The following is a 55,008-nucleotide window of genomic DNA, read 5'->3' on the forward strand; positions in this document are numbered from 1 at the left end:
TCGAGCTCTTCGTACAGCGATTGCAGAACGTCGCCCGAAGCCTTGTCGAACTCGCCGATGACGGTCATTGGCGGCAGGTCGTAATCGGCGATCGCGGTGCTTTCACGCAGGAACTCTGGGTTCACTGCTACGCCGAAATCGACGCCGGCTTTTTTGCCGGAGCAGTCTTCGAGGATTGGGATGACAACGTTTGCGACAGTGCCTGGCAGTACGGTGCTGCGAACCACGATGGTGTGGCGGGTAGTCTTGTCACGCAGGACAAAACCGATCTCGCGGCACACGGCTTCGATGTAATTCAGTTCCAGATCGCCGTTCTTCTTGCTCGGCGTGCCCACACAGATCATCGACAGATCGGTGGCGCGAATCGCCTCGGCGAAGTCGGTCGTGCCGCGCAGGCGGCCCGTCTCGATACCCTTCTGCAGAAGTTCGCCCAGACCCGGTTCAACAATCGGCGATTTGCCGGCGTTGATCATATCGATCTTGTCTTTGGCGACATCGACGCCAACGACCTCATGGCCCCGTGCAGACAGGCAACCGGCACATACTGCACCGACGTAACCCAAACCAAATATGCTGATGCGCATCGCATTTACCTCTGTATTTATCAAGCCATCACATGGCCGGAGTTAATGGTGTTCAGCGGTCAAAGTGCACTCGGAAGTGCGCCCTAAAGGCGCAACAATGCCGCGTGCAGGCATATAAGTTCCGAGTGTCTAATTAAGTTCACTCAAAATGTGCGCAACTAGGCTTTTATTGTTATGGCTTGCCCTGTTATGCAGCAGATCTTCTAATCAGAAGACATTCGTGCAAAGGTCTTGCGCGCTCAATGCCAGGCCACAAGCCCGTCGATCAAGCGGTTGGGTGCTCAGGTGAGCACGTTTATAGGGGCGCAGCCTTGGCCTTGCAGGGGGACAGTTATGATGCTTATCTCCCATCCTTCATGTGTGGCCCCAATCAGGGGCGCGTAAGCGAAAGTTATTGTGACAACTTTGCTACGTGAATCTTTTCTCTGCGTAAGTTATCTCGTACAAGCGCCGAGAGAATGGTTACCGATGGTATGAGCTACGCATTTGGACATAGTTCCGATCCGACCATCACGAATTCTGAAATTTCTTGAAATATTGAAAAAGATGGCACTGCTCTCATATTGATAGCAACACCTGTTTGGCCCTTGATACATAGGGTTATTGTCGAATTAGATAGTTATGTGCCACTACCGATAAAAAAATTCAGTGCCACTACTGAAAAGAATCATCAATGTCGAGTGAAACTAAAGTTAGAAAAAAGAGTGATTGTTTTTTGGCGCCAATGAAGTGGCAAATCGAGCGGGGATTGCTGGACGATCGGACGTCGGCGCACGACCCGCTAATGAGGCGTGCACCGATCGGGTGCTTACTCTGGCGCTTGATCGCGCAGGAACACCAGATTATCCGGTTTAGACTGCTCGGCGCTGTAGCGATAGCCTTGGACATCGAACTGCTTAAGGGCTGCCGGGTCGTTGATGCGTTCTTCTATAACGAAGCGACTCATCATGCCGCGGGCCTTTTTCGCGTAGAAACTGATGATTTTGTACTGGCCGTTCTTCCGGTCCTTGAATTCGGTATTAATGATGCGCGCGTTCAGGGCGTTGCGTTTGACCGCCGAGAAGTACTCGTTGGAGGCCAGGTTCAGCAGCACGTCATCGCCTTGATCGGCCAGGGCTTCGTTCAGCCATTCGCTGATCTGTGTGCCCCAAAAGGCATACAAGTCCTTGCCACGGGCATTCGCCAGTTTGGTCCCCATCTCCAGTCGATACGGCTGCATCAGGTCTAGTGGGCGCAGCAGGCCGTACAGGCCGGACAACATGCGCAAGTGCTGCTGGGCGTAATCGAAATCGGCTTCGCTGAAGGTTTGAGCATTCAACCCGGTGTAGACGTCACCCTTGAATGCGAGCAAGGCCTGTTTGGCGTTGGCGGGGGTGAACGCCGGCGTCCAGCTGCCGAAGCGCGCGGCGTTGAGCCCGCCGATCTTGTCGGAGACGTGCATCAACTCGCTGATCTGCGCAGGGGTCAGCTCGCGCAGCTGCAGGATCAGCTCCTGGGAATGGTCGAGGTATTGCGGCTGGGTGAAGCGCTGGGTCGCCGGCGGTGTTTCGTAATCGAGGGTCTTGGCGGGGGAAATCACCATCAGCATGAAGTCGTCTCCTTTAATCGTGGGGGCGATTCTAGGGGGTTGTCCTTGTTGACTCCAGCTATCAAGCCCATAGGTGATCGGCGGTTTTGCACAAACCCTGTAGGAGCGAGGCTTGCCCGCGAAGGCGGTGCCAACTGACACACCGCCTTCGCGGGCAAGCCTCGCTCCTACAGGGTTCAGTGTTGCTGCGGGAATGTGAGTGGGATCGGCTATAGTGCCGCGCGGGTTTTGTTATGGAGACATCCCATTGCGTACTGTTTTTCTAATCACGGCTTGGCTCTTGAGCTTCGGTGCCCTGGCCGCTCAGAGTGATGTGGCGACGATTGATCGCAGCACGTGGCCCGAACAGCTCAGCAGCCCGACCCTGTTTGACGTTGCGTCACGGGCCGAGATCCTGATGTTCGCTCGCGTCCTGCTGGCCAGCGAATCTCTGGATGACGTGAGCCTGGCCCAGCGCCTGGGGTTGCGCACGGTCAATCTGGAATCGATCAACAACCTGCGCCAGCGCATGTGGCAGCGCCTGCTGGCCAACTACAACTTCGCCCAGCAGAGCTGCGATCAGGATGCCTCGTTCTGTTTCCTGGTCGAAGACATGGACACCCTGCGCCAGCAAGCCGCCAAGTTTCAGGTCAGCGATGAGAGCTACTACATAAAGTGGGCCGAGCCGAGCCGACTGTTCCATGCCCAGTACCTGGACGAGCAATTGCGCAAGGCGGCGCTGTTTCCGCAAACCAGCAGTGAAGTTGATCGTTTTGGCGACTATGAGCGCAATGGCGAAGCGATGCATGACCGGCTGTTTTTGCTGACCTTCGACAGCGCCGCCAATGCCACGCCGGATAACACTGCGTGGGCCACGGAATACCTGCGCAAGTTGAACATGAGCGGCACGTTCTTCGTCCTCGGCAAGGACACCCAGGCCCGACTGGCCGATCGCTCGGTGGCCAGTCTGCAAGCGACTTACTCAAAGCAGTGCATCGGTGTGCAAGGCTGGGAGTTCCGCTCCCACAGCCACTGGCAGGACTGGCAGGATTCTGTGCGCCGCAGTGTCGAGCTGGTTAAAAGCAAACTGCCTGAAAACTACGTGCCCTTGTTTCGGCCGCCCGATGGTCAGCGTCGTTCCGATGCGCAAGGCTTCTTCAAGGCTCAGGGTTTGCAGGTGGCGTTGTGGGACATGGATGCCCAGGACGGTGCCGGCAAGCTAAAGGGCAATCAGAGCGCGCAACGGGTGTTGACCCTGATGCTGTTGTGGCGGCACGGGGTGATCAACTTCAATGTGAAGCAAGATGCAGTGAAAACGGCGATGCCTTGGCTCATGACACAAACGGCGCCAAGCGGGATCGGTTGGGAAGACTGTCAGGATGCGTTTCGCTGAGAACGACGAAAGCCCGTAAACATTGGGCCAAGGGCGGTTTTTGAAGATGATTCGGTGCAGGCGGACTTCCGACTTTAACGGCACATTGCCTGCACGCCAAGGGCTATTCGTCACTCTGAAAAATAAACTTCAAAAAAACGTCAAAGTACTTTTTTCTGTCATGGGTTTTGGAGTATTACGAAGACAGACCGCCGAAACCTGCAGACAGGTGGCGTCTTCCAAGACCCCGCTATGGATGCAGTTCACTTGAATCCTCGCAGGTGAATTCGGTGGCCACTTCGAGGCGCAGCACTGTCACGGTATTGCGTCGACTGGCTCCCACAAAGGTGACCGAGTATGGATGATCACGGACGTAGTTCTTCTTCCAACCAGCCAATCCTTTATGTACTCGATACCAACGTATTGATTCACGATCCAAACGCCCTGCTTAACTTCGAAGAACACCACGTCGCGATCCCTATGACCGTGCTTGAGGAGCTGGACAAGCTCAAAAGCGGGCAGCACAGCGTGGCTGCAGAATGCCGTCAGGCCATACGCTTGATCGACAAGACCCTGGGCGACGCCAGCCCTCAAGATGTCGAGCTCGGGGTTCCGATCCAGCGTGGCAAAAGTGGGCCCAAGGGCTTGCTGTCAATTCTGATGAGCAAGCGTGCCGAACCGAACATCATTCTGCCCGAGCACCTGAACGACAACATCATCATCAACCAGTTGATCGACTTGCACGCGCGCGAACCCAATCTGCCCGTGGTGCTGGTCACCAAAGACATCAACATGCGCCTCAAGGCGCGGGCTTGCGGGATTGCGGCCGAGGACTACAGCACCGACCAGCTGGTCGACGACGTGTCATTGCTGCCCAACGGTTATCACAACATGACCGGCTCCTTCTGGGACCGCGTGAGGAATGTCGACACCCGCCAGGATCACGGCCGCACCTGGCACCAGGTGCAGTTGATCGATAACCTGCCGGCGGTGCACATCAACGAGTTCATCATCGATGAACAGGGATTTGTCGGCTGGATCAAGGAAATCCAGAGCGACAAATTGCTGATTCTCGACCTGCATCAGGAACCCTTGTTGCACCAGGAAGCCTGGGGCCTGAAACCGCGTGACATCTATCAGAGCCTGGCGCTGTATGCCTTGCTTGATCCGGATATTCACCTGGTCAACCTGACCGGTGCGGCCGGTTCCGGTAAAACCATCCTCGCATTGGCGGCGGCGATCGAGCAGACCATGGTCAGCAAACGCTACCGGCGCATCATCGCGACGCGTAGCGTGCAGGGCCTGGACCAGGAGATCGGCTTCCTGCCCGGCACCGAAGCGGAAAAAATGGAGCCTTGGCTGGGCGCCATCACCGACAACCTCGAAGCCTTGCACATGGATGACGAAAACACCCATGGCAGCGTCGATTACATCCTCAGCAAAGTGCCTTTGCAGTTCAAATCCCTCAACTACATTCGAGGCCGCAGCTTCCAGCAGAGCCTGATCCTGATCGATGAGTGCCAGAACCTCACGCCGCACCAGATGAAAACCATCATCACCCGTGCTGGCGCCGGCTCCAAAGTGGTGTGCCTGGGCAACCTGGCACAGATCGACACGCCTTACCTGTCCGCGACCAGTTCCGGGCTGACGTACCTGACAGAGCGCTTCAAGGATTTCCCCAACGGGGTGCACATCACCCTGCAAGGGGTGCCACGTTCGATACTGGCCGAATACGCCGAAACGCATTTGTAACCCTCATCAAAACCGGGCGGCTTCCAGGTCGCCCGGTTTTTTTATGCCCAGCACATAACCTTGTGGTGACCCGATAATCAAGCGTGCGCAATTTTGACCCACAGGTTTACAATCGGGGCTCCTGATCAGGAGTATCCCTGTGCTGACTCATCTCGATTCCCAAGGTCGCGCCAATATGGTCGACGTCACTGAAAAAGCCGTGACGTTCCGTGAAGCAACGGCCCAAGCGCTGGTGCGCATGCTGCCCGAAACCCTGCAGATGATCGTCAGCGGCGGTCACCCCAAGGGTGATGTGTTCGCCGTGGCGCGTATCGCCGGTATTCAGGCCGCGAAGAAAACCAGCGATCTGATCCCTCTGTGCCATCCGCTGCTGCTCACCGGCGTCAAGGTCGAGCTCAGTGCCGAAGGCGACGACACCGTGCGCATCGTCGCGCGTTGCAAGTTGTCCGGGCAGACCGGCGTGGAGATGGAAGCCCTGACCGCCGCCAGCGTCGCGGCGCTGACTATCTATGACATGTGCAAGGCCGTGGATCGCGGCATGACCATCGAAAGCGTGCGGTTACTGGAGAAACTCGGTGGCAAGAGCGGCCATTTCCAGGCGGATCAGCCATGAACGTCACCGTGAAGTTTTTTGCTCGTTACCGTGAAGCGCTCGGCGTGGACTCTGTGAACGTCGAAGGCGATTTCGCCACCGTCGACGATGTGCGTGCACTGCTGGCCCGGCGTGACGGTGCCGATGTGCTGAGCGAACAGAACCTGATGTGCGCCCGCAATGAAGACCTGTGTCAGCTCGATGAGCCGGTGAGCGATGGCGATGAAGTGGCATTTTTTCCGACCGTGACCGGAGGCTGAGCCATGGCGATTCGCGTGCAGTCCACGGCGTTCGATCCGGGTGCTGAGGTCAACGCCATGCACGCCGCCAATGTGGGCGTCGGTGCGGTGGTGAGTTTTGTTGGCTATGTTCGCGACTTCAATGACGGGCTCGACGTCGCCGGGATGTTTTTGGAGCACTACCCGGGCATGACCGAAAAGGCCCTCGGCAAGATCGCCGCAGAGGCTGAGCAGCGCTGGCCGCTGCTCAAACTTGAAGTGCTGCATCGTATCGGCGCGCTGGAACCGGGTGAACCGATCGTCTTCGTCGGCGCCGCCAGCGCCCACCGCCAGGCCGCGTTCGATGCCTGCGCCTTTGTCATGGACTACCTGAAAACCCGCGCACCCTTCTGGAAAAAAGAAAACACCGGTGATGGGGCACGTTGGGTTGAAGGGCGTGACAGTGATCATGCGGCGGCGGATCGCTGGAAGCAGTAAACAGCCTGATGTTACTCGGTTGACTGTTCTGGCGCCTTCGCGAGCAGGCTCGCTCCCACAGGGAATCTTTGTCGTACACAGAATTTGTGTTGATGCAGATCAAATGTGGGGGCGAGCCTGCTCGCGAAGAGGCCATCTGCTGCACCCAAAATCCCCCTGACTCGCCTCCCGACCAGAGGCTGATTTAACCCTGCTCGCCCGATTGACGATCTATACATAAAAGTCCAGTATGGAATTTAAGTACAAAAAAGGCTTCCCCCCCGTTTTAGTTTTTTCTTCTGTCTTGCCAAACCAACAACAACCCGCGAGAGAACGAATATGAAGAAACTCCCCCTCATCACCGGTCTGGCTCTGAGCCTGTTGGCGTGCAGCTCCCCGTTCGCCGCCGATAAAACCCTGCGCATCGGCATCGAAGCCGCTTATCCACCGTTCGCGTCCAAAACCGATAAAGGCGAGATTGTCGGTTTCGACTACGACATCGGCAATGCCCTGTGCGCGCAGATGAAGGCCAAATGCGTATGGGTCGAAGGTGAGTTCGACGGTCTGATTCCTTCCCTTAAAGTGAAGAAACTCGACATGGCGCTGTCGTCCATGACCATCAACGAAGACCGTAAGAAGTCGGTGGATTTCACCCACAAGTACTACTTCACCTCATCACGTCTGTTGATGAAGGACGGCGCGGTAGTGGATGACCAGTACGCCAGCCTCAAAGGCAAGACTGTCGGCGTGCAGCGCGCAACCACTACCGACCGTTACGCCACCGAGGTTTTTGAACCGAAAGGTATCAACGTCAAGCGTTACAGCAACAACGAAGAGATTTACATGGATCTGGCGGCCGGTCGACTCGATGCCATTTTTGCCGACACCATTCCATTGAGTGACTTCCTGACGATGCCCCGTGGCAAAGGCTATGCGTTTGTCGGGCCGGAGCTCAAGGATCCGAAATACGTGGGCGAGGGCGCCGGGATTGCGGTGCGCAAGGGCAACACTGAGTTGGTCAGCGCACTGAACACTGCCATCGACGGCATTCGCACCAGTGGCGAATACCAGAAGATTTCAGAGAAGTACTTCAAGTCTGATATCTACGGCGACTGATCAATCGCTTGCTGGGGTTTTCTCACGAAAGCCCCCGCGTGGTTCCGTTTATTGAAAAATGCCTCAAAGTTAATCCCTTCTTAACCGGCTCGTCGTCTATTCCCCGATACCCAGCTGTGCGCGCCAGACTCTCAAAGGTCAGGGCCAGCGTGTAGACTTCGGGCAATCGATATTCAGAAGGGAAACGCAATGAGCGAGGAAACAATGCGGTTGGGCCGTGAACGGCGCTATCTGGTGTTGCTGGGCATCATCTGCCTGGCGCTGATCGGCGGCGCGCTGTACATGCAAATAGTTCTAGGCGAGGCGCCGTGCCCGCTGTGCATTCTGCAACGTTATGCGTTGCTGCTGATCGCGCTCTTCGCGTTCATCGGCGCGGCCATGCGCACTCGCCGCAGCATCACGGTATTTGAAACCCTGGTGGTGATCTGCGCCCTGGCAGGCGTCGGAGTGGCCGGGCATCACGTCTATATCCAGTTTTATCCGGCAGTGAGCTGTGGCATCGATGTGCTGCAACCGATTGTCGACGGCCTGCCACTGGCGAAGATCTTCCCGTTGGGCTTCCAGGTCGACGGCTTCTGCTCCACGCCGTACCCGCCGATCCTCGGTTTGTCCCTCGCTCAATGGGCGCTGCTCGCCTTTGTGCTGGTCGTGGTGCTGGTGCCGCTGCTCACTTCGCGTAACCGCAAAGCGCTGCGCTGAGGCCATCCGCCGCGTCGCTGCGTCACACAAAAAAACGCCCCGGTCCTCATTGCGAGGGCCGGGGCGTTTTGCGTTTCAGGGCGCAGCTAAAATGACCTTGATGCGCGACAAGTCTGGGTGCGACACATGTGCGACATGTTGTCACAGCAGGAGTGTCGCAAGGCATTTCGGTCCGCCGAATTGGTAGCGTGTCACGCAACAAAGTTGGCCTTTTCCAGCGTCAGGCGACGACTACCTGAAAAATCCGCAACATGCAGTTTTAACAGGCCTTGGCGAATAGCCAGAGCCCTTGTCACATAGGGGCTTGGGCGGGGTCGAGGAAGGGGGCAGAGCCTTCGATACTGTCTGAACTGCCTGAGGTAGACCTACTATTTTTGGTGTTTTTGTTGAGAATCTATTTCGATACCATGGCGCACTTTTGCAAATACCGTTATTGATTGTTGCTGGAATGGATAAAAATTATTTCGGGATGAGACATGGTTTATAAAACGTTACATATCTACAATCGCCCGCACTGAATTCCCGGCACTGCTCATCCCTGAGCAGGAATAGGGCGTCGAGAGGCCAATTGGCTTCATGCGACTCCCAGGTGTCGGTGCCTTCCAACTATCCGCACCAAATGGAATTGGTCTGTAACAAGGCCTTTGACCACGTATTCGAATAAGAACTCACTGCTGGCCCAGGATTTGTCGAACCGCGTCTGACGCGCGACGGGCAGCCACTTATTCAATCCAAGAAAAATGCCAACCCTTGGCAGGGTGAAGTGTTGGCGATCAAAACCCAACTGCATTGCGCAAGCTGCTTTAGAGGTCGTGAGATGAGTAAAAACAGGTACCCCAGACTACTAGGCTTATTGCCGCTGATCGGCACGTTGTTGCTGTCAGGCTGCAACATGACCTTGCTCAATCCGACGGGCCAGGTAGGCCTTGAGCAGCGAAACCTGATCATCACCGCAACGTTGCTGATGCTGTTGGTCGTGGTCCCGGTCATCGTCATGACCTTCCTGTTCGCCTGGAAATACCGCGCGACCAACACTAACGCCGTGTACACGCCGAAGTGGTCGCACTCCACCAAGATCGAAATCGCGGTGTGGGCTGTTCCAGTGCTGATCATCATTGCTCTGGGTTACGTCACCTACGTGTCGACCCACGCTCTGGACCCTTACAAGCCGCTGGAATCCGACGTCAAGCCGATCACCATCGAAGTGGTCTCGCTGGACTGGAAGTGGGTGTTCATCTATCCGGAGCAGGGCATCGCCACGGTCAACAAGATCGTGTTCCCGACGAATACCCCGGTCAACTTCAAGGTGACGTCGGACTCGGTAATGAACTCCTTCTTCATTCCGGGCCTGGGCGGCCAGATCTACGCGATGGCCGGCATGCAGACCAAGTTGCACCTGATTGCCAACCGTGACGCTGAAATGGAAGGCATCTCTGCCAACTACAGCGGCGCAGGTTTCACCGGCATGAAATTCAAAGCGATCTCAACTTCTCAGGAGAATTTCGACGCCTGGGTAAGCGAAGTCAAAAAGGCACCTAAACAGCTGGAAAAAGCTGAATACGAAGCCCTTTCCAAACCAAGCCAGAACAACCCAGTCGAGCTCTACTCCTCGGTTACGCCGAACCTGTTCCAGATCATCGTCGACAAGTACGAAGGGATGAAACCGGGCAAGCCGATGCACCACGAGAAGAAAGAGAAAGAAGTGGCCCATATGGAAGGGATGGACATGAGTTCGCATTCAGCTGCCGGGGCAGAGGAGTAAACGATGTTTGGTAAATTAAGTTGGGAAGCGGTCCCGTTCCACGAACCGATCGTGATGATAACCATCGCCATGATCGCGCTCGGCGGTCTGGCACTGTTCGCAGGTATCACTTACTTCAAGAAGTGGACCTACCTGTGGACCGAGTGGCTGACGTCGGTTGACCATAAGAAAATCGGCGTGATGTACATCATCGTCGCCATGGTCATGCTGCTGCGCGGTTTTGCCGACGCCATCATGATGCGTACCCAGTTGGCCATGGCCACTGAGGGTTCGCCTGGCTACCTGCCGCCTGAACACTATGACCAGATCTTCACCGCTCACGGTGTGATCATGATCATCTTCATGGCGATGCCATTCTTCACCGGCCTGATGAACCTTGCAGTGCCGCTGCAGATCGGCGCGCGTGACGTGGCCTATCCATTCCTGAACTCCCTGAGCTTCTGGCTGCTGGTGTCCGGCGTGGTGCTGATCAACCTGTCCCTGGGCGTTGGCGAATTCGCCAAGACCGGTTGGGTTGCCTATCCGCCGCTGTCGGGCCTGCAATACAGTCCGGGCGTGGGGATGGATTATTACATCTGGGCGCTACAGCTATCCGGGCTGGGTACGACACTGACGGGGGTCAACTTCCTGGCCACCGTGCTGAAAATGCGTACCCCGGGCATGAAGCTGATGGACATGCCGATCTTCACCTGGACCTGCACCTGGGCCAACGTTTTGATCGTCGCTTCGTTCCCGATCCTGACCGCTACCCTGGCTTTGCTGACGCTTGACCGTTACATGGATTTCCACATTTTCACCAATGAACTTGGTGGCAATCCGATGATGTACGTCAACCTGTTCTGGGCCTGGGGTCACCCCGAGGTGTACATCCTGATTCTGCCGGCGTTCGGGATCTTCTCCGAAGTCATCTCGACCTTCTCCGGCAAGAAACTGTTCGGCCACCACTCGATGATCTACGCCAGTGGCGCGATCTCGATCCTGGGCTTCATGGTCTGGCTGCACCACTTCTTCACCATGGGTTCGGGTGCCAGCGTCAACGCCTTCTTCGGTCTGGCGACGATGCTGATTTCGATCCCGACGGGGGTGAAGCTCTTCAACTGGCTGTTCACCATTTACCAGGGCCGTCTGCGTTTCACCAGCCAGGTTCTCTGGACCCTGGGCTTCATGGTGACCTTCGCCATCGGCGGCATGACCGGCGTACTGCTGGCGATTCCGGGTGCTGACTTCGTACTGCACAACAGCCTGTTCGTGATCGCTCACTTCCACAACGTGATCATCGGCGGCGCGGTATTCGGCTACATCGCAGGCTTCGCGTTCTACTTCCCGAAAGCGTTCGGCTTCAAGCTGCACGAAGGTTGGGGCAAGGCTGCGTTCTGGTTCTGGATCACCGGCTTTTTCGTCGCGTTCATGCCGCTCTATGTACTGGGCTTCATGGGCATGACCCGTCGTCTGAACTCCAGCACCAACCCTGAGTGGGTGCCTTACCTGTACGTTGCGTTGTTCGGTGCGGTGATGATCGCTGTCGGTATTGCTTGCCAGCTGATCCAGCTCTACGTGAGCGTGCGTGATCGCAACAAGCCAGAAAACATGTGCGAACACGGCGACCCGTGGAATGCCCACACGCTGGAATGGTCGACCTCGTCGCCACCACCGTTCTACAACTTCGCCGTGCTGCCGAAAGCCGAAACCATCGACCCGTTCACCGAGGCCAAGGAAAACGGCACCGCGTACCAGGCCCCAGCCCGTTACGAGCCGATCCACATGCCAAACAACACCGCGACTGGTGTGGTCATGGGCGCTCTGCTGACCGTATTCGGTTTTGCGATGATCTGGCACATCTGGTGGTTGGCCATCGTCGGTCTGGTCGGTACCGTCGTGTACTTCGTGATCCACGCTGCCCGTGATGATCAGGGCTACATGGTGCCGGTCGATGTGATCGAGCGTATCGAAGCCGAGCAGCACAAACGTCTGGTAGCGGCCGGGAAAGTTCCAGCCACCGCCACCCGTGTTGAAACCTCGTTGGAACAGGCTTAAACCATGTCGAACTTAGTGACCACTGCTGGACACGCCCATGGCACGGACCATGGGCACGACGACCATCACCACGACTCGGGCGAGATGACCGTCTTCGGTTTCTGGCTCTACCTGATGACCGACTGCATTCTGTTTGCGTCGATCTTCGCGGTGTACGCGGTACTGGTTAACAACGTAGCGGGCGGCCCATCGGGCGCCGACATCTTCGAGCTGCCATACGTACTGGGCGAAACCGCTCTGCTGCTGTTCAGCTCGATCACCTACGGCTTCGCCATGCTGGCGTTGTTCAAGGGCAAGAAGACTCAGGTGCTGGGCTGGCTGGGCATGACGTTCCTGTTGGGCGCCGGCTTCATCGCCATGGAGATCAACGAGTTTCACATCCTGATCGCCGAAGGCTACGGCCCTAGCCGCAGCGGCTTCCTGTCCGGGTTCTTCACCTTGGTCGGCACCCACGGTCTGCACGTGACCAGCGGTCTGATCTGGATGGCGATCATGATGTATCAGGTGCAGAAAAACGGCCTGACGGCGACCAACAAGACTCGTCTGAGCTGCCTGAGCCTGTTCTGGCACTTCCTGGACGTAGTGTGGATCTGCGTATTCACCGTTGTTTATCTGATGGGGACTATGTAAATGGCTAACGCAGCTCACTCACATGATGGCCACAATGACCACGAAGCCAACCATGGCAGCGTCAAGTCCTACGCCATCGGTTTCATCCTGTCGGTGATCCTGACGGTCATTCCTTTCGGCCTGGTGATGTACCCGTCGCTGCCCAAAGCCATGACCCTGTGGATCGTACTGGCCTTCGCAGTGATCCAGGTGCTTGTGCACCTGGTGTACTTCCTCCACCTGGACCGCTCGGCTGCTCAGCGTAACAACGTGATCGCGTTTGTCTTCGCAGCCCTGGTAATCGTTCTGTTGGTAGGCCTGTCGCTGTGGATCATGTTCAGCATCCACTCCAACATGATGGCGCACTGAGGAAACTCCGGATGTCCTTTAAGCACTTTATCCAAATCACCAAACCGGGGATCATTTTCGGTAACGTGCTTTCAGTGGCAGGCGGATTTTTCCTGGCCTCGAAAGGGCATGTCGATCTGGCCATTTTCCTGGCCGCGATGATCGGCACGTCGCTGGTGGTGGCTTCCGGTTGCGTGTTCAACAACTGCATCGACCGCGACATCGACCTGAAGATGGAACGCACCAAGAACCGGGCGCTGGTCCAGGGCTTGATCTCCCTGAAACTGGCCCTGGCTTTTGCGACCGTCCTGGGTGTTTTCGGCGTTGCTTTGTTGTACAAAGTGGCCAATCCGTTGGCCGCTTTGTTCGCGGTGATCGGCTTTGTCATCTACGTCGGCTTCTACAGCCTGTACCTCAAGCGCAAGTCGGTTCACGGCACGCTGGTGGGCAGTCTGTCGGGCGCCATGCCGCCGGTGATTGGCTACGTGGCGGTGACGAACAGCTTCGACATGGCCGCACTGACGTTGCTGGTGATGTTCAGCCTGTGGCAGATGCCGCATTCCTACGCCATCGCGATCTTTCGCTTCAACGATTACCTGGCCGCATCGATTCCGGTGTTGCCAGTGAAGCGCGGCATTCAAGTGGCCAAGAAGCACATCCTGCTCTACATCCTGGCGTTCCTCGTGGCGACCTTGATGCTGACCTTCAGCGGCTACGCCGGCATGAGCTACCTCGCCGTCGCCGCGGCCATGGGCATGTACTGGTTGTACATGGCCTGGACCGGTTACAAGGCAGTGGATGACACGGTCTGGGCACGCAAGCTGTTCGTGTTCTCGATCTTCACCATTACCGCGTTGAGCGTGATGATGTCGTTGGACTTTAAAGTGCCGAGTGAGTTGTTACTGACTTACGCGCCTTAAGGTTTAGAGGCTGCAAAGAAAAGCCCCGCCTTCGAGAGAAGAGCGGGGCTTTTTATTGATCGTTCCCGATTTGCTCAGCTGTCGAGCAATCGGAAAAACCGCTCCCGCACCTGGGTGCCGACCCCTGGCGTGAAACCACCTGATCGATGATGTGGCGAAGGTGCTCGACGCACCGGGTAACAACCGCGCTTGAACAAAAAAGCCCCGCGCTTCTTTCGAAAGCGGGGCATTCAGGTGTTCGCTCGTCAGTTCAATCGTTTTCGAATCTAAGGGACATCAATTTGATCCCAGCTGATTTTCATAGGCGAGCCCCCGAGTCGAGATCTTTGGGCTAATCTGTCAAAAAAACGGATCCAATTTGATCGAGGAGGAGAGATGACTGAATACATGACCTGCGATGAACGATTCATCGCGCTGGCAAAAGAGCTCGGCTACGATATCTACGGCGAGAATACGGTCGGCGGGCATTACGCGCCGTTGGTGCGGCATCACGATGAGCTTTACATCAGCGGTCTGGTGCCGCGGATGAATGGTGAAGTTCAGTATCAGGGCAGGGTAGGCCTGGATCTGACGCTGGCGGATGCACAGAGCGCTGCCAGCATCAGTGCGTTGCGCGGTCTGGCATTGATTGTTGATTCCATCGGTTCGCTGGACAAGATCAAGTCGCTATTGCGCGTCACGGTTTACGTAAAGTCCACCGAGGATTTTGTCGATTTGAGCGAAGTGGCCAACGGTGCGTCGGACGTTTTCAGTCATGTACTGGGCGATGCTGGTAAACATACACGAACCACGATCGGCGTTTTTCAACTGCCGAAAAACGCAGCCATTGAAGTTGACATGATCGTGGCGATACGGCCATCAACGCTTTAACGATGAACCTGCAGGCAATGGAAAGCCCCGCGCTGAATCTCAGTGCGGGGCTTTTCAGTCATTGATGGCGTGTGTTACTGCGCGGCGATGCTGTAGCCATCGAACGCGGTTTGCTGCTGAAGCGCGGTGATGATGTTCTTGCGGTTAACCGCTTGTTCGGCCCCGGCATTATCCAGGAAGGTCTCGCTTTCCAACTCCGCTTCTTCGCCTTCGCCAACGAAGGTGAAGCCCAGGAACTCCAGCGCTTCACGGTCAACGTTCAGTCGCGAACGCGGGGTGCGCAGCGCCAGCGTGACGCTGATGCCATCTTTGCTGATGGTGAACACTTCGACATCTTTCTTGGCGCGAGCAGCCTTGCTTTTGCTACTGGTCGGGTTGCTGATGGCTTGGTGGGTCTGGTTCAGCACCTTCAGTGCGAGGCCGTAGACCAATTCCTGAAACGCCGGATCGTCCTTGAAGCTGGAGAGAATCCGGCTGATCGGGAATTTGCTGCTCAAGTCTTCCAGGGCTGCAATGTCGGCAGTCTCAGCGTCCTTGAGTTGCTTGAGTTCGCCCATCAATTCGTAGGCTTTATCGTCGTCGAAGCTGTCGTGAGCCTGGCGAATCGCGGCGCGCAGTTCGCGGATCTGGTCGCTTTCCCGGGTGGATTGGAAAGCGTCCAGAACCATCTCGCTGATGGTCTTGGCCTGGGGCACGTGCTGTGAAAGATTGATGGAGTTTTCGTATTCCGCTTTGGACGACAAGATGATTACGGATTCAGCGGTATTGGAATCGGACATTGAAATTTCACTACTTCTTTTAACTTGGGTTGAGGCGAGAAAGCACAAGGCCTTTTCAGGCCGCCTAATCTATTGGACCGAGGCGGCGTTGTCACGGATGAACAGGCGGCTGGTCATCATTTTTGGCATTGCGGCTTTTGACTATTTCCCCGGCGTATCCAGATTCATCGACCGAACCGCCCATTGCTCGGCTGTTTGCTGATCCACCGCCAACGAAAAGCGAAAGGTCGCGCCGCGTCCGGGAACATCAATCAGCTGGATCTCGCGGCCGTGCAATTGCAGGATCCGATGCACGATCCGCAACCCCAGTCCGCCATCACGCCGTGCGCCACCAATGTTGAACGGGCGCAGGAATAGACCTTCGCGCAATTCGGCGGCAATGCCGGGACCGGTGTCGCTGACAGTGACTTCGATAAAAGACTCTTGAGGGCGCAGGCCAAGTTCGATTTCTCCCCCTCGGGGTGTATGGCGCAGGGCGTTGTCGACCAGGTTGGTCAACACCCGCTCGATCAATCCAAGGTCGGCGAAGGCGGCCGAAACGTTGGGTGCGAAGGTGGCCTTGAGTTCAACCTGGCGCGCCTCGGCCGTCAGTTCGAATTTCTGGAAGATGTCCTGCACCAGATCGGTCAGCGAGAAGCGCTCCATCACCGGTTGCACAAAGCCATGTTCCAGTCGTACCAGTTCCAGCAGCGATTGCGCCAGACCACCCACCTTGCGGCTTTGATCCAGCGCGATGCCCAGGTAACGGCGGCGGTCGGCGGGGGACAACGTGGCGTCCTTGAGCGACAAGGTTTCCAGGTAACCGTGCAGCGAGGCCAGAGGCGTGCGCAGGTCGTGGGAGATGTTTGCCACCAGTTCGCGGCGCTCCTGATCCTGGCGGGTCAACGAACGCCATTGTTCACCGAGGCGCGATTGCATCTGCCGGAAGGCCGCGTCGAGTATGGCAATTTCATCGTGGCTGGCGGCTTTTTCCACCGGGACGGATGTAGGCAGTGTTGCCGGAGCGCCATCAATGTCGAACTGGCTGACGGTTTCGGTCAAACGGCGCAAAGGGCGGGTGATGAGGGTGAATGCCGTGAGACCGGCAATCAGGCACAGCAACGCCACCAGCCCGATGGACAACAGCGCCGTATTCAGGGCGGCGCTGGTGGCGCCGCGTTCGGCGAAGCGGTCGTGCTCTTCGCTGAGCAGCACCACATAGAGATAGCCCGCCGGTTTGCCGCTGACCTGTAATGGCGCGGCGCTGAACACTTTGCGGCCATCGACGCTGCGCGGATCGTCGCCGAGAATCGGCAGGGCATCGCCCTTGAGCATTCGCTGGATCGGCGCCAGGTCGACCCGCTCCCGGCGTATCCGACCCTCGGGCGCAGCACTGCCGACAATCTTGCCCTCGGTGTCGAGCAAGTACACCTCGACACTGGGGTTGACCAGCATCAGCTGGCTGAACAGGTCGCGCACGGCGTCAGGCATCAGGCCTTTTGTGTCCATTAATACGGTGTCATGGGCAATATGCTGGGCCAGATCCCGCGACAGCCCTTGCACCACTTCCAGCTCATGCATCTGGTTGGCGCGCACCTGCAGCCATGCCGACGTGCCGCAGCACACCAGCAGCAACGCGGCGAAAACCAGAGACAGGCGCTGAGTCAGGGTCAGTCTCACGGCTGCTCCTCCTTGGCCACGAATTTGTAGCCTCGTCCCCACACCGTGAGGATGCGCACCGGTTGTGCCGGATCCGCTTCAATCTTTGCCCGCAGGCGGTTGATGTGTGTGTTGACCGTGTGCTCGTAGCCTTCATGGCTGTAGCCCCAGACCGCATTGAGCAGGTCCATGCGCGAGAACACTTTGCCGGGCTGACGGGCGAAGAAATACAACAGGTCGAACTCCCGTGGCGTGAGGTCGAGGCGGCGCCCGTCAAGGGACACATCGCGCGTGATCGGGTCGATGGAGAGGCCGTCCATGATCAGGCTGCCGGCGTCCATTTTCAGGTTGCGGGCCATGGCGTCGACCCGTCGCAACAGCGCTTTGACCCGGGCCACCAGTTCGAGCATGGAAAAGGGTTTGGCCAGGTAATCGTCGGCGCCGAGTTCGAGCCCGAGAATTCGATGCACTTCGCTGGAGCGCGCACTGGTAATGATGATCGGTGTGTAGCGGGCCATGGCGCGGGCGCGGCGGCAGATTTCCAGGCCGTCGACGCCGGGCAGCATCAGGTCGAGGATCAGTGCGTCCCAGCTTCCTTGCTGCAGCAGTCGCATGCCTTCATCGCCATCGGCGCAGTGCACCACCTCGAACTGCTCATCGCGTAGATGCAGGCAGATCAGGTCGGCGATGTGCAGGTCGTCCTCGACCACGAGGACGCGTTTGGTCTGTTCCATCAAGCTCAATCCTTCGGCGCAATGAGCGCATTGTGCGGGTTTTCCGGGGCCGGAGTTATCACGAATTGTTTAACTTCTCGTGAGGATTTGGCGATCAACCCAAGCCTAGGCTGTGTTCCATGTCAGGCACCTGGATTTTTCGGAGACGACCATGTTTTCACGGCGACAGTTTCTCGTAGCAGGCGGCGGGCTAGGCGCTGCAGCCCTGGTCATCGGTGTATTGCCAAAATTTTCCGCAAACTCTGCGCTGGTCAGTGACGCCAGTGCGACGGAGGTGTTCGAGGTGACTCACAGCGACAGCGAATGGCGCGCCATGCTCAGCGCCGAGCAGTACGACATCCTGCGCGAAGAGGGCACCGAGCGGGCCTACAGCAGCCCGCTGAACAACGAGCACCGTGAAGGGACTTTTGCTTGTGCCGGTTGCGAACTGCCGTTGTTTTCTTCCGCGACCAAGTTCGAAAGCCGCACCGGCTGGCCAAGTTTCTGGGCACCGCTGGACAAGGCTGTGGCCACTCGTCAGGACCGCTCCTTCGGAGTGCTGCGTGAAGAAGTCCACTGTCGGCGTTGTGGCGGTCATCTGGGCCATGTCTTCGATGACGGGCCCAAACCCACCGGTTTGCGCTACTGCATGAACGGCCTGGCGATGACGTTCGAGCCGCAGGCGGCTTGATCCATGGGCACACCTTTTCGCGTTTACGTTCGGTTGATCGTCATTCCATTTATTCAGGAGTCAGCCTCATGAAAACCCTATTCACCTGGCGCCGCGCCCTGTTGGGCCTGGCCGTTGCCGGTGTCATCGGCCACTACTCAGCGTTCTCTTTCGGTGCCGAAGAGGCGGTCATCATTCCTCCACCCAGCCTCGACGGAACCACCCAGGCCCACAGCGAAACCGCAGTCTTCGCCGGCGGTTGCTTCTGGGGTGTCCAAGGCGTGTTCCAGCATGTCAAAGGGGTGACGAAAGCTGTCTCCGGTTACGCCGGCGGTGCAGCCAACACCGCTCAGTACGAACGGGTCAGCGAGGGCGATACGGGTCATGCGGAATCCGTCGAAGTCACCTTCGACCCCCGTCAGGTCAGCTATGGCACCTTGCTGCAAATCTACTTCTCGGTGGCTCACAACCCTACCGAACTCAACCGTCAGGGACCTGACAGCGGCACTCAGTATCGCTCGGCACTTTTCCCAGGAAACAGCGAACAGCAACGTATCGCTCAGGCCTACATCGCCCAGCTCGACGCCGCCCATTCGTTCAACAAGCCCATTGTCACCAAGCTGGAAACCTACAACGGTTTCTACCCGGCGGAGGAGGAACATCAGGATTTTCTGACCGAGCATCCGACCTATCCCTACATCGTGATCAACGATCTACCGAAGGTCGCGCAGTTAAAGCAGCTGTATCCGAATCGGTATCAGGAGAAACCGGTTTTGGTGAAGGCGCGGATGTGAGAAGTGAAGGGCATAGCCCTTACCCAGAAATCACATTCTTGCCCGCTATCTTCGACCGGTACAGCGCTTGATCGGCCCTGGCCAGCAGCCCGGTCTGTTGTTCTTCTTCAAAGCGCTGAACCACGCCAAAACTCATGGTCACTTGAAAGTCCCCGATCGGCAGCAAGCCTGCAAGGCCGTGGCGGATTTTCTCGGCGAGGGTCCGGGCGTCGGCGAGTGGTGTATTGGGAAGGATCATGATCAACTCGTCACCGCCCCAACGCGCGAGCAGATCGCCTTCACGCACGCAGTGCTTCACGCTCTCGACCACTTGCACCAATGCCGCATCACCCAGCGCATGGCCATAGTGATCGTTGATGCATTTGAAGTCGTCGAGGTCCATGGCAATCAGCGACAGTGGCTGTCGAAAGCGTTGGGCGCGGTCGCATTCCTGGGGCAGGGCTTTTTCCAGGCGATAGCGGTTGGCGATCGATGTCAGTGCGTCGGTTTCTGCCAGTTTACGGTTTTCTTCGAGTTGAATTTGCAGCTGCAGATTGACCCTGGAAAGCTCCCGAGTACGCTCTTCAACGATCGCTTCAAGGGATTGGTTACGACGTTCAAGCGCTTCGAACAGGCGCTTCTTGTCTTCGATGCTGCGGTGTGCGCCGACCATCCGCGCCACCGAGCCGTCGGCATTGCGCGCCAATACGTAGCCACGGTCTTCGATCCAGGTATAGCTGCCATCCTGCATGCGGCAGCGATACTCGGCCTGATAGCCGGGCGCTCGCTGACTCAGGTAGTCATCGAACAACGCCATAACCTGCAGGTAATCGTCAGGATGGATCACGTTTTCCCAAGTCAACACGTTGTTATCCAGGGAATGAGGCGCGTAGCCGAGCATCTCGTACCACCCGGGGTTGCGATAGACGAACCCTGTGTTGGCGTTCCAGTCCCAGATGCCATCGCTGACCAGTTCCAGAATGGTGTGCAGCATGTCTTCGTTCAAATCTGACAGATTGAACTTCAACGGCTCGATATTCGACGCCTCACCCATCTCCGCTCTCCCTGCCGTCCGATATCAAAGTGACCCGCCAGATTAGTGCACGGCGTATTCGCTCGGCTAGTGCTTGCCCCATCTCTGCAACGCAAAGTCGACGAAACTACGCAGTTTTGGCAAACGGTAGCGATCCTGGGCATACATCAGGTTCATCGGTCGGCTCGGCGGCAGGTAATCCTGCATCAATGCCACCAGTTTTCCGTCCTTGAGATCTTGCTCCATCAACGCATCAGGCAACACCACGATGCCCATACCGGTGCGCGCCGCTTGATGCAGCCCTGCCGAACTGTTGATCAACATCGGTCCATTGACCGCTACCGCCACTTCGCCTTCGGGACCGGTCAGGCGCCAATGTTTTTCCACCGACTGCCAATCATCCCCGGCCGGATAGGCAAAGGACAGACAGTCGTGGTGTTGCAGCTCATCAGGTTTCTCAGGTGTGCCTTTGCGCGCCAAATACTCCGGTGATGCACACATGGTCAGGGTGTAGTCGAGGAGTGGACGGGCGATCAGGTGGGTCTCCACGGTATTGCCCAGGCGAAACGCCACGTCGAAACCGTTTTCGAGCAGGTCAGGACGGCGATTGGTGAGGACCACATCCAACTTGACGCGTGGACACAGCAGGGCGAATTCACTCAGGGCGGGTGCCAGTTTTTCGCTGCCGAACGTCAGCGGTGCGGTGATGCGCAAGGTGCCGCTCGGCTCGTCGAGGGCCTGCTCGGCCAAGCGCTCGGAGTCAGCCACCAACCCCAGGACTTCGAGGCAGCGTTGATAGTAAGCCGTGCCGAATTCCGTCAACCGCTGGCGCCGCGTCGTGCGGTTGAGCAAGCGCACGCCCAGACGTTGCTCCAGCGCCCGTAGGTGATTGCCGACCATGGTCGTGGATATTTCGCACTGGAAGGCGGCGGCGGTCATGCTGCCGGTTTCCACCACTTTGACGTAAACGGTCATTGCCTGGAATAGATCCATTATCAAGCTCAGCTTTAAAATGATTGAAGTATTGCGGCGTTTATCTAGCTCAGGTGGCTAACCATACTGCAAAAACACCGACAATTGATGGAGCTTGATGTCATGACCGCCGCCTGCCTGATGACCACTTACCAACCCTTGGCCTTGAGTTTCTGCAGGGGCCTGGGCACGCGCCTATGGGATCAGGCCGGTCGTGAATACCTGGACGCGGTGGCGGGCGTGGCGGTGACCAATGTCGGCCACTCCCATCCGAAAATTGTTTCAGCCATCAGCGAACAGGCCGCCCAGCTGTTGCACACTTCCAACCTCTACAGCATCGACTGGCAACAGCGGCTGGCGCAGAAACTGACGCGGTTGGCGGGCATGGAGCGAGCGTTCTTCAACAACTCCGGTGCCGAAGCCAATGAAACCGCGCTGAAACTGGCGCGGCTATATGGCTGGCAAAAAGGCATCGAACAACCGCTAGTGGTGGTCATGGAGAACGCCTTTCACGGCCGGACCCTGGGCACCTTGTCCGCCAGTGATGGCCCGGCCGTGCGCCTGGGTTTCAACAAGTTGCCGGGGGACTTCGTCAAAGTGCCATTCGGCGACCTCAAGGCGCTGGACAAGGTGCAGCAAACCCACGGCCCGCGCATCGTGGCGATCCTGATGGAACCGATTCAGGGTGAAGGCGGTGTCCAAATGGCCCTGCCCGGTTACCTGAAAGCCATTCGCGAACTCTGCAATCGGCGCGCGTGGCTGCTGATGCTCGACGAAATCCAGACGGGCATCGGCCGCACCGGCCAGTGGTTTGCTTTTCAGCACGAAGGCATCGTTCCGGACGTCATGACCCTGGCCAAAGGCCTGGGCAACGGTATTCCCATCGGCGCCTGTCTGGCCCGGGGCAAAGCCGCCGATCTCTTCACCCCCGGCAGTCACGGCAGCACCTTCGGCGGCAATCCACTGGCCTGCCGCGTGGGTTGCACCGTGCTGGAGATCATCGAAGAACAAGGGCTGCTGGAAAACGCCAAACTTCAGGGCGAACGTTTGCTCGCCAGATTGCGCATCGAATTGGCGGACGACCCGAACGTCCTGGAGATCCGCGGCCAGGGTTTGATGATTGGCATCGAACTCAAACAGCCGATTCGCGACCTGACCCTGATCGCGGCGCGGGATCACGGTTTGCTGATCAACGTGACACGGGGCAAGACCATTCGCTTGCTGCCGCCGCTGACGATTGATGGGCGGGAAGTTGAGATGATTGTGAGAAGGGTGTGTCGGGCGGTGAGCGCGGCCTGACATTTATCTCAGTAGTGGTATCTACACATCACGATACGTATTTCACCGCCCTCGACTCCATAGACCAAGCGATGCTCGGCTGTAATCCGGCGCGACCAGAAGCCGCTCAAGTTGAATTTGAGCGGTTCAGGTTTTCCGAGTCCATCGAACGGCTCGCGCTGGATTGATTTGATCAGCAGGTTGATTCGCTTAAGTTCTGCCTTATCGTTTTGTTGGAACCACAGATAGTCTTCCCAACCTTCAGGAGTGAACTCGATATTCATTCTTCGATGAGTTGCCTGGTTTTGGTTTTCCCTGCCCGCAGGTTGCCGATCGATTTGATCAGGCGTTCAGCATTAGCAGGGGAGCGAAGCAGATAGGCAGTCTCTTCGAGAGCGTTGTACTCCGCCAGAGACATCATCACCACGGGTTCGCCTTTCTGACGAGTGACCAACAGTGGGGCGCGGTCTGCATTGACCCGATCCATGGTTTCGGCAAGGTGTGCACGTGCTGTGGTGTAGTTGATGGTTTGCATGTTGTAGTCCTCGCTCGATGCAAAGAACGTACAGAAATGAGTACAGGATGACAAGGTGATACCTACGAGTGGTCGCGTTACGCAGACGATGCATCTACGTTTGTACTGAGTATCACCGAAGATTCTTCGAGACGTTTCCGTGATCGATGTAATCCTGTGCTCAAATGCGCCGGGTGTGGGATGAGGGATGGATGAAATCGGTCATTTGCGCTCGGTTCATGAGTTGCAGTTTCGAACCGCTAAAACCATCGAACAGACGCTGATGCGCGGCAAATCCACTGGACTCCTCGCGCGTACGATAGCTGCGGGCCCAGTCCAGCAATGCAATCAACAACTCGTCATGCTCGTCCCGTTGCGCCTCTCGCTGACGAACATTGGCGACACATTCGTCATCATCAAGACACAGCCAGATCAGCGCTGTTGCCCGGGGCAAGAGTTCGCTGACGATCCAGCCGTAAACGCCTTCGATCACCCAGCGCTCTTCACCGGCCAGCACCCGTGCCATGCCCAGCGCCTCGGCACGGGGGCGGGGGATGCTGAGTTCGTCGGACAACCAGTGAATCGAGTCGAGATCGACCCATGGTATGCGCAGGTGCTCGGCCAGTCGTTCGGCCAGCCAGCTTTTGCCGGCGCCGGAGTTACCGATGATCAGGGTTCGATTGAGGTTCATGAGCGACACCGATCAGTTTGAGCGAATGCCTTCAGTCTTCGTTTTCAGGCGCAACCATCCGCGTCCTCGGCGAACCGTTTGAATTGTGCTGAAAAATTTCCTGCGGCTGTCCTTTTTCATTAAAGAACACCTGCCCGATCCCCGCCGAATTCCACAGCCGTTCACCCGCTTCAGCATGTTCCGGGACATGCGGAACAATGCGCATGCGCCGGCGTTTGGTCAGCCAGTTGAGAGGCGAGCGCGGCGAGTAGAGCCAGCGGTTAAGCCGGTCGAACCACTCGAGCAGCGCGGGTGGGAATTCGTTTTTGATGCCGCTGCTGGTGATCTGCCAGATCCTCGGACCGGCCTTGCGGTGTCGGATCAATACTTCGTAGACGAAGGAATAATGCACATCGCCCGACAGCACCACGTAGTTACCGGGTGTGCGCGAGTGTCGGAAAATGTTCAGGATGACCTGGGCCGCGCCGCGATGAGCCATCCAGTTTTCGGCATCCACCAGCAGGGGATAACCACACCAGCTGAAGACCCGCTGTATCGTTTCGATCAGTTTGACGCCGAAGATCGGTGCCGGCGAAACGATGATTGCCGAGGGGTGATCGAGCAATTCCTGTTGCAGTTCGCTGAGGGCTTCCCAATCCAGCAAACCCGAAGGCTGCTTGAGGGTCATCTCACTGCGCCAGCGCCGGGTGCGGGTGTCGAGCACCACCATCGCCGGGCTGGTAGGCAGCACGTAATGCCAGCGCTGAAATCTCAACAGCTCGTCAATCAGGCTGTCTTGCACCGGGCTATCGAGATAATGGTCGTCCCCGGTCGAAATCAATCCGGCGGTTTTCTCAAGCAAAGCGCCGAACGCATCCGGATTATTGCCCCAGCCCTGACACAACATGTAAGCAATCAGCGCGTTGCCGATGATGCGCTTGGAGAACGGATGGCCGTAGGCCGTTTCCTCCCATTGCGCGGAAAGATTCCAGTCATCGGTAATATCGTGGTCGTCGAAAATCATCAGACACGGCAAATGCGCGAAAGCTCGTGCGACCCCGCCAAGGCCGGTCTTGAAGCCATCGATACGCATCTGCTCCAATGCATAACGCTCGCGTCGTTCGGGAATCAGTTTCGGTGGTTGTGGTGCGATCAGCGTCCAGGGCGTCGGCGACCACACCAGCAGGTACATGGCCATGACTTCAGCAAAGGTCACCAGATGATTGTCGGCACTGCTGCTGGTGAAAATCGGCTTACGCGCGCCACCGAAAAATCGCTCGCGCAGGGTTTCGTTGCTCTTCAGCGCCGGTAACAAATCCGCACGATGGTAGTAGCTCGCCGCATGCTCGTAGAGCTTGGCGCTGTCGCTGACCACGGCGCCTTCGAGGTGCTCGCCGAACAGTCCCAGCCGCTCGATCAAGGCATGGATGGCCCGCAACATCGGACCCGCGACATCGTCGGCGTACACCTGATCGCCACTCATCATCAACAGCGCCGGGCGTTCCACCGCCTCATGTTCCGAGGCCAGCAAGCGATCAACGCAAAGCAGGCCGTCGGCGGCGCGATGGTGAGGTTTGCGGCAGGAGCCGTGCAGCAGTTGATCGATCCGAGAGCGCAGGACGAAATTCGGACAGCGTGCGTCGCCATACAGCAGATGCGGCGCCCATTCGGCGATGCCCGTCATCGCGTCATCAATCAGCAGGTCGTATTCGATCAACGTGTCGCAGGGCAGGGCAGCCTGCAGCGACACATCGATCAAATGGATAAACGCGTGAGTGCCGATCGGGATGACGGTGCATTGGCCGGTATCCAGGCGAATGTCGTCGTGGTTTTGCAGGCGCAACGTCAGCGACAACGCCCGGGTTCCTACGAGCCACAGCACCAGCCGTGTAGGCTCCAGCCGCCGCAAGAGCGGCCCGACGAGGACCGGTGGCAGGGATTGATCAGCGTCGGGCAGTGGCAAAGACATGGACATGCGGGTTCTTGTTGACTATTTAGCGCGGGATGATAACGCAGCTAAATGAATCGCACCGGGCTGGAAGTGCACAGTCAACGAAACCGACCGTCCGTTTTCACGACGCCCACCTCACCATTCGCCACCAACCAACGAAAAACGTCACTCACCGACACGGTATGACTGCGCTCGATCCAGCGCACCACCGCTGGGCCGTAGTGCTCGGTGTAGCGGCTGAGCACCAGGTGCCGACAGTCCGCCGACAGGCGCAGAGTGATTTCCCGACAGTGCACAGTGGCCGGCTCATGCCAGGTCACCCGCTGCTGCAAAATCAGGTTGTTGCTGCCTTCAGAAACCATCGGCCGGTGCTCCTGTGCATTGAGGTTTGGTGGTGTCGGGTGAGCCTTGTCTGCCATCGACCACATACGCGGCACGATGCTCGGCGACTACGTTGCGCAACGCGCTGTAATAATCCGGCAGTTTTTGCAGGCTGTCGGTCAGCGGCAAGGCCTCGGCGCGACCGTCGACGATGCCGCCGACCGTTTGGAGGGTGGACAGTGTTTCCACGGTATCGCTGTTGCTGCCGAACGGGCTGACTACAAAACTCAGTACCCGCCCGGCGGCATCGCGGCTGTTGGACGTGCCGAACAACGGCAACTCGATGATCGGTCCGTTGCCGATGCCCCATACGCCGAAGGTCTGGCCAAAGTCGGTATCGTGACGCGGGATGCCGGCCATGCCGGAGACGTCGATCAAACCCACCACGCCAATCGTGGTGTTGAGCACGAAACGCCCCAGCGTATTGACCGAGCGCCTTGGGTTGCCTTGCAGCAAATCATTGATAAACACCTTGGGCTCGCCGAAGTTCTCGACGAAGTTATGCACACCCGTCTGGAAAAAGTTCGGCAAGTAGCGATAACCGCGAGCGACCGGCGCCAGGGCGTAATCATCCACCACCCGGTTAAACGCAAAGACCCCGCGATTGAACGGTTCCGCCGGGTCATACACCGAATAAGCAATGTCGGCGCAACTCACTTCAGTCGTCGGCGGCTGGCTGCTGCAACCCGCCAGTCCTGCGACCAGCGCGACGATCGATGTGGCGCGGGTCAACCAGGGAGCACATTTGAAAGGCAACATGGACGCAAGTCTCGGAAGGAATTCGCTGTGATGCTGGGGCTCGAGCCTTGCGCAAAGATGTCCGGTTTATTGCGTCGCCGACGTTTTATTGCACGATTGAAATATATGACGCGCCGCCTTGAATGGTTTTAGATGGCGGCTCCATTCGGCTCTTAAGTGACCTGCGGTGAACAGCCTTTTAATCGTCGACGACGACCTCGAAGTCCTCGACCTGCTGAAAAAATTCTTCGTGCAGCACGGCTACAAGGTCGACGTCGCCACCGACGGCGCGACGCTGTGGGCGGCCATCGAGCGCCAGGCGCCAGACTTGATCATTCTGGATGTGATGCTGCCAGGCGACAGCGGGTTGATCCTGTGTCAGCAATTGCGGTTTCGACACACCATCCCGGTGATCATGCTCACCGCCATGGGCGAACTCAGCGACCGCGTCGTCGGCCTCGAACTGGGCGCCGACGATTACCTGACCAAGCCCTTCGACGCCCGCGAACTGCTGGCCCGAGTGCGCGCCGTGCTGCGCCGCGTCGACGAACGCCGTCCGCTGACGCAGGAACGGCCACGGCCGCTGATCGACTTCGCCGACTGGAACCTGGACGTCACCCGCCGTGAACTGCGCTCGCCGGACAACGTGATGATCCCGCTCTCGGCCGGTGAATTCGACTTGCTACTGGTTTTCGTCGAGCACCCGCAACGCATCCTCACCCGTGAGCAACTGCTGGACCTGGCACGCGGGCATTGTCACGACGCATTCGATCGCAGCATCGACGTCCAGGTCAGCCGCCTGCGGCGCAAACTCGAATCCGACACCAAGCGCCCGGCGATGATTCGCACCGTGCGCAATGGCGGTTACCTGTTCACCCCCAGCGTGACGCGGCGATGAGCTGGCTGAAGCGGATTCGCCGGGATACGGTGGCGCGCTGGATCGCGCTGACCATCATTCTGGCGATGCTCATTTCATTGGCGCTGAATGGCTTGTTCATACAAATCGCCGGGGTGTGGGCGCGTCCGTCGCTGATCGAAATCGGCCTGCTGGAAAAAGCCGCGACCGTCACCCGCCTCATCGATGCCGCCCCGACAACCCTTCGCGGGCAGTTGGCGCAAGCCGCCAGTGAAGAAGGTTTCAGCGTCAGTTGGCACCTTGATCGACACGATCTCAAACTGCCGGCCGTGGACGACCCGATTTCCGAGGAGGGCTCGAAGATCTTGCAGCCATTGCTCAAATCCGCCAGCCGACGCGTCGAGGCCTACGAGCCAAGCGACTGGACCGAGCCTTCGGCAGACGCGCGTTACGCGCTGCTAATCGAACTGTCGGACGCCTCATGGCTGATGTTCTCCCCGCCCACCCGCAGTTGGGGTCTCGACGAAACGCCGCGTTACCTGATTGTCGTCCTGCTGACGCTGATCTCCACAGCCCTCGTCGCACTCATCGCTACCCGCCGCCTCGCCACGCCTCTGCAACACTTCGCCGAAGGTGCCCGCCGCTTTGGCGTCGACTTCCGTGCCCCTCCCATCGACCCCCTTGGCCCCCAGGAAATTCGCCAGGCCATTCTTGCGTTCAACGCCATGCAGGCCCAGTTGCAACACTTCATCCGCGACCGCACGCAAATGCTCGCCGCCATTTCCCACGACCTGCGCGCACCGCTGACGCGGATGCGCTTGCGCGGGGAATTCATTGAAGATACCGAGCAACAGCAGCGGCTGTTTCGTGACGTGGATGAAATGCAGGCGATGATCAACTCGGCGCTGGAGTTCTTCCGCGACGATGCCCGGCTTGAACCGGCGACTCAGTTTGATTTGGCGGAATTGCTGCAAACGTTGCTGGATGATTATCGGGATCAGGGTTTTGAGATTGCCTTCAGCGGTTCGTTGCGAATGGTGTATTTCGGGCGACCTTTGGGGCTTAAGCGGGTGGTGACCAACTTGCTGGACAACGCGCTCAAGTACGGCACTGAACCGGCGGTCAAGCTGATTGCCCATGCGGGGGAAGTGCGGATCAAGGTACTGGACCGTGGGCCGGGTATTCCCGAGTCCAGCCTCGAACAGGTGTTTGCACCGTTCTTCCGCCTTGAAGGCTCTCGTAACAAAAGCACGGGTGGCGTTGGTTTGGGATTATCGGCGGCGCGGGCCATAGTGCTGGAACATGGCGGCGAATTGAAACTGCGCAATCGGTCCATCGGTGGGCTGCAAGCGTTGGTCGTGTTGCCGGTGCACCCGGTTTAGATATTCATTCGGGAAAACAGGGAATAGCAAATGATTGATTTCAATAACAAAGGCTTCTTCAAACTCAAGCAAAACGAAGAATACGCCGAACGCGTTACTGCGCTGCTACTGGACGGGGAGCACGTCATCGACGCCTACAAGTCCATGCGCGATGGGGTGGTGTTTACCAACAAGCGCATCATCGCCGTCAACGTGCAGGGCCTCACGGGTAGCAAGAAAGACTTCACCTCGTTGCCGTACAAAAACATCGTGGCGTATTCGGTGGAAACGTCCGGGACGTTTGACCTGGATTCCGAGTTGGAGATTTATTTTTCGTCGTTGGGGAGGGTGAAGTTCGAATTCACTGGCAGGACGTCGATGGTGGAAATCTCCAAACTGATTTCCCAGCATTTGCTTTAACCCACAATCCCTGTGGGAGCGAGCTTGCTCGCGATAGCGTCAGTTCAGTCAGCATTAATGCTGAATGTACTGCCCTCATCGCGAGCAAGCTCGCTCCCACAGGTTTTCAGCCAGCGGGCCAATTTCAAAGTCTTGTGAACCTACGCCTCCCAGCCCGCCCCACTGACCGCCGCCTGCGCCAAAGGGTGCAACTCTGCCCCCTGATGCTCTGTCTGCCAGGCCAGCAACTCCTTGCGCATGCCGGGCGTCCAGTACAGCTGCAGATGATTACGCACGCCGAGCACGGCCAGTTGCTGGTCCGGTTCACTGGCGAAGTACTGGGCGATCTGGTTGACCATTTTGATCAGGTTGTCAGTGCTCATCGGCGCACCTGCGCTTTAGCGCCACGCGCCTGGCGACGTTCTTTTAGCAAACGGTCCTGTTCGTCGCTGAAGGCCTGGTAGCGTTTTTGCCACTCGGAAGGGTGGTAGACGCGGCTGACTTCCACGGCGGTGACCTTGTACTCCGGACAGTTGGTGGCCCAGTCGGAGTTGTCGGTGGTGATGACGTTCGCCCCCGATTCAGGGAAGTGGAAGGTGGTGTACACCACGCCTGGGGCGACCCGTTCGGTGACTTGCGCACGCAGTACGGTCTGTCCGGCGCGGCTGCCGATGCCGACCCAGTCACCTTCGTTGATACCACGGCTCTCGGCGTCGGTCGGGTGGATTTCCAGGCGGTCTTCGTCGTGCCAGGCGACGTTTTCGGTACGCCGGGTCTGGGCGCCGACGTTGTACTGGCTGAGGATGCGTCCGGTGGTCAGCAGAAGAGGGTAGCGATTGTTGACCTTTTCCTCGGTGGGCACGTAGCCGGTAAGCATGAAGCGGCCCTTGCCGCGCACGAACTCCTCGATGTGCATGGTCGGCGTGCCGTCCGGTGCCGCAGCGTTGCACGGCCATTGCAGGCTGCCGTGGCGCTCCAGTTCTGCGTAGCTGACGTTAGTAAAGGTCGGCGTCAGGCTGGCGATTTCGTCCATGATTTCCGACGGGTGCTGGTAGCTCATCGGGTAGCCCAGGGCATTGGCCAGCGCCACCGTGCCTTCCCAGTCGGCCTTGCCGCCCAAAGGCTCCATGACCTTGCGCACCCGGGAGATGCGCCGCTCGGCGTTGGTGAAAGTGCCATCCTTTTCCAGGAACGAACTGCCCGGCAGGAACACATGGGCGAACTTGGCGGTTTCGTTGAGGAATATGTCCTGCACCACTACACATTCCATGGCCGACAGCGCTGCGGTGACGTGCTGGGTATTCGGATCGCTCTGGGCGATGTCTTCACCCTGGCAATACAAGCCCTTGAAGCTGCCGCCCAGGGCTGCCTCGAACATGTTGGGGATGCGCAGGCCCGGGTCGGGTTGCAGGGTGACGTTCCAGGCTTGTTCGAACTGTGCTCGTACCACCTCGTTGGAGATGTGCCGGTAACCGGGCAGCTCGTGAGGGAAGGAACCCATGTCGCAGGAGCCCTGAACGTTGTTCTGCCCACGCAGCGGGTTTACGCCCACGCCTTCGCGGCCGATGTTGCCAGTGGCCATGGCCAGGTTGGCGATGCCCATGACCGCGGTGCTGCCCTGGCTGTGCTCGGTGACGCCCAAGCCGTAGTAGATCGCCGCGTTGCCGCCGGTGGCATACAGACGGGCGGCGGCACGGATGTCGGCAGGTTCTACGCCGCAGATGGGGCCAAGGGCTTCCGGCGAGTTTTCCGGGCGGCTGACAAGCTCGCTCCAGCGGGCGAAATCGCTGCCCTCGCAACGGGCGTCGATAAAGGCCTGGTTGAGTAGGCCTTCGGTGACGATGACATGGGCCAGGGCGTTGAGCATGGCGACGTTGGTGCCCGGGCGCAGGGCCAGGTGCAGTTCGGCGCGGGCATGCACCGAGTCCACCAGATCAATGCGGCGTGGATCGATGACGATCAGCCGTGCGCCTTCACGCAGGCGGCGTTTGAGCTGGGAGGCGAACACCGGGTGGGCGTCGCTGGGGTTGGCGCCCATCACCAGGATCACGTCAGCCTGCATCACCGAGTCGAAGCTCTGGGTGCCGGCGGACTCGCCCAGGGTTTGTTTCAGGCCATAGCCCGTCGGCGAGTGGCAGACCCGCGCACAGGTGTCGACGTTGTTGTTGCCGAACGCGGCGCGCACCAGTTTTTGCACCAGGTAGGTTTCTTCGTTGGTGCAGCGGCTGGAGGTGATGCCACCAATCGAGTCGCGACCGTATGTTTGTTGCAGCCGGCGGAATTCGCTGGCGGCGTAGGTCACCGCTTCATCCCAGCTGACTTCCTGCCAAGGGTCGTTGATGTGCTGGCGGATCATCGGCTTGGTGATGCGATCCGGGTGGGTGGCGTAACCCCAGGCAAAGCGACCTTTGACGCAAGAGTGGCCGTGGTTGGCCTGACCGTTCTTGTCGGGAACCATGCGTACCAGCTGGTCGCCTTTCATCTCGGCGCGGAACGAGCAGCCCACGCCGCAATAGGCACAGGTGGTGATCACGCTGCGTTCGGGCTGACCCAGTTCGACCACGCTTTTTTCCATCAAGGTCGCGGTGGGACAGGCTTGCACACAGGCGCCGCAGGACACGCATTCCGAGTCGAGGAAGTTCTCGCCACCGGCGGCCGCCACCCGGGATTCGAAACCGCGCCCGGTAATGGTCAGGGCAAAGGTGCCCTGGGTTTCTTCGCAGGCGCGCACGCAGCGGTTGCAGACGATGCACTTGCTCGGGTCGAAGTCGAAGTAGGGGTTGGAGGTGTCCTTCGTGTCGGCCAGATGGTTGTCGCCTTCATAGCCATAACGCACTTCCCGCAGGCCGACCTGGCCGGCGACGGTTTGCAACTCGCAGTTGCCGTTGGCCGAGCAGGTCAGGCAGTCCAGCGGGTGATCGGAGATGTACAGCTCCATGACGTTGCGGCGCAGGGTGGCGAGCTTCGGTGTCTGGGTGTGCACGCTCATGCCTTCAGTGACCGGCGTGGTGCAGGACGCCGGGTAACCGCGCATGCCGTCGATCTCCACCAGGCACATGCGGCAGGAACCGAAGGCTTCCAGGCTGTCGGTGGCACACAGTTTGGGAATGGTGGTGCCCAGCAGCGCGGCGGCGCGCATCACTGAGGTCCCTTCGGGCACGCTGATGCTGCGGCCGTCGATGTTCAGGGTGACCTGCACCTGGCTGTCGCGGGCGGGGGTGCCCAGATCGATATCGGTGTTCGGGTCGAAGAGAGTGATCATTGATCGGCCTCCGAGGCTTGCAGGCCGAAGTCGGCGGGGAAGTGCTTGAGGGCGCTGACGACCGGAAAGGAGACCATGCCGCCCAATGCGCACAGCGAACCGTACTGCAGGGTGTCGCACAGGTCCTTGAGGATGATCACCTGCTCATCGCGACCGCTCTGATCAGGCGCGGCCAACAAGCGGTCGATCACCTCCACGCCCCGGGTCGAGCCGATGCGGCATGGCGTGCATTTGCCACAGGATTCCTCGGCGCAAAATTGCATGGCGAAGCGCGCCATGTGGGCCATGTCCAGGCTGTCGTCAGCCACCACCACACCACCGTGACCGAGCATGGCGCCGATGGCGGCGAAGGCTTCGTAATCCAGCGGCGTATCGAATTGCGACGGCGGCACCCAGGCGCCGAGAGGGCCGCCAACCTGGGCGGCCTTCAGCGGACGGCCACTGGCGGTACCACCGCCGTAGTCTTCCACCAGTTCGCGCAGGGTCAGACCAAAGGCCCGTTCCACCAGACCGCCGTGACGAATATTGCCCGCCAGCTGAAAGGGCATGGTGCCTAGAGAGCGGCCCATGCCGTAATCGCGATAGAACTGCGCGCCCTTGGCCAGAATCAGCGGCACCGAGGCCAGGGTCAGCACGTTGTGCACCAAGGTCGGCAGGCCAAAGAGCCCCTTCAACGCAGGGATCGGCGGCTTGGCGCGGACGATCCCGCGCTTGCCTTCGAGCGAGTCCAGCAGCGCGGTTTCCTCACCGCAGATGTAAGCGCCGGCACCGACCCTTACTTCCATGTCGAAGACCTGACCGCTACCGCCAACATTCGCGCCGAGGTACCCGTTGGACCGGGCAATGTCCAGCGCCTCGCGCAACGTGGCCACAGCCTGTGGATATTCCGAGCGCACATAAATGTAGCCATAAGTGGCGCCGACGGTGACGCCGGCAATGGCCATGCCTTCGATCAGCAGGAAGGGGTCGCCTTCCATCAACATGCGATCGGCGAAAGTGCCGGAATCGCCTTCGTCGGCGTTGCACACGATGTATTTCTGCGCCGCCTGGGTAGCACGTACCGTGCGCCATTTGATCCCAGCGGGGAACGCCGCGCCGCCACGGCCACGCAGGCCCGAGTCGAACACCTCAGTCGCGGTTTGCTCGCCGCCAATGGTGACGGTCCGTTGTAAACCTTCAAAGCCGCCATGGGCGCGGTAATCGTCCAGCGACAGCGGCCGGGTAATACCGGCGCGGGCGAACAGCAAGCGTTGTTGAGTCTTCAGATACGGCAATTCCTCCACCAGCCCCAAGGCCAGTGGATGCGCGGACGGCTCGCCTTGCAGGGCTTCGAGCACGGATGGCACATCGACGGCGGTCAGCGGGCCGAAGCCGATACGGCCTTGCGGGCTGTCCACTTCCAGCAGCGGCTCCAGCCAATACAAGCCGCGCGAACTGGTGCGCTGCAACTCCAGGGGCAGATTGCGTTCCCGGGCCTGAGTGATAAGGGCCACCGCCACCTCATCGGCACCCACCGCACGGGCAAGAGAATCAGTGGGCAGATAGAAAGCCGGCATCATGCGTCCTCCCGGCAAGCGTCGAGCAAGGCATCCAGACGCTCGGCGCTTAGCCGCGCGTGCACCTGACCGTCCAATTCCAGAGCTGGCGAACAGGCGCAGGCGCCGAGGCAATACACCGGACGCAAACTGATGCTGCCATCGGCGCTACTGCCGTGGTCGTCCAGTTGCAGACGTTCGCGCAACTGCGCCGCGAGCTGCTCGGCGCCGCGACTCTTGCAGGACTCAGCCCGGCACAGACGCAGAATATGCCGGGCCGGAGGCGCAGTACGAAAGTCATGGTAGAAGCTGATCACCCCGCGAATCTCGGCCTGACTCTGATTGAGGGCGTGGGCAATCTCGGGGATGGCGGCATCGGGGATGTAACCGATGCCCGCCTGAATCTCATGAAGAATGGGCAATAGCGCGCCGGGGGAGCCCTTGTGGCGCTCCAGCAGACTGTTGACCATCGGCAGGTGCAACATCTCATCAGGCATTCAGCATTCCTCACGGTCACGGACAAACCAGGCGGTTGTCGGTCGTCCGAAAGTGTCGGCTGCGGCACTCACACCACGTCACGGTATCGTGGCAATTTCAGGCCGGTGGCCAGGGCACCCTGAGCGGGCATCTTGTTGTGCCCGGCACGGTCTTCGCCGCACCTCTACTGGGCATAAAGGGCAGCTTGCCACGCTGCCTTTGATCGAACTGCACCAAAGCGACGTGTTCGGTTCTGCCTACGACTATCCATTAAGTCTAGATGAGTGTGGTGCGGGGTGTTCACTCCTGGACTAATGCCCTGAGGGCTTGTCGATGCCTGATATATATCAAGCATTACAGGTAATAAAAAGCATCAGATCCGCGGGAAATTTTAGGGAGCAGAGCTGTTCTATAGCGTTGATTTGTTCCGCTGTAAGCCGATAGTCATAGACGCAGCCATCGTCCTTCGCCCACCCCATGATCGGCTTGAGATCCTCGACAGAAACCGGGATTTCCCTTTCATAGGAAGCGAAATCCTCGCCTTCCGGAACGCCCATAATCACAAGTTTCATGGCTCGAACTTCCTGTAGGGTCTGCTGGTTTATTTCGAATTCTAGTTTCGTAGTCGAATTCTCAGCATTCGCCCTGAGCTGAGCATCGCCAGCCCGAAATCCTCAGGGCCAATCCCAAATTCCAATCAACACACAAAACCCCTGTGGGAGCGGGCTTGCCCGCGAAAGCGCCAGACCAACCACCACAAAACCCTGAACTGAGTCCCACCCTGTGTAGGAGCGAGCCCGCTCGCGAAAAACGCAAGGCATCCACCAACCCGCTGAATGTCCGCAATCCTCACAAGCAAGCCCACCCCCACAACTGCCATACGCAGCTCCGAACGCTAGACAGAGTCCGGTTTTACCTGCTACCCCTCAGCCATTCCCTCCGCCCGCCTATTCGCCAACTCATTATCCCGATCCCGAGTAAGCACCTTTACCGCATCATCCACCACCGCCTTACTCATCGCCGTCAAATAATGCGCGGCCCAGGCGTGGCGGTCGGTGTCTCTGGCGTAAGCAGCATCTTCGGTAAGCTTCTTGGCGAGGAACAGAAAATCAGAAGCCATGGCTAACGCATCACCGAGGGGAACGCCGCAAGTGACATGGAACAGCGGCTGATTCGCGCAGTAGATGGCAGGTGTAAGGCCGATGGTTGTGGGTTCGGGTTGTTTGGTCATTTGCCACCTCCGATGACGGAGAGGCGGTGGGAGAGGGTGGATGGTGGGGCGTTACGCGATTGGGAATTGCGTAGAGGGAAAAGCCAAATTTTGTACGGATTGATGCTGCGCATTATCAGACTCCTTGATATGTGGAGCTGCCACATTCGTTTCCACACGAATGGGTGACAGCTGTGCGCAGGGTGGAAAACCGGTAATCAAGGAAACCGGCACGCCCGAAGACGTCCCACGCACAGCCGCCATAACTCACGCCGCAGACACAAAAAAAGCGCCGGCAGACGTGATGGGGGCGCTGTTGCGCCTTGAATTACACGGGTTTCCACACCCGGTCGCTGAATTGGCAGCGACGGCGGAAGGGTATCGCGCAGAACCCCTGCCCGCAACCTTGAAGATTCGTTTGCAATCACCTGAATCAAGAAAGTCCGGTCTGTCGCTTTCCCTCGCTGGGAGGTACACAACAGCCGCAGCAATCTGTTAGGTTACTTGCCAAATCAGGATCCAATGACAGGAGGTCATCTTGGCTAAGCCAGCAGCGCGTAAAACCGACCCTTCAAGCTGCCCGCTACCGGGGCACGGTACCAATCCTATCGCGACAGGCTCGCCAGACGTTTTCTTCGATGGGCTTTCAGCCGCACGCCAAGGCGATACCTGTACTTGTGGCAGTGCGTTGTCCACTGGTCTGTCCTCCACTGTTTTCATCAACGGTAAGAATGCCGCGACCATTGATACCGGCGGAACCCACGGCAGTGTTGTCATTGGTGGTTCGGGGACAGTGATAATTGGTGACTCCCATACACCCTGCCCATTTGTTCCCCCGGCGCCTCTCGCTCTTGGCGCTAGCTGGATAGGCTTCAGAATCCCTGCCACCGAAAGCTATGAAGGTTTATCGTGTACGGCGCATTTTGAGGATGGATCAACACTTTCAGGCGTATTTAACAGGGACAACGCTGTTAAATTTCCTAACCCCTCAGGAAAAGTGTGTTTGATGCTCAAGTTCGACGAGAATTCGACAACCGATACTTCGTCTCTTACAGAAAGCCTTTTGAATAAAATTTTAGGATAAGGAACATCCTATGACTGAACCGTACCTTGTCACCGGCAGCTATGTCATTCAACGTGAACACTCGTTAACAGACTCTCCACTCAACAGAGCCCTGGAACTAATGGAGGGGACTGCTCTGAGATTTTCTCTGGATGCTGTCTCTGACGAAAAGGTCCGGGCGAGCTACATGAAAAATATCAGGCGCATGTCTCAGCAAACATTGGCGGACGTCAAAGCAGGGAAAATTACCGCGCATGAGGGCGTACAGTTCAGTCATGAAATGAGAAACAAGATCATGATGGAGCATCGCAAATACACATCCGCCCAAGGTCTAGCCATCGTCCAAAAAAAGAAGCCCGATGGCAGGACGCTTAACTCGCTGTTTGACCGTTACTCCGAGCGTCTCTTTAAAAAGAAATACATCAACCTTTCTCCAGCAGAACAAACCAAAATCCACTACACAATTCTGGAAGCGGCCGGTCGGGACGATGCCTCGTTCACGAAAGGCACTCAAAAAATGCGCATGATGGGGAAGCTCGGGATTCTAGTCACCGCCGCCCTCGCGACCTATCAAATTCTGAATGCTGAAAACAAGCCAAAGGAAACGGCGCGTCAAGGCATCATCGTAGGTAGTGGTGCTGTGGGAGGCCTTCTTGCAGGGCTTGGAGTCAGCGCTCTTTGTGGGCCTGGTGCTCCCATTTGCGCAATTGCTGTCGTCTTGGTGGGAACCGTCGCTGGTGGCGTAGCCGGTGAAGCGGTAGCGGATTCGCTCGATGAGGAGCTAGAGGAGTTTTCACATTGGGATATATTTTGAGTCAGCCTGAACTGTCAAAAATCAGAACCGCCCTGTCTGATGCATTTGTCGACGCGCCGGTAGATTACGACTATATAGCGGAGCAAGTAAGAGGCTTTGAGCTTCAGACAGTTAATGAAGTTCTTTACTCAGAAGTCGCGCCTGTGTGCTTTACAAACATCGAATCAGCCGTTCCGCCAGTTTGGACGGGTTTTGAGCCGGACTCGCTCAATGCCATGATTGAAGAGAGACTTGCAGCGAGAGAAAAAAATTGGTTTCAGAGGCAGTTTGACAAAGTTTTGGTTGCGTGGCTCAGATATAGATATGCCGATATATGGAAGGAAATAACCAACAGACTTTAGTTCTCTTTTCGAAACAACCACTCTCAGTGGGGAGCTGGTATCGCGCTCAACAACATCACTCACTGAATATCTTTCAGATAATCCTTGAGCGCGATGAGTGGGGCATCAAGCTGCTCTATCGTCCGCGCAACGCTGAAATCTGCTGACACCCTATGCAGTTCGCGGCCCAGGACTGTATCAACACCGCCGAGGGCATTCAGCGCCAGACTCAGGCATTCATCCACTTTCCTCTGGATCGCCTTAACATCCCCCCGGCGCACCAACAACCCAAACACCTCCCTCTCATAATCACTCATCATCAGATCGTCACGCAGAATCGGACTTTCACCTTCCGTCTCGTAAGCGAGCTTGAGGGAGAAGAGGGCGACGGTTTCCAGTAGCAATTCCATGGGGTGAATCCTTGAGAAGTGTCGTGCCGGCCGAGAATGCAAAGACCAAAAGATCGCAGCCTTCGGCATCTCCTGGATCGAGGCGGGGCGCAATGTCTTTTCTATAGGCGAAAAAAAAGGCCTTGCAAAGCAAGACCTTTCTTAATTTTGGTGCCCCGAGGGAGACTCGAACTCCCACTTCTTGCGAAAACGGATTTTGAATCCGCCGCGTCTACCAATTCCGCCATCAGGGCTCAATGGCGGCGAAGTATAGAGATGAGATTACCGTCGGTCAATCAGGTACATAGAGAATTTTCACTATTTCGGCTAGACTTCCGGCCCCTGCTAGACGAACCCCATCATGCGCGTTGCTGACTTTACTTTCGAACTCCCTGATTCGCTGATCGCTCGCCACCCTTTGGCTGAGCGTCGCAATAGTCGCCTGTTGACCCTGGATGGGGTCAGCGGCGCCCTGGCGCACCGTCAATTCACTGATTTGCTCGAGCATTTGCGCCCGGGCGATTTGATGGTGTTCAACAATACCCGGGTGATTCCGGCGCGGCTGTTTGGCCAGAAGGCTTCCGGCGGCAAACTGGAAATCCTGGTGGAGCGGGTGCTCGACAGTCATCGCGTGCTGGCTCATGTGCGTTCCAGCAAGTCGCCCAAGCCCGGTTCGAAGATCCTGATCGACGGTGGTGGCGAGGCTGAGATGCTGGCGCGGCACGATACGTTGTTCGAGTTGGGGTTCGCCGAAGAGGTGTTGCCGCTGCTTGATCGCGTCGGGCATATGCCGTTGCCTCCTTATATAGACCGCCCGGATGAAGGCTCGGACCGCGAGCGTTATCAGACGGTCTACGCCGAGCGCCTGGGCGCGGTGGCGGCGCCGACGGCGGGGCTGCATTTCGATCAGCCGCTGATGGAGGCGATTGCCGCCAAGGGCGTCGAGAAGGCGTTCGTGACGTTGCACGTCGGCGCTGGCACGTTCCAGCCGGTGCGCGTCGAGAAGATCGAAGACCACCACATGCACAGTGAGTGGCTGGAAGTCGGTCAAGACGTGGTCGATGCAGTCGAAGCCTGTCGCGCTCGCGGTGGTCGGGTGATCGCTGTGGGGACCACCAGCGTGCGTTCCCTGGAAAGCGCCGCGCGCGATGGCGTGCTCAAGCCGTTCAGTGGCGACACCGACATCTTTATCTACCCGGGCCGGCCGTTTCATGTGGTCGATGCCCTGGTCACCAACTTTCATTTGCCCGAATCCACGCTGTTGATGCTGGTTTCGGCGTTCGCCGGTTATCCCGAAGCCATGGCTGCCTATAAAGCAGCGGTGGAGCATGGTTACCGCTTTTTCAGCTACGGTGATGCGATGTTCATCACCCGTAATCCTGCGCCGACTGCCCCTAAAGAATCGGGCCCTGAGGAAACTGTATGAGTCGTATGTCGTTTGAACTGCTGGCCACTGACGGCAAGGCTCGTCGCGGTCGTTTGACCTTCCCGCGCGGTACCGTCGAAACCCCGGCCTTCATGCCGGTGGGCACGTACGGCACGGTCAAGGGCATGCTGCCGCGGGATATCACTGCCACTGGCGCGGAAATCATTCTGGGTAACACCTTTCACTTGTGGCTGCGTCCTGGCACCGAAGTGATCAAGAAGCACGGCGACCTGCACGATTTCATGCAGTGGAAAGGCCCGATTCTGACCGACTCCGGTGGTTTTCAGGTATTCAGCCTGGGCGCGATGCGCAAGATCAAGGAGGAGGGCGTGACCTTCGCCTCTCCTGTCGACGGCGCCAAAGTGTTCATGGGCCCGGAAGAGTCGATGCAGGTCCAGCGTGACCTGGGCTCGGACATCGTGATGATCTTTGACGAATGCACGCCGTATCCTGCTGATGAAGACGTCGCGCGGATTTCGATGGAGCTGTCGTTGCGTTGGGCGAAGCGTTCGAAAGAGGCGCATGGCGACAACACGGCGGCGCTGTTCGGTATTGTTCAGGGCGGTATGCACCAGGATCTGCGCATGCGTTCCCTGGAAGGCCTCGATCAAATCGGCTTCGATGGCCTGGCCATCGGCGGTCTGTCGGTGGGCGAGCCGAAACACGAGATGATCAAGGTGCTCGACTACCTGCCAGGTCAGATGCCGGCTGACAAACCTCGTTACCTTATGGGCGTTGGCAAACCGGAAGATCTGGTTGAGGGTGTGCGCCGCGGTGTGGACATGTTCGATTGCGTGATGCCAACCCGTAATGCCCGCAATGGGCATCTTTTCATTGATACAGGCGTGCTGAAGATCCGTAACGCGTTCCATCGCCATGATGATTCGCCGCTGGATCCGACCTGCGATTGCTACACCTGCCAGAACTTCTCTCGTGCTTATCTACACCATCTGGACAAGTGCGGCGAAATGCTGGGTAGCATGTTGAATACCATCCACAATTTGCGCCATTACCAGGTGCTTATGGCTGGTTTGCGCGAGGCTATTCAACAGGGTACATTGGCCGCCTTTGTCGATGCCTTCTACGCCAAACGCGGGATTCCTGTTCCGCCTTTGGACTGAGTTTTCTGACCCCAAGATTCAACATTTGCAACTGGAGTGCTAAATGAGCTTTTTTATCTCTAATGCCATGGCTGACGCTGCTGCACCTGCGGCAGGCCCAATGGGTGGTGGTTTTGAGTGGATTTTCCTGGTCGGTTTCCTGGTCATCTTCTACCTGATGATCTGGCGTCCACAGGCCAAGCGCGCCAAAGAGCAGAAGAACCTGCTCGGCAGCCTGCAGAAAGGCGACGAAGTGGTGACCACCGGTGGTATCGCCGGCAAGATCACTAAAGTGGCAGACGATTTCGTTGTTCTGGAAGTTTCCGACACCATCGAAATGAAGTTCCAGAAAGGCGCCATCGCCGCCACGCTGCCAAAAGGCACGCTGAAAGCGATCTAAGTTTCAACTTCTACTCAATCGACGGGGCGCGCAAGGCGCCCCGCGTCATAAGCGGGCGGCGTGATGCTGAACAAATACCCTCTGTGGAAATACATTCTGATCCTGGCGGTGCTAGCGGTCGGTCTGATTTATTCCGCTCCCAATCTATATCCTGATGACCCGGCCATTCAGGTCGGCGGTGCAAGCACTGCACTGCAAGTGACTCAGGCTGATCTGGATCGTGTGGGCACAGCGCTCAAGGAATCCGGGATCAACGTCAAGGCTGCCACCCTGGCAGCGAACGGCAAGGGCGGTCTGATTCGTCTGACCAAGGCTGAAGACCAGCTGCCTGCCAAGGACGTCGTGCGCAAGGCATTGGGTGATGACTACGTCGTTGCACTGAACCTGGCACAAACCACCCCGCAATGGCTGCGCAGCCTTGGCGCGCACCCGATGAAGCTGGGTCTGGACTTGTCCGGTGGTGTGCACTTCCTGCTCGAAGTGGACATGGACAAAGCCCTCGATGCACGCCTGAAAGTCTACGAAGGCGACGTCAAGAGCCTGTTGCGTAAAGAGAAACTGCGCTATCGCAGCCTGCCGCAACTGGACGGTGCCATTCAGTTGGGTTTCACTGATGAAGCAGCCCGTGAACAAGCTCGTGCACTGATCCGCAAGAACTTCAACGATTTCGATATTGTTCCGGCCGACCTCAATGGCCAACCGGTACTGCGTCTGGCGATGACCCCGGCCAAGCTGGCGGAAATCCGCGAATATTCCATCAAGCAGAACTTGACCACGGTACGTAACCGCGTCAACGAGCTGGGTGTTGCCGAACCGATCGTTCAGCGTCAGGGCGCCAACCGCATCGTGGTTGAGCTGCCGGGCGTGCAAGACACCGCCGAAGCCAAGCGTATCCTCGGCAAGACGGCCAACCTTGAGTTCCGACTGGCGGCTGAGCCTGGTGCATCGAAAGCCACTTCTGAAAGCTTCGAATTCCGTGAAGGCAATCGTCCGTCAGCGCAAATCGAGCGTGGCTTGATCATCACGGGTGACCAGGTCACCGATGCCAAGGCTGGCTTCGGCGAGCAAGGCACGCCGGAAGTGAACATCCGTCTGGATGGCCACGGTGGCGAGCTGATGAGTCGTGCGACCCGCAGCAACGTCGGTCGCAGCATGGCGGTGATCTTCATCGAGCAACGCCCGGTCACCACTTACGTCAAGCAAGTGGTTAACGGCGTCGAGAAAGACGTGCCGGTTCAAACCTTCAAGGAAGAGAAGAAGATCATCAGCCTGGCGACCATCCAGTCGCCGCTGGGTGCTCAATTCCGTATCACTGGCCTGAATGGCCAGGGCGAGTCGTCCGAACTGGCGCTGCTGCTGCGTGCCGGTGGTCTGGCTGCACCGATGTACTTCGCTGAAGAGCGCACCATTGGCCCAAGCCTGGGTGCCGACAACATCGTCAAGGGTGTCGATGCATCGTTGTGGGGCATGCTGTTTGTCTCGCTGTTCATCATGGCTATCTACCGCTTCTTCGGCATCATCGCCACCGTCGCGTTGACGGTGAACATGGTGATGCTGCTGGCCTTGATGTCGCTGCTGGGTGCAACGCTGACCCTGCCGGGTATCGCCGGTATCGTGTTGACCATGGGTATGGCGGTCGACGCCAACGTTCTGATCTTCTCGCGGATACGTGAAGAGATCGCGGCGGGCATGACCGTGCAGCGGGCAATTAACGAAGGCTTCGGTCGGGCATTCACCGCGATTCTCGACGCCAACCTGACCACTCTGTTGGTCGGCGGGATTCTCTTTGCGATGGGCACAGGCCCGGTCAAAGGTTTCGCAGTGACGATGTCCCTCGGGATCTTTACCTCGATGTTCACGGCCATCATGGTGACCCGCGCGATGGTCAACCTGATCTTCGGCGGTCGTGACTTCAAGAAGTTGTGGATTTAAGGGGCTGCCATGTTACGTACAATCAACTTCATGGGCGTTCGCAACGTTGCGTTCGGCGTCACATTGTTTCTTACCTTGCTGGCATTGTTCAGCGTCGCCACCAAGGGCATGAACTGGGGCCTGGACTTCACCGGCGGTACGCTCATCGAGCTGACCTACGAACGTCCCGCCGATGTCACCAAGGTGCGAGAGCAGCTGGCCACTTCGGGTTATCACGACGCGATCGTGCAGAGCTTTGGTGCGACTACCGATCTGCTGGTGCGCATGCCGGGTGAGGATCCGCAGCTGGGCCATCAAGTGGCGGAAGCGCTGCAGAAGGTCGGTGGCGACAACCCGGCCGTGGTCAAGCGCGTCGAGTTCGTTGGCCCTCAGGTGGGTGAAGAGCTGCGCGACCAGGGCGGCCTCGGCATGCTGATGGCGCTCGGCGGTATTCTGATCTACCTGGCTTTCCGCTTTCAGTGGAAGTTTGCGATCGGTGCCATTGTCTCGCTGATCCACGATGTGATCGTGACCATCGGTATCCTGTCGTTCTTCCAGATCACCTTCGATTTGACGGTGCTGGCGGCGGTACTGGCGATCATTGGTTACTCGCTCAACGACACCATTGTGGTATTCGACCGGGTTCGTGAGAACTTCCGAGTCCTGCGCAAGGCCAGCCTGATCGAGAACATCAACATCTCGACCACGCAAACCTTGCTGCGGACCATGGCGACGTCGATCTCCACCTTGCTGGCGATCGCGGCCCTGTTGTTCTTCGGTGGCGACAATCTGTTCGGCTTCTCCATCGCGCTGTTCATCGGTGTTCTGGCGGGTACTTACTCGTCGATCTACATCGCTAACGTCGTGCTGATCTGGCTGAACCTGAGCACCGAGGATCTGATTCCTGCAGTGGCTACCGATAAGGAAGTCGACGACCGCCCATAACGGCCATCGTCTTGCAGTTGTCTGCCAAAAAAAGGCGCGAGTTGAACTCGCGCCTTTTTTTATGCTCCAAGGCTGGGAGAAGCGCGGGCGTGTCCCGCATGTGATGGTCAGGAGGTTCATGTGAACAAGTCGTTGCTGGTTGGTGCGGTATTGGGTGCTGTCGGTGTGACTGCCGGGGGTGCTGTTGCCACCTACAGCCTGGTTAAAAGCGGCCCTGAGTATGCGCAAGTTCTAGCCGTTGACCCGGTCAAGACACAAATCAAGACGCCACGTGAAGTGTGCAAGGACGTTGCAGTAACCCGGCAGGCGCCGGTGAAAGATCAACATCAGATCGCCGGTACGGTGGTGGGTGCGCTGGCAGGTGGCCTATTGGGCAACCAGATCGGCGGCGGTACAGGCAAGAAGATCGCCACAGTGGCCGGTGCGGTCGGCGGCGGTTATGCGGGCAACAAGGTGCAGGAGGGCATGCAGGAGCGTGACACCTACACCACGACTCAAACTCGCTGCAACACGGTCAATGACATCAGCGACAAAGTTGTAGGTTATGACGTTCGTTATTCGCTCGACGGCAAGGAAGGCAAGGTGCGGATGGATCGCGATCCGGGCAACCAGATTCCGGTCGACAAGGAAGGTAAGTTGGTTCTGTCGCAGAGCGAGCCGGCTCAGTAATTAGCTGAAACTCAGATTCAAAAAAAAGCACCCCGAAGGGTGCTTTTTTGTGGCCGGGCGCTTAGCGCTTAAGCGAAGCCGGCAGGTGCGGCTGGATGGCCGTCAATACTGCTTTGAAGCACTTGGTGTTGCCGGCAACGACGTGGCCTTTTTCAAGGAAGTCGTGGCCGCCGGTGAAGTCGCTCACCAGGCCGCCAGCTTCCTGGATCAGCAGGGCGCCTGCAGCCATGTCCCACTCGGACAGGCCCGATTCCCAGAAGGCGTCGAAACGGCCGGCAGCCACGTAGGCCAGGTCCAGGCTCGCCGAGCCAGCGCGGCGGATGCCGGCAGTCTGGCCAACCAGGGCGCGGAACATGCCCAGGTAGTTGTCGAGGTTGTCCATCTGGTCATCGCGGAACGGGAAGCCGGTGCCCAGCAAGGCGCCGTCCAGGCTGGTGCGACCGCTGACGCGCAGACGACGACCGTTCAGTTGAGCGCCGCGACCACGGCTGGCGGTGAATTCTTCCTGGCGAACCGGGTCCAGAACAACAGCGTGTTCCAGGCGACCGCGGTATTTGCAGGCGATGCTGACAGCGAAGTGAGGAATGCCGCGCAGGAAGTTGGTGGTGCCGTCCAGTGGATCGATGATCCACAGGTATTCTTCGCCTTCGCCGCTACCCGGGTGCATGCCGGTTTCTTCGCCGAGAATGCCGTGGGTAGGGTAGGCCTTGCGCAGCGCGTCGATGATTTTCTGTTCGGCGGCGCGATCCACCTCGGATACGTAATCCTTGGCGTCTTTTTCGTCGACCTTGATGGTATCCAGGCGCTCGATGGAGCGGAAGATCAATTCACTGGCGCTGCGGGCGGCGCGCAGCGCGATATTCAGCATGGGCTGCATGGATGTGTCACCTAAGGTTGTTAAAGAAAGCCGGGCATTCTATCAGAAAGTTTCTACAGGTGAAGGTCAGTGTTCGCTTTCATAGCTTAACGGTAGGTTGAGCTGTAAGATTCTGCTCCCCATTAACGTGTTCGAGAGCGCCTCCCTTGCTGCATAACATTCGTGTCGTCCTGGTCAATACCAGCCATCCCGGCAACATCGGCGGGGCTGCGCGTGCTATGAAGAACATGGGCCTGTCGCGGCTGGTGCTGGTCGAACCGCGGTTGTTCCCGCACCACGAGGCTGATGCTCGTGCCTCCGGCGCCGGGGACATCCTTGAAAACGCGCAAGTCGTCGCCACCTTGGAAGATGCCTTGGTCGGCTGCAATCTGGTGCTCGGCACCAGCGCTCGCGACCGGCGCATTCCCTGGCCGTTGCTCGATCCCCGCGAGTGCGGCGTGAAAGTGGTCGAGGAAGCCGGGCAGGGCGCCGAGATTGCCTTGGTGTTTGGTCGTGAAGATTCCGGCCTGACCAATGAAGAGCTGCAGCGATGTCATTATCACGTGCACATCCCATCAGACCCTGAGTTCAGTTCGCTGAACCTTGGGGCAGCGGTGCAGGTGTTGAGCTATGAAGTGCGGATGTCCTGGCTCGCGGCCCAAGGTCAGCCGAGCAAGGTCGAGAAGGATGAAGTGGCGTCCACCAAAAGTGGTGAGCTGGCGACCATGGATGAACTGGAGCGATTCTATGAGCACCTGGAGCAAACCCTGGTGGCCATCGAGTTCCTCGATCCGGAAAAACCACGGCACTTGATGGCGCGCCTGCGCCGGTTGTACGGACGCAGCTCGGTCAGCCGGGCGGAAATGAATATATTGCGTGGCATCCTCACGGAAACCCAGAAAGCGGCCCGTGGCGAGCTTCTTAAGCGGAAGGATTAAAAATGTTCGAGCGTTTGCGTGAAGATATCCAGAGTGTTTTCCATCGTGATCCGGCAGCGCGCAACGCCTTTGAAGTTCTGACGTGCTACCCGGGCATGCACGCCATCTGGATCCATCGCCTGTCGTCGGCCCTGTGGGGGATGGGCTGGAAGTGGCTGGCGCGACTGGTGTCGAACTTCGGTCGCTGGTTGACCGGGATTGAGATCCATCCGGGCGCCAAGGTCGGTCGTCGATTCTTTATCGACCATGGCATGGGCATCGTCATTGGTGAAACCGCTGAGATCGGCAATGACGTCACCCTTTATCAGGGCGTGACCCTGGGTGGCACCAGCTGGAGCAAGGGCAAGCGTCATCCGACGCTTGAAGATGGCGTGGTGGTTGGGGCGGGGGCCAAGGTGCTTGGCCCGTTCACGGTTGGCGCCGGAGCCAAGGTCGGTTCCAATGCCGTGGTCACCAAAGCTGTTCCGGCCGGGGCGACGGTAGTAGGGATTCCTGGGCGGATCATCATCAAGTCCGATGATGAACAGGATGCCAAGCGCAAGGCCATGGCCGAGAAGATTGGCTTTGATGCCTACGGTGTCGGCGAAGACATGCCCGACCCGGTGGCTCGCGCCATTGGCCAGCTCCTCGATCATCTGCAGGCGGTCGATGGCCGTCTGGAGGGCATGTGCGGTGCGTTGAAGGATCTGGGCAGCAACTATTGCGCCAAGGATCTGCCTGAACTGCGCGAAGAAGACTTCGCGTGTGTGAAGGATAAGGATCAGAGTCAGGCCAGTTAAACCGAGTTGGCCCCTTTGTGGGAGCGGGTTTGCTCGCGAAGAACGATAACGCGCAATTGCTGGCTGTAACCGGCCCGCCTTTGCTATGATGCGGCCGCTCTTTTGCGGCTAATCCTGACTAAAGCACTAGGTCTTATAGTTGACTTAAATACTCGGGAATTGCATACTCGCCCCATTCTGAACTCCGTGGTAATTGTCCATGCGACTGACTACAAAAGGCCGATACGCCGTGACCGCCATGCTTGACCTGGCGTTGCATGCGCAGCACGGGCCGGTGTCCCTGGCCGATATCTCCGAGCGCCAAGGCATCTCCCTGTCCTACCTCGAACAGCTCTTCGCCAAATTGCGCCGCAGCAATCTGGTGTCCAGTGTTCGTGGTCCAGGCGGTGGCTACCAGCTGTCCCGCGACATGCAGGGCATCCAGGTCGCCCAGGTGATCGATGCGGTGAACGAATCGGTCGATGCAACCAAATGCCAGGGCCAAGGCGATTGCCATCAAGGCGACACCTGTCTGACCCACCACTTGTGGTGCGATCTGAGCCTGCAGATTCACGAATTTCTGAGCGGTATCAGCTTGGCTGACCTTGTCACTCGCCGTGAGGTACAAGAAGTAGCCCAGCGTCAGGATCAGCGTCGTTGCAACAGCAAGACGCCACGCCTGGACAAGATTGAAGCGTCCGCCGTCGAATGACAGCCAAAGAGCTAGCGGCACGCCAGCCAGCCTGATTTAGGAGATAGTCCATGAAATTGCCGATTTACCTTGATTACTCTGCGACGACCCCGGTTGATCCGCGTGTCGCGCAAAAGATGAGTGAATGCTTGCTGGTTGACGGAAACTTCGGTAATCCGGCGTCCCGTTCCCACGTATTCGGCTGGAAAGCTGAAGAGTCCGTCGAAAACGCTCGTCGTCAGGTCGCTGACCTGGTCAACGCCGACCCGCGTGAAATCGTCTGGACCTCCGGTGCCACCGAATCCGACAACCTGGCAATCAAGGGTGCGGCGCATTTCTATGCCACCAAAGGCAAACACCTGATCACCACCAAGATTGAGCACAAGGCTGTCCTCGACACCATGCGCCAACTGGAGCGTGAAGGCTTCGAAGTGACCTACCTCGAGCCGCGCACTGATGGTCTGGTTACGCCGGAGATGATCGAAGCCGCCCTGCGCGACGACACCATCCTGGTCTCGGTCATGCACGTGAACAACGAAATCGGCACCATCAACGACATCGAGGCCATCGGCGAACTGACCCGTTCCAAGGGCATTCTGTTCCACGTCGACGCTGCTCAGTCCACCGGCAAGGTCGAGATCGACCTGTCGAAGCTGAAAGTCGACATGATGTCGTTCTCCGCCCACAAAACCTACGGCCCTAAAGGCATCGGCGCACTGTACGTAAGCCGCAAGCCGCGTGTTCGCATCGAAGCGACCATGCACGGCGGCGGTCACGAACGTGGCATGCGTTCCGGCACCCTGGCGACCCACCAGATTGTCGGCATGGGTGAAGCTTTCCGCGTAGCCAAAGAAGACATGGCTGCCGAGAACCTCCGCATCAAGGCCCTGAGCGACCGTTTCTTCAAGCAGGTCGAAGACCTCGAAGAGCTGTACATCAATGGCAGCATGACCGCTCGCGTTCCGCACAACCTGAACCTGAGCTTCAACTACGTTGAGGGCGAGTCGCTGATCATGGCGCTCAAGGATCTGGCGGTTTCGTCCGGTTCGGCCTGCACCTCGGCATCGCTTGAGCCTTCGTATGTACTGCGCGCCCTGGGCCGCAACGACGAATTGGCCCATAGCTCGATTCGCTTCACCTTCGGCCGTTTCACCACCGAAGAAGAAATCGACTACGCCGCGCAGAAAGTCTGCGAGGCCGTTACCAAGCTGCGCACTCTGTCGCCGCTGTGGGACATGTACAAAGACGGTGTCGACATTTCGAAAATCGAGTGGGCGGCACACTGATTTCAAGTCGCCGCAAACCGGCCCTGCAGGATTTCGGATCGCAGGGCTTAAGAGCGACTCTCTGATGAGTGAGGATTAAGAATCATGGCTTACAGCGAAAAGGTCATCGACCACTACGAGAACCCGCGAAACGTCGGCAAGATGGACGCGGAAGACCCTGATGTCGGCACCGGCATGGTCGGCGCTCCAGCGTGTGGCGACGTGATGCGTTTGCAGATCAAGGTTAACGAGCAAGGCATCATCGAAGACGCCAAGTTCAAGACCTACGGTTGCGGTTCGGCTATCGCCTCCAGCTCCCTGGCAACCGAGTGGATGAAAGGCAAGACTCTGGATGAAGCAGAGACCATCAAGAACACTCAGCTAGCCGAAGAACTGGCCTTGCCGCCAGTAAAAATTCACTGCTCCGTACTTGCTGAAGACGCTATCAAAGCGGCCGTTCGCGACTACAAGCAGAAGAAAGGCTTGATCTGACTTTCAAGATTTGGCGACGAGTAAGGAGTCACCGATGGCTATCAGCATGACAGAAGCGGCTGCTCAACACGTGCGACGCTCCCTCAACGGGCGCGGCAAAGGTGAAGGGATTCGTCTGGGTGTTCGCACCACGGGCTGTTCCGGCCTTGCCTACGTGCTGGAGTTTGTCGACGAGGTAGTTGCAGAGGATCAGGTGTTCGAAAGTCACGGCGAGAAAGTGATCATCGACCCGAAAAGCCTGGCCTACCTGGACGGTACCGAACTCGATTTCGTCAAGGAAGGGTTGAACGAAGGCTTCAAGTTCAACAACCCCAACGTACGCGGTGAATGTGGCTGCGGCGAAAGCTTCAATATCTGAGGCTACTCGTGGGTACTCCTTGTCATTTCGCTTTATTTGAGCTGCAACCGAGCTTCGAACTGGATCTCGACCAGCTGGCTACGCGCTACCGTGAGTTGGCGCGCAGCGTTCATCCGGACCGCTTTGCAGACGCTTCCGAGCGAGAGCAACGGCTGGCGCTAGAGCAATCCGCGAGCCTCAACGAGGCCTACCAGACGCTCAAAAATCCTCCCAAGCGCGCGCGATATCTGCTCGCCCTGGGTGGTCATGAGCTGCCGCTGGAGGTTACGGTGCATGATCCGGAATTTCTTCTGCAGCAGATGGAGTTGCGTGAAGAGCTCGAAGACCTGCAAGACAGCGCCGACCTGGCGGGTGTTGCAGTGTTCAAGCGTCGCCTGAAGACTGCTCAGGATGAACTGAACGAAAGCTTCGCAGCCTGTTGGAATAATGCAGCGCAACGTGAACAGGCCGAACGCCTGATGCGGCGCATGCAGTTCCTCGACAAGCTCACCTACGAAGTGCGCCAGTTAGAAGAGCGCCTCGACGATTAACCCAGTGCCGCTCCGGTCGCACGCCTGATATACAGATAAGTCCTGATAACGATGGCCCTACTGCAGATCGCCGAACCCGGCCAAAGTCCTCAACCGCACCAGCGTCGTCTGGCTGTGGGGATTGACTTGGGCACTACCAATTCGCTGGTCGCTGCGCTGCGCAGTGGTCTTTCCGAACCTCTGGCTGACGCTGACGGGCAGGTCATCCTGCCGTCTGCCGTGCGCTATCACGCCGATCGTGTCGAGGTCGGCGAGTCGGCCAAACTGGCTGCCGCCACCGATCCTTTGAACACCGTGCTGTCGGTCAAGCGCTTGATGGGTCGTGGTCTGTCCGACGTCAAGCAATTGGGCGATCAACTGCCGTACCGCTTTGTCGGCGGCGAATCGCACATGCCGTTCATCGACACCATTCAGGGCCCGAAAAGCCCCGTCGAAGTCTCCGCCGATATCCTCAAGGTGCTGCGTCAGCGCGCCGAGGCCACGTTGGGCGGCGAACTGGTTGGTGCGGTGATCACGGTTCCGGCCTATTTCGATGATGCCCAGCGTCAAGCCACCAAGGATGCGGCCAAGCTGGCCGGTCTGAACGTGCTGCGGTTGCTCAATGAGCCGACCGCTGCCGCTGTGGCTTACGGTCTGGACCAGCATGCCGAAGGTCTGGTTGCTATTTATGATCTGGGTGGCGGTACGTTCGATATTTCGATTCTGCGCCTGACCGGTGGTGTCTTCGAAGTCCTGGCTACCGGTGGCGACAGCGCCCTGGGCGGTGATGATTTCGACCACGCGATCGCTCGCTGGATCATCGAGGGCGCTGGCCTGTCGGATGACCTGGATCCGGGTGTACAGCGCAATCTGTTGCAAACCGCCTGTGCGGCCAAAGAAGCCCTGACCCAAGCCTCGTCCGTTGCAGTGGCTTATGGCGACTGGAAAGCCGAGCTGACCCGTGAGGCCTTCAATGCGCTGATCGAACCAATGGTTGCTCGCAGCCTGAAAGCCTGCCGCCGCGCGGTGCGTGATTCCGGTATCGAACTGGAAGAAGTGCATGCGGTGGTCATGGTCGGTGGCTCGACTCGTGTGCCTCGCGTTCGCGAAGCCGTGGCTGAAGCCTTCGGTCGCGAACCGCTGACCGAAATCGATCCGGATCAAGTGGTAGCCATTGGTGCTGCGATCCAGGCCGATACGTTGGCTGGCAACAAGCGTGACGGCAGCGAGCTGCTGTTGCTTGACGTGATTCCGTTGTCCCTGGGGTTGGAAACCATGGGCGGCCTGATGGAGAAGGTGATTCCACGCAACACCACCATCCCCGTCGCCCGCGCTCAGGACTTCACGACTTACAAAGATGGCCAGTCGGCCATGGCGATCCATGTGTTGCAGGGCGAGCGCGAGCTGATCAGCGACTGCCGCTCCCTGGCACGCTTCGAATTGCGCGGTATTCCGGCGATGGTGGCGGGTGCGGCGAAGATTCGCGTGACCTTCCAGGTCGATGCCGACGGTCTGCTCAGTGTTTCTGCCCGCGAGCTGGGTTCGGGCGTTGAGGCCAGCATCCAGGTCAAACCGTCCTACGGCCTGACCGACGGCGAAATCGCCAAAATGCTCAAAGATTCGTTCCAGCACGCCAGCGACGACAAAGTTGCCCGTGTTCTGCGTGAGCAGCAAGTCGATGCCCAACGCCTGATCGAGGCGGTGCAGGCCGCCCTTGATGTCGACGGTGAGCGCTTGCTCGACGCCGAAGAGCGGATGGTTATCGAGCTGCAGATGCAGGAACTGACCGAACTGATGAAAGGTACCGATGGTTACGCCATCGAGCAGCAGACCAAGCGTCTGTCGCAAGTGACCGATGCCTTTGCTGCCCGCCGCCTGGACTCGACGGTGAAAGCCGCGCTGGCGGGGCGCAACCTGAATGAGATTGAGGAATAACGATGCCGCAGGTCATTTTTCTGCCACACGAAAAGTTTTGCCCGGACGGCATGGTTGTGGAGGCTGAGCCTGGTACATCCATTCTCGAGCTGGCCCATGAGCACCATATCGAGATGGAAAGCGCCTGTGGCGGCGTTTGCGCTTGCACCACCTGTCACTGCATCATCCGCGAAGGCTTTGACTCGCTGGAAGAGGCGGATGAGCTGGAAGAAGACTTTCTTGATCGTGCCTGGGGCTTAGAGGCGCAATCGCGTCTAGGCTGTCAGGCGGTCGTTGGGACTGAAGACCTGACCGTCGAGATTCCAAAATACTCGGTCAACCATGCAGCTGAAGCGCCGCACTGATTCAAGGAAGTGTTATGAGTCTGAAATGGGTTGATGTGTTTGAAATCGCGATCCAGCTGGCTGAATCCAATCCGGATGTGGATCCGCGTTACGTGAACTTCGTCGATCTGCACAAATGGGTGCTGGCATTGACGGAGTTCAGTGATGATCCGACCCGCGGTGGCGAGAAGGTGCTTGAAGCCATTCAAGCCGCCTGGATCGAAGAAGCAGACTGAGTCTGCGCCGTACGCAGTTAGGCAATACCAAAGAACCCGCGTATAATTCGCGGGTTTAATTTTTCACAAATTACCGTTTCTGGAGTTACACCATGGCTGTTCAACGTACTTTCTCCATCATCAAGCCTGACGCTGTTGCAAAAAACGTTATCGGCGAGATCACCACTCGTTTCGAAAAAGCTGGCCTGCGCGTTGTAGCTTCGAAACTGAAGCAACTGTCCAAAGCCGAAGCTGAAGGCTTCTACGCTGAGCACAGCGCTCGCGGTTTCTTCGGCGACCTGGTTGCTTTCATGATCTCCGGCCCGGTTGTTGTTCAGGTTCTGGAAGGCGAAAACGCTATCGCTCTGAACCGTGAGCTGATGGGCGCTACCAACCCTAAAGAAGCTGCTGCCGGCACCATCCGTGCTGACTTCGCTGATTCCATCGACGCCAACGCTGTACACGGTTCGGACTCCGAAGCCGCTGCTGCTCGCGAAATCTCGTACTTCTTCGCAGCTACTGAAGTAACCACTCGCTAAGCATTGGCTTAAGAGTGAAGGTGAATCCATGACTACATCGACTGTAAAAACCAACCTGCTGGGTCTGACTCAGCTGGAAATGGAAAAATTCTTCGACTCAATCGGGGAGAAGCGTTTCCGTGCCGGTCAGGTAATGAAATGGATTCACCACCTTGGCGTCGATGATTTCGACGCCATGACGAACGTCAGCAAAGCCTTGCGCGACAAGCTCAAGGCCATTGCTGAAGTCCGCGGCCCCGAAGTGGTCAGCGAGGACATTTCCACCGACGGCACACGTAAGTGGGTGGTGCGCGTGGCGTCCGGTAGCTGCGTCGAGACCGTGTACATTCCCCAGGGCAAACGCGGCACTTTGTGCGTTTCGTCCCAGGCAGGCTGTGCCCTGGATTGCAGTTTCTGCTCCACCGGCAAGCAAGGTTTCAATAGCAACCTCACCGCCGCCGAAGTCATCGGTCAGGTGTGGATTGCCAATAAATCGTTCGGCAGCATCCCGGCGACCGCCGACCGTGCCATCACCAACGTGGTGATGATGGGCATGGGTGAGCCGCTGCTGAACTTCGACAACGTCGTGGCCGCCATGCATCTGATGATGGATGACCTGGGCTACGGAATCTCCAAGCGCCGCGTAACCCTGTCTACATCGGGTGTGGTGCCGATGATCGATGAGCTGTCCAAGCACATCGACGTCTCCCTGGCGTTGTCGCTGCACGCACCCAATGACGCATTGCGTAACCAATTGGTACCGATCAACAAGAAGTATCCGCTTAAGATGCTGCTCGAGTCGTGCCAGCGCTACATGTCGTCCCTGGGCGAGAAACGCGTGTTGACCATTGAGTACACGTTGCTCAAGGACATCAACGACAAGGTTGAGCACGCGGTCGAAATGATCGAGTTGCTCAAGAACGTTCCGTGCAAGATCAACCTGATTCCGTTCAACCCGTTCCCGCATTCCGGTTACGAGCGCC

Annotated in this window: 61 protein-coding genes and 1 tRNA gene (2 of these 62 only partly in view); 40 read left to right on the plus strand and 22 right to left on the minus strand. The window is 58.1% G+C overall.

Features of this window, described 5'->3' with window-relative positions:
* Positions 1 to 584 carry the 5' end (the start) of a nucleotide sugar dehydrogenase gene (locus tag ACYZTR_RS05845; RefSeq protein ID WP_461977182.1) on the minus strand. The gene continues 733 nt to the left of window position 1, outside the view, so the window shows 584 of its 1,317 coding nt (coding positions 1–584); the start codon lies at positions 582 to 584; its stop codon lies beyond the left edge, outside the window.
* 808 nt (positions 585 to 1,392) lie between these two features.
* Positions 1,393 to 2,172 (minus strand): peroxide stress protein YaaA, encoded by a 780-nt coding sequence (gene yaaA, locus ACYZTR_RS05850; RefSeq protein ID WP_461977184.1) that lies wholly within the window; start codon positions 2,170 to 2,172, stop codon positions 1,393 to 1,395.
* 247 nt (positions 2,173 to 2,419) lie between these two features.
* Here yaaA and ACYZTR_RS05855 point away from each other — a divergent pair, with 247 nt between their 5' ends.
* The 13 genes from ACYZTR_RS05855 to ACYZTR_RS05915 all read left to right on the plus strand — a co-directional run bounded on the left by ACYZTR_RS05855 (position 2,420) and on the right by ACYZTR_RS05915 (position 14,920).
* Complete coding sequence (locus tag ACYZTR_RS05855; RefSeq protein WP_461977186.1) at positions 2,420 to 3,544, plus strand: polysaccharide deacetylase family protein; 1,125 nt, start codon at positions 2,420 to 2,422, stop codon at positions 3,542 to 3,544.
* 336 nt (positions 3,545 to 3,880) lie between these two features.
* Complete coding sequence (locus tag ACYZTR_RS05860) at positions 3,881 to 5,275, plus strand: PhoH family protein (RefSeq protein WP_449643839.1); 1,395 nt, start codon at positions 3,881 to 3,883, stop codon at positions 5,273 to 5,275.
* 139 nt (positions 5,276 to 5,414) lie between these two features.
* Positions 5,415 to 5,888 carry a cyclic pyranopterin monophosphate synthase MoaC gene (gene moaC, locus ACYZTR_RS05865; RefSeq protein WP_033061025.1) on the plus strand — a complete coding sequence of 158 codons (474 nt, stop codon included), beginning with the start codon at positions 5,415 to 5,417 and terminating at the stop codon, positions 5,886 to 5,888.
* Positions 5,885 to 6,127 carry a molybdopterin converting factor subunit 1 gene (gene moaD / locus ACYZTR_RS05870; protein WP_461977188.1) on the plus strand — a complete coding sequence of 81 codons (243 nt, stop codon included), beginning with the start codon at positions 5,885 to 5,887 and terminating at the stop codon, positions 6,125 to 6,127. Before moaC ends, moaD begins: the two co-directional genes overlap by 4 nt.
* Before the next feature lie 3 nt (positions 6,128 to 6,130).
* Complete coding sequence (moaE, locus tag ACYZTR_RS05875) at positions 6,131 to 6,583, plus strand: molybdopterin synthase catalytic subunit MoaE (protein WP_461977190.1); 453 nt, start codon at positions 6,131 to 6,133, stop codon at positions 6,581 to 6,583.
* Between the two features lie 318 nt (positions 6,584 to 6,901).
* Positions 6,902 to 7,678 carry an ABC transporter substrate-binding protein gene (locus tag ACYZTR_RS05880; protein ID WP_461977192.1) on the plus strand — a complete coding sequence of 259 codons (777 nt, stop codon included), beginning with the start codon at positions 6,902 to 6,904 and terminating at the stop codon, positions 7,676 to 7,678.
* Positions 7,679 to 7,867: 189 nt separating this feature from the next.
* On the plus strand, positions 7,868 to 8,377 hold the full coding sequence (locus ACYZTR_RS05885) for a disulfide bond formation protein B (RefSeq protein WP_461977194.1): 510 nt from the start codon (positions 7,868 to 7,870) through the stop codon (positions 8,375 to 8,377).
* Positions 8,378 to 9,194: 817 nt separating this feature from the next.
* Positions 9,195 to 10,139 carry a ubiquinol oxidase subunit II gene (gene cyoA, locus ACYZTR_RS05890; protein ID WP_461977196.1) on the plus strand — a complete coding sequence of 315 codons (945 nt, stop codon included), beginning with the start codon at positions 9,195 to 9,197 and terminating at the stop codon, positions 10,137 to 10,139.
* Positions 10,140 to 10,142: 3 nt separating this feature from the next.
* On the plus strand, positions 10,143 to 12,173 hold the full coding sequence (cyoB, locus tag ACYZTR_RS05895) for a cytochrome o ubiquinol oxidase subunit I (protein WP_461977198.1): 2,031 nt from the start codon (positions 10,143 to 10,145) through the stop codon (positions 12,171 to 12,173).
* Between the two features lie 3 nt (positions 12,174 to 12,176).
* On the plus strand, positions 12,177 to 12,803 hold the full coding sequence (locus ACYZTR_RS05900) for a cytochrome o ubiquinol oxidase subunit III (protein WP_461977199.1): 627 nt from the start codon (positions 12,177 to 12,179) through the stop codon (positions 12,801 to 12,803).
* Positions 12,804 to 13,151: a cytochrome o ubiquinol oxidase subunit IV gene (gene cyoD / locus ACYZTR_RS05905; protein WP_461977201.1), complete on the plus strand. Its 348-nt coding sequence runs from the start codon at positions 12,804 to 12,806 to the stop codon at positions 13,149 to 13,151. It begins immediately after the preceding gene.
* Between the two features lie 11 nt (positions 13,152 to 13,162).
* The gene (gene cyoE / locus ACYZTR_RS05910) at positions 13,163 to 14,050 is read left to right on the plus strand and encodes a heme o synthase (protein ID WP_095132943.1); all 888 of its coding nucleotides are present in this window, start codon (positions 13,163 to 13,165) and stop codon (positions 14,048 to 14,050) included.
* Between the two features lie 375 nt (positions 14,051 to 14,425).
* Complete coding sequence (locus tag ACYZTR_RS05915) at positions 14,426 to 14,920, plus strand: RidA family protein (RefSeq protein ID WP_461977203.1); 495 nt, start codon at positions 14,426 to 14,428, stop codon at positions 14,918 to 14,920.
* A gap of 74 nt (positions 14,921 to 14,994) precedes the next feature.
* On the opposite strand, the gene ACYZTR_RS05920 is transcribed toward ACYZTR_RS05915, so the two are convergent.
* The 3 genes from ACYZTR_RS05920 to ACYZTR_RS05930 form a co-directional block, all read right to left on the minus strand.
* Positions 14,995 to 15,699, minus strand: coding sequence for a hypothetical protein (locus ACYZTR_RS05920; protein ID WP_461977205.1), 705 nt, complete (start codon positions 15,697 to 15,699; stop codon positions 14,995 to 14,997).
* A 141-nt stretch (positions 15,700 to 15,840) separates the two neighbouring features.
* Entirely contained in the window at positions 15,841 to 17,358 is a 1,518-nt protein-coding gene (locus ACYZTR_RS05925) for a sensor histidine kinase (RefSeq protein WP_461977207.1), read from the minus strand.
* On the minus strand, positions 17,355 to 18,071 hold the full coding sequence (locus ACYZTR_RS05930) for a response regulator transcription factor (RefSeq protein ID WP_461977209.1): 717 nt from the start codon (positions 18,069 to 18,071) through the stop codon (positions 17,355 to 17,357). The genes ACYZTR_RS05925 and ACYZTR_RS05930 overlap by 4 nt, the downstream gene beginning before the upstream one ends.
* A 151-nt stretch (positions 18,072 to 18,222) precedes the next feature.
* Here ACYZTR_RS05930 and msrB point away from each other — a divergent pair, with 151 nt between their 5' ends.
* Both msrB and msrA read left to right on the plus strand, forming a co-directional pair.
* Entirely contained in the window at positions 18,223 to 18,741 is a 519-nt protein-coding gene (msrB, locus tag ACYZTR_RS05935; RefSeq protein WP_461977211.1) for a peptide-methionine (R)-S-oxide reductase MsrB, read from the plus strand.
* Positions 18,742 to 18,809: 68 nt separating this feature from the next.
* On the plus strand, positions 18,810 to 19,514 hold the full coding sequence (gene msrA, locus ACYZTR_RS05940) for a peptide-methionine (S)-S-oxide reductase MsrA (RefSeq protein ID WP_461977213.1): 705 nt from the start codon (positions 18,810 to 18,812) through the stop codon (positions 19,512 to 19,514).
* 19 nt (positions 19,515 to 19,533) lie between these two features.
* On the opposite strand, the gene ACYZTR_RS05945 is transcribed toward msrA, so the two are convergent.
* Positions 19,534 to 20,547 carry a sensor domain-containing diguanylate cyclase gene (locus ACYZTR_RS05945; RefSeq protein ID WP_461977215.1) on the minus strand — a complete coding sequence of 338 codons (1,014 nt, stop codon included), beginning with the start codon at positions 20,545 to 20,547 and terminating at the stop codon, positions 19,534 to 19,536.
* A gap of 66 nt (positions 20,548 to 20,613) precedes the next feature.
* Positions 20,614 to 21,519 carry a LysR family transcriptional regulator gene (locus tag ACYZTR_RS05950; protein WP_461977217.1) on the minus strand — a complete coding sequence of 302 codons (906 nt, stop codon included), beginning with the start codon at positions 21,517 to 21,519 and terminating at the stop codon, positions 20,614 to 20,616.
* Between the two features lie 102 nt (positions 21,520 to 21,621).
* Between ACYZTR_RS05950 and ACYZTR_RS05955 the strand changes: the two genes are divergently transcribed.
* Positions 21,622 to 22,797 carry an acetylornithine/succinylornithine family transaminase gene (locus ACYZTR_RS05955; RefSeq protein ID WP_461977219.1) on the plus strand — a complete coding sequence of 392 codons (1,176 nt, stop codon included), beginning with the start codon at positions 21,622 to 21,624 and terminating at the stop codon, positions 22,795 to 22,797.
* An 8-nt stretch (positions 22,798 to 22,805) separates the two neighbouring features.
* Here ACYZTR_RS05955 and ACYZTR_RS05960 read toward each other — a convergent pair whose 3' ends face one another.
* The 6 genes from ACYZTR_RS05960 to ACYZTR_RS05985 form a co-directional block, all read right to left on the minus strand.
* Entirely contained in the window at positions 22,806 to 23,060 is a 255-nt protein-coding gene (locus ACYZTR_RS05960; RefSeq protein ID WP_461977221.1) for a Txe/YoeB family addiction module toxin, read from the minus strand.
* On the minus strand, positions 23,057 to 23,311 hold the full coding sequence (locus tag ACYZTR_RS05965; RefSeq protein WP_461977223.1) for a type II toxin-antitoxin system prevent-host-death family antitoxin: 255 nt from the start codon (positions 23,309 to 23,311) through the stop codon (positions 23,057 to 23,059). Before ACYZTR_RS05965 ends, ACYZTR_RS05960 begins: the two co-directional genes overlap by 4 nt.
* Positions 23,312 to 23,471: 160 nt before the next feature.
* The gene (locus ACYZTR_RS05970; protein WP_461977225.1) at positions 23,472 to 23,981 is read right to left on the minus strand and encodes a P-loop NTPase family protein; all 510 of its coding nucleotides are present in this window, start codon (positions 23,979 to 23,981) and stop codon (positions 23,472 to 23,474) included.
* Between the two features lie 31 nt (positions 23,982 to 24,012).
* Positions 24,013 to 25,935 carry an alkaline phosphatase D family protein gene (locus tag ACYZTR_RS05975; RefSeq protein WP_461977227.1) on the minus strand — a complete coding sequence of 641 codons (1,923 nt, stop codon included), beginning with the start codon at positions 25,933 to 25,935 and terminating at the stop codon, positions 24,013 to 24,015.
* A 74-nt stretch (positions 25,936 to 26,009) separates the two neighbouring features.
* Positions 26,010 to 26,273 (minus strand): hypothetical protein, encoded by a 264-nt coding sequence (locus ACYZTR_RS05980; protein WP_461977229.1) that lies wholly within the window; start codon positions 26,271 to 26,273, stop codon positions 26,010 to 26,012.
* Complete coding sequence (locus ACYZTR_RS05985; RefSeq protein WP_461977231.1) at positions 26,263 to 27,051, minus strand: MlaA family lipoprotein; 789 nt, start codon at positions 27,049 to 27,051, stop codon at positions 26,263 to 26,265. Before ACYZTR_RS05985 ends, ACYZTR_RS05980 begins: the two co-directional genes overlap by 11 nt.
* A 166-nt stretch (positions 27,052 to 27,217) precedes the next feature.
* Between ACYZTR_RS05985 and ACYZTR_RS05990 the strand changes: the two genes are divergently transcribed.
* From ACYZTR_RS05990 to ACYZTR_RS06000, 3 genes are read left to right on the plus strand one after another with little or no spacing between them, the layout of a single operon-like run.
* Entirely contained in the window at positions 27,218 to 27,928 is a 711-nt protein-coding gene (locus ACYZTR_RS05990) for a response regulator (protein WP_461977233.1), read from the plus strand.
* Positions 27,925 to 29,268: a sensor histidine kinase gene (locus tag ACYZTR_RS05995; RefSeq protein WP_461977235.1), complete on the plus strand. Its 1,344-nt coding sequence runs from the start codon at positions 27,925 to 27,927 to the stop codon at positions 29,266 to 29,268. Before ACYZTR_RS05990 ends, ACYZTR_RS05995 begins: the two co-directional genes overlap by 4 nt.
* 30 nt (positions 29,269 to 29,298) lie before the next feature.
* Positions 29,299 to 29,667, plus strand: a complete 369-nt coding sequence (locus tag ACYZTR_RS06000; protein WP_461977237.1) for a PH domain-containing protein — start codon at positions 29,299 to 29,301, stop codon at positions 29,665 to 29,667.
* A gap of 140 nt (positions 29,668 to 29,807) precedes the next feature.
* Here the strand turns inward: ACYZTR_RS06000 and ACYZTR_RS06005 are convergent, their stop codons facing one another.
* From ACYZTR_RS06005 to ACYZTR_RS06030, 6 genes are all read right to left on the minus strand, one after another.
* Entirely contained in the window at positions 29,808 to 30,029 is a 222-nt protein-coding gene (locus ACYZTR_RS06005; RefSeq protein WP_461977239.1) for a formate dehydrogenase subunit delta, read from the minus strand.
* Positions 30,026 to 32,908 (minus strand): formate dehydrogenase subunit alpha, encoded by a 2,883-nt coding sequence (gene fdhF, locus ACYZTR_RS06010; RefSeq protein ID WP_461977241.1) that lies wholly within the window; start codon positions 32,906 to 32,908, stop codon positions 30,026 to 30,028. The genes ACYZTR_RS06005 and fdhF overlap by 4 nt, the downstream gene beginning before the upstream one ends.
* On the minus strand, positions 32,905 to 34,467 hold the full coding sequence (locus tag ACYZTR_RS06015) for a formate dehydrogenase beta subunit (protein ID WP_461977242.1): 1,563 nt from the start codon (positions 34,465 to 34,467) through the stop codon (positions 32,905 to 32,907). The genes fdhF and ACYZTR_RS06015 overlap by 4 nt, the downstream gene beginning before the upstream one ends.
* On the minus strand, positions 34,464 to 34,940 hold the full coding sequence (locus ACYZTR_RS06020) for a formate dehydrogenase subunit gamma (protein WP_461977244.1): 477 nt from the start codon (positions 34,938 to 34,940) through the stop codon (positions 34,464 to 34,466). Before ACYZTR_RS06020 ends, ACYZTR_RS06015 begins: the two co-directional genes overlap by 4 nt.
* A 327-nt stretch (positions 34,941 to 35,267) precedes the next feature.
* Entirely contained in the window at positions 35,268 to 35,492 is a 225-nt protein-coding gene (locus ACYZTR_RS06025) for a DUF7683 domain-containing protein (RefSeq protein WP_461977246.1), read from the minus strand.
* 347 nt (positions 35,493 to 35,839) lie between these two features.
* Positions 35,840 to 36,151, minus strand: coding sequence for a DUF3077 domain-containing protein (locus ACYZTR_RS06030; protein WP_461977248.1), 312 nt, complete (start codon positions 36,149 to 36,151; stop codon positions 35,840 to 35,842).
* A 517-nt stretch (positions 36,152 to 36,668) separates the two neighbouring features.
* Here ACYZTR_RS06030 and ACYZTR_RS06035 point away from each other — a divergent pair.
* From ACYZTR_RS06035 to ACYZTR_RS06045, 3 genes are read left to right on the plus strand one after another with little or no spacing between them, the layout of a single operon-like run.
* Complete coding sequence (locus tag ACYZTR_RS06035; RefSeq protein ID WP_461977250.1) at positions 36,669 to 37,214, plus strand: PAAR domain-containing protein; 546 nt, start codon at positions 36,669 to 36,671, stop codon at positions 37,212 to 37,214.
* A gap of 10 nt (positions 37,215 to 37,224) precedes the next feature.
* Positions 37,225 to 38,007: a hypothetical protein gene (locus tag ACYZTR_RS06040; RefSeq protein WP_461977252.1), complete on the plus strand. Its 783-nt coding sequence runs from the start codon at positions 37,225 to 37,227 to the stop codon at positions 38,005 to 38,007.
* Positions 37,992 to 38,348 (plus strand): DUF7079 family protein, encoded by a 357-nt coding sequence (locus ACYZTR_RS06045; RefSeq protein ID WP_461968784.1) that lies wholly within the window; start codon positions 37,992 to 37,994, stop codon positions 38,346 to 38,348. Before ACYZTR_RS06040 ends, ACYZTR_RS06045 begins: the two co-directional genes overlap by 16 nt.
* Positions 38,349 to 38,407: 59 nt before the next feature.
* Here ACYZTR_RS06045 and ACYZTR_RS06050 read toward each other — a convergent pair whose 3' ends face one another.
* On the minus strand, positions 38,408 to 38,737 hold the full coding sequence (locus tag ACYZTR_RS06050; RefSeq protein ID WP_461977254.1) for a hypothetical protein: 330 nt from the start codon (positions 38,735 to 38,737) through the stop codon (positions 38,408 to 38,410).
* A 148-nt stretch (positions 38,738 to 38,885) separates the two neighbouring features.
* Positions 38,886 to 38,970 (minus strand) — tRNA-Leu (locus ACYZTR_RS06055).
* A gap of 107 nt (positions 38,971 to 39,077) precedes the next feature.
* On the opposite strand from ACYZTR_RS06055, the gene queA reads away from it, so the two are divergent.
* From queA to ACYZTR_RS06085, 6 genes are all read left to right on the plus strand, one after another.
* A complete protein-coding gene (gene queA, locus ACYZTR_RS06060) occupies positions 39,078 to 40,142 on the plus strand; it encodes a tRNA preQ1(34) S-adenosylmethionine ribosyltransferase-isomerase QueA (RefSeq protein ID WP_461977256.1) in 1,065 nt (354 codons plus the stop codon).
* Between the two features lie 5 nt (positions 40,143 to 40,147).
* Positions 40,148 to 41,263 carry a tRNA guanosine(34) transglycosylase Tgt gene (tgt, locus tag ACYZTR_RS06065; protein ID WP_461979596.1) on the plus strand — a complete coding sequence of 372 codons (1,116 nt, stop codon included), beginning with the start codon at positions 40,148 to 40,150 and terminating at the stop codon, positions 41,261 to 41,263.
* Between the two features lie 43 nt (positions 41,264 to 41,306).
* Entirely contained in the window at positions 41,307 to 41,642 is a 336-nt protein-coding gene (gene yajC, locus ACYZTR_RS06070) for a preprotein translocase subunit YajC (RefSeq protein WP_046046023.1), read from the plus strand.
* A gap of 63 nt (positions 41,643 to 41,705) precedes the next feature.
* A complete protein-coding gene (gene secD / locus ACYZTR_RS06075) occupies positions 41,706 to 43,574 on the plus strand; it encodes a protein translocase subunit SecD (RefSeq protein ID WP_461977258.1) in 1,869 nt (622 codons plus the stop codon).
* A gap of 9 nt (positions 43,575 to 43,583) precedes the next feature.
* Positions 43,584 to 44,498 carry a protein translocase subunit SecF gene (gene secF, locus ACYZTR_RS06080; protein ID WP_461977260.1) on the plus strand — a complete coding sequence of 305 codons (915 nt, stop codon included), beginning with the start codon at positions 43,584 to 43,586 and terminating at the stop codon, positions 44,496 to 44,498.
* A 120-nt stretch (positions 44,499 to 44,618) separates the two neighbouring features.
* A complete protein-coding gene (locus tag ACYZTR_RS06085) occupies positions 44,619 to 45,167 on the plus strand; it encodes a glycine zipper 2TM domain-containing protein (protein ID WP_461977262.1) in 549 nt (182 codons plus the stop codon).
* 61 nt (positions 45,168 to 45,228) lie between these two features.
* On the opposite strand, the gene suhB is transcribed toward ACYZTR_RS06085, so the two are convergent.
* Entirely contained in the window at positions 45,229 to 46,044 is an 816-nt protein-coding gene (gene suhB, locus ACYZTR_RS06090; RefSeq protein ID WP_008147729.1) for a type III secretion system regulator SuhB, read from the minus strand.
* A gap of 146 nt (positions 46,045 to 46,190) precedes the next feature.
* On the opposite strand from suhB, the gene trmJ reads away from it, so the two are divergent.
* From trmJ to rlmN, 12 genes are all read left to right on the plus strand, one after another.
* Complete coding sequence (trmJ, locus tag ACYZTR_RS06095; RefSeq protein ID WP_461977264.1) at positions 46,191 to 46,961, plus strand: tRNA (cytosine(32)/uridine(32)-2'-O)-methyltransferase TrmJ; 771 nt, start codon at positions 46,191 to 46,193, stop codon at positions 46,959 to 46,961.
* Between the two features lie 2 nt (positions 46,962 to 46,963).
* Entirely contained in the window at positions 46,964 to 47,740 is a 777-nt protein-coding gene (cysE, locus tag ACYZTR_RS06100) for a serine O-acetyltransferase (protein ID WP_461977266.1), read from the plus strand.
* Positions 47,741 to 47,939: 199 nt separating this feature from the next.
* The gene (gene iscR / locus ACYZTR_RS06105; RefSeq protein ID WP_008042436.1) at positions 47,940 to 48,431 is read left to right on the plus strand and encodes a Fe-S cluster assembly transcriptional regulator IscR; all 492 of its coding nucleotides are present in this window, start codon (positions 47,940 to 47,942) and stop codon (positions 48,429 to 48,431) included.
* 50 nt (positions 48,432 to 48,481) lie between these two features.
* A complete protein-coding gene (locus ACYZTR_RS06110) occupies positions 48,482 to 49,696 on the plus strand; it encodes an IscS subfamily cysteine desulfurase (protein ID WP_449644198.1) in 1,215 nt (404 codons plus the stop codon).
* 84 nt (positions 49,697 to 49,780) lie between these two features.
* Positions 49,781 to 50,167, plus strand: a complete 387-nt coding sequence (iscU, locus tag ACYZTR_RS06115; protein ID WP_003443374.1) for a Fe-S cluster assembly scaffold IscU — start codon at positions 49,781 to 49,783, stop codon at positions 50,165 to 50,167.
* A gap of 34 nt (positions 50,168 to 50,201) precedes the next feature.
* Entirely contained in the window at positions 50,202 to 50,525 is a 324-nt protein-coding gene (gene iscA, locus ACYZTR_RS06120) for an iron-sulfur cluster assembly protein IscA (RefSeq protein WP_007903589.1), read from the plus strand.
* 8 nt (positions 50,526 to 50,533) lie between these two features.
* Positions 50,534 to 51,055, plus strand: a complete 522-nt coding sequence (gene hscB / locus ACYZTR_RS06125; RefSeq protein WP_461977268.1) for a co-chaperone HscB — start codon at positions 50,534 to 50,536, stop codon at positions 51,053 to 51,055.
* Between the two features lie 51 nt (positions 51,056 to 51,106).
* Entirely contained in the window at positions 51,107 to 52,969 is a 1,863-nt protein-coding gene (hscA, locus tag ACYZTR_RS06130) for a Fe-S protein assembly chaperone HscA (protein ID WP_461977270.1), read from the plus strand.
* A gap of 2 nt (positions 52,970 to 52,971) precedes the next feature.
* Positions 52,972 to 53,313, plus strand: a complete 342-nt coding sequence (gene fdx / locus ACYZTR_RS06135; RefSeq protein ID WP_461977272.1) for an ISC system 2Fe-2S type ferredoxin — start codon at positions 52,972 to 52,974, stop codon at positions 53,311 to 53,313.
* Positions 53,314 to 53,327: 14 nt separating this feature from the next.
* Positions 53,328 to 53,528 (plus strand): Fe-S cluster assembly protein IscX, encoded by a 201-nt coding sequence (gene iscX, locus ACYZTR_RS06140; protein ID WP_461977274.1) that lies wholly within the window; start codon positions 53,328 to 53,330, stop codon positions 53,526 to 53,528.
* Positions 53,529 to 53,620: 92 nt separating this feature from the next.
* Positions 53,621 to 54,046, plus strand: a complete 426-nt coding sequence (gene ndk / locus ACYZTR_RS06145; RefSeq protein ID WP_007916882.1) for a nucleoside-diphosphate kinase — start codon at positions 53,621 to 53,623, stop codon at positions 54,044 to 54,046.
* 28 nt (positions 54,047 to 54,074) lie between these two features.
* Positions 54,075 to 55,008 carry the 5' portion of a dual-specificity RNA methyltransferase RlmN gene (gene rlmN / locus ACYZTR_RS06150; protein WP_449644201.1) on the plus strand. It continues 215 nt past the right edge of the window, so the window shows 934 of its 1,149 coding nt (coding positions 1–934); its start codon is at positions 54,075 to 54,077; its stop codon lies beyond the right edge, outside the window.

It is taken from the genome of Pseudomonas sp. Hz4 (assembly GCF_054898165.1).

Coding starts and splice junctions, on each gene's coding strand:
- moaD (WP_461977188.1), top strand. CDS start 5,885: ATGAACGTCACCGTGAAGTTTTTTGCTCGTTACCGTGAAGCGCTCGGC.
- ACYZTR_RS05945 (WP_461977215.1), bottom strand. CDS start 20,547: ATGGGTGAGGCGTCGAATATCGAGCCGTTGAAGTTCAATCTGTCAGAT.
- iscX (WP_461977274.1), top strand. CDS start 53,328: ATGAGTCTGAAATGGGTTGATGTGTTTGAAATCGCGATCCAGCTGGCT.
- suhB (WP_008147729.1), bottom strand. CDS start 46,044: ATGCAGCCCATGCTGAATATCGCGCTGCGCGCCGCCCGCAGCGCCAGT.
- queA (WP_461977256.1), top strand. CDS start 39,078: ATGCGCGTTGCTGACTTTACTTTCGAACTCCCTGATTCGCTGATCGCT.
- iscU (WP_003443374.1), top strand. CDS start 49,781: ATGGCTTACAGCGAAAAGGTCATCGACCACTACGAGAACCCGCGAAAC.
- hscA (WP_461977270.1), top strand. CDS start 51,107: ATGGCCCTACTGCAGATCGCCGAACCCGGCCAAAGTCCTCAACCGCAC.
- iscR (WP_008042436.1), top strand. CDS start 47,940: ATGCGACTGACTACAAAAGGCCGATACGCCGTGACCGCCATGCTTGAC.
- ACYZTR_RS06020 (WP_461977244.1), bottom strand. CDS start 34,940: ATGCCTGATGAGATGTTGCACCTGCCGATGGTCAACAGTCTGCTGGAG.
- ACYZTR_RS05860 (WP_449643839.1), top strand. CDS start 3,881: ATGGATGATCACGGACGTAGTTCTTCTTCCAACCAGCCAATCCTTTAT.
- ACYZTR_RS05915 (WP_461977203.1), top strand. CDS start 14,426: ATGACTGAATACATGACCTGCGATGAACGATTCATCGCGCTGGCAAAA.
- ACYZTR_RS05980 (WP_461977229.1), bottom strand. CDS start 26,273: ATGGTTTCTGAAGGCAGCAACAACCTGATTTTGCAGCAGCGGGTGACC.
- ACYZTR_RS05975 (WP_461977227.1), bottom strand. CDS start 25,935: ATGTCCATGTCTTTGCCACTGCCCGACGCTGATCAATCCCTGCCACCG.
- cysE (WP_461977266.1), top strand. CDS start 46,964: ATGTTCGAGCGTTTGCGTGAAGATATCCAGAGTGTTTTCCATCGTGAT.
- ACYZTR_RS05930 (WP_461977209.1), bottom strand. CDS start 18,071: ATGGAACAGACCAAACGCGTCCTCGTGGTCGAGGACGACCTGCACATC.
- secF (WP_461977260.1), top strand. CDS start 43,584: ATGTTACGTACAATCAACTTCATGGGCGTTCGCAACGTTGCGTTCGGC.
- ACYZTR_RS06040 (WP_461977252.1), top strand. CDS start 37,225: ATGACTGAACCGTACCTTGTCACCGGCAGCTATGTCATTCAACGTGAA.
- ACYZTR_RS05960 (WP_461977221.1), bottom strand. CDS start 23,060: ATGAATATCGAGTTCACTCCTGAAGGTTGGGAAGACTATCTGTGGTTC.
- tgt (WP_461979596.1), top strand. CDS start 40,148: ATGTCGTTTGAACTGCTGGCCACTGACGGCAAGGCTCGTCGCGGTCGT.
- msrB (WP_461977211.1), top strand. CDS start 18,223: ATGTTTTCACGGCGACAGTTTCTCGTAGCAGGCGGCGGGCTAGGCGCT.
- ACYZTR_RS06025 (WP_461977246.1), bottom strand. CDS start 35,492: ATGAAACTTGTGATTATGGGCGTTCCGGAAGGCGAGGATTTCGCTTCC.
- ACYZTR_RS06030 (WP_461977248.1), bottom strand. CDS start 36,151: ATGACCAAACAACCCGAACCCACAACCATCGGCCTTACACCTGCCATC.
- cyoB (WP_461977198.1), top strand. CDS start 10,143: ATGTTTGGTAAATTAAGTTGGGAAGCGGTCCCGTTCCACGAACCGATC.
- fdhF (WP_461977241.1), bottom strand. CDS start 32,908: ATGATCACTCTCTTCGACCCGAACACCGATATCGATCTGGGCACCCCC.
- cyoA (WP_461977196.1), top strand. CDS start 9,195: ATGAGTAAAAACAGGTACCCCAGACTACTAGGCTTATTGCCGCTGATC.
- iscA (WP_007903589.1), top strand. CDS start 50,202: ATGGCTATCAGCATGACAGAAGCGGCTGCTCAACACGTGCGACGCTCC.
- ACYZTR_RS06015 (WP_461977242.1), bottom strand. CDS start 34,467: ATGATGCCGGCTTTCTATCTGCCCACTGATTCTCTTGCCCGTGCGGTG.
- ACYZTR_RS05985 (WP_461977231.1), bottom strand. CDS start 27,051: ATGTTGCCTTTCAAATGTGCTCCCTGGTTGACCCGCGCCACATCGATC.
- ACYZTR_RS05955 (WP_461977219.1), top strand. CDS start 21,622: ATGACCGCCGCCTGCCTGATGACCACTTACCAACCCTTGGCCTTGAGT.
- ACYZTR_RS06050 (WP_461977254.1), bottom strand. CDS start 38,737: ATGGAATTGCTACTGGAAACCGTCGCCCTCTTCTCCCTCAAGCTCGCT.
- ACYZTR_RS05970 (WP_461977225.1), bottom strand. CDS start 23,981: ATGAACCTCAATCGAACCCTGATCATCGGTAACTCCGGCGCCGGCAAA.
- ndk (WP_007916882.1), top strand. CDS start 53,621: ATGGCTGTTCAACGTACTTTCTCCATCATCAAGCCTGACGCTGTTGCA.
- cyoE (WP_095132943.1), top strand. CDS start 13,163: ATGTCCTTTAAGCACTTTATCCAAATCACCAAACCGGGGATCATTTTC.
- ACYZTR_RS05965 (WP_461977223.1), bottom strand. CDS start 23,311: ATGCAAACCATCAACTACACCACAGCACGTGCACACCTTGCCGAAACC.
- secD (WP_461977258.1), top strand. CDS start 41,706: ATGCTGAACAAATACCCTCTGTGGAAATACATTCTGATCCTGGCGGTG.
- ACYZTR_RS06005 (WP_461977239.1), bottom strand. CDS start 30,029: ATGAGCACTGACAACCTGATCAAAATGGTCAACCAGATCGCCCAGTAC.
- fdx (WP_461977272.1), top strand. CDS start 52,972: ATGCCGCAGGTCATTTTTCTGCCACACGAAAAGTTTTGCCCGGACGGC.
- ACYZTR_RS06000 (WP_461977237.1), top strand. CDS start 29,299: ATGATTGATTTCAATAACAAAGGCTTCTTCAAACTCAAGCAAAACGAA.
- yaaA (WP_461977184.1), bottom strand. CDS start 2,172: ATGCTGATGGTGATTTCCCCCGCCAAGACCCTCGATTACGAAACACCG.
- ACYZTR_RS05880 (WP_461977192.1), top strand. CDS start 6,902: ATGAAGAAACTCCCCCTCATCACCGGTCTGGCTCTGAGCCTGTTGGCG.
- msrA (WP_461977213.1), top strand. CDS start 18,810: ATGAAAACCCTATTCACCTGGCGCCGCGCCCTGTTGGGCCTGGCCGTT.
- ACYZTR_RS05950 (WP_461977217.1), bottom strand. CDS start 21,519: ATGGATCTATTCCAGGCAATGACCGTTTACGTCAAAGTGGTGGAAACC.
- ACYZTR_RS05995 (WP_461977235.1), top strand. CDS start 27,925: ATGAGCTGGCTGAAGCGGATTCGCCGGGATACGGTGGCGCGCTGGATC.
- cyoD (WP_461977201.1), top strand. CDS start 12,804: ATGGCTAACGCAGCTCACTCACATGATGGCCACAATGACCACGAAGCC.
- ACYZTR_RS05900 (WP_461977199.1), top strand. CDS start 12,177: ATGTCGAACTTAGTGACCACTGCTGGACACGCCCATGGCACGGACCAT.
- yajC (WP_046046023.1), top strand. CDS start 41,307: ATGAGCTTTTTTATCTCTAATGCCATGGCTGACGCTGCTGCACCTGCG.
- moaE (WP_461977190.1), top strand. CDS start 6,131: ATGGCGATTCGCGTGCAGTCCACGGCGTTCGATCCGGGTGCTGAGGTC.
- ACYZTR_RS05885 (WP_461977194.1), top strand. CDS start 7,868: ATGAGCGAGGAAACAATGCGGTTGGGCCGTGAACGGCGCTATCTGGTG.
- ACYZTR_RS05920 (WP_461977205.1), bottom strand. CDS start 15,699: ATGTCCGATTCCAATACCGCTGAATCCGTAATCATCTTGTCGTCCAAA.
- ACYZTR_RS06110 (WP_449644198.1), top strand. CDS start 48,482: ATGAAATTGCCGATTTACCTTGATTACTCTGCGACGACCCCGGTTGAT.